Below are 57671 nucleotides of genomic sequence, written 5' to 3'. Positions count from 1 at the left end.
AGGTGATCCTCCTTCTGAATTTTATATTCCGCATCCGGACATACATTCAGATGCTCCTGTAAATAAGAACGGATTCCTACTACATTGATTCCAAACCTTCTACGCAAATCCAGTTCAATCAAAGACTGCCCTACCCATTGCGGAGGTGTTGGAATTTCAACAATACTATATTCCTTATCCAGATCCACAACATCTATAATATTCTTGCCGAGAACCCCTTTTGCGACCTGCTCTCCCATTTCCTTCTCCGGCCGAACAACCTTGTTGGCACCCAGCTCTGTAAAAATCTGCATATACCGCTTATTTTTAGCCTTTGCCACAATATACGGTACCCCTAACTCCTTCAGATTGATAATAGCCATCACACTTTCCTCAAGATGGCTTCCCATACTCACGATTGCGATATCACAATCCTGAACACCGGCCTCACGCAACTGATTGATATCTGTAATATCACACAGCATACTCTGTGTGACAATATCCGCCATGCGATCTACACACTTCTCATCATTGTCGAGTGCAATAACCTCACAATTATAGCTGCTCAATGTTTTTGCGACCGTTGATCCGAAAATCCCTAAACCAAGAACAACATACTGTCTGTTTGAAAACTTTTTCATTTTTCTATCTCCTTAACCCACAATAATATTTCCATTCGGGTATGAAACCTTATTTGCTGCATTTCTATTTGGCTTATTACGCGTCAGTGACAAAATCAGTGTAGAAATACCGATACGTCCAACATACATTAGAAAGATAATAACCAGCTTCCCTCCTACCCCCAAAGAAGCCGTAACGCCAAGGCTGGAGCCAACCGTCGCCATTGCACTGACCGCCTCAAATGACAGGCTTAGAAATGGCTTCTGCTCCACAACATTCAGCAGGAAAATACCGGTAAATAGCACAACAACATTGATAAAGAAAATCCCCATAGCACGGATGATGATTCCCCTGCCGATTTTCCGATGCAAAACAACGGTATGCTCTCTCCCCTTTAGGGAAGAAATGATATAGATAACTACCACTGCAATCGTTGTTGTCTTAATACCACCTGCCGTACCACCCGGAGAACCACCGATAAACATAACAACCATCATCAGCAAATCGGTTGCCGGCTTCAGTCCGGCATAATTGATGGTTGTAAACCCTGCAGTACGGAGCGCAATGGATTCAAACATTGCAGTCATCAGCTTTTCGAAAATGTTAAAATCTCCCAGTGTCGCAGCATTTGTAAATTCGACTGCCATAATCAAGCATCCTGGAACGACGATCAAAAGCAGACTGACACTTAATACGATCTTCGTATGTAGGGATAAAGAATGTCTGAACTTTTTGAACTTGATCTGACGGTGCAGAAGCGGCCCCACCTTATCGCGGATATCAAACCACACTGCAAACCCCAATCCGCCAAGAACGATCAGAGCCATAATCGTTAAACACATCAGCGGATCATGGACATATTCTTGCAGGCTCACAGACCCCAGCGTATCAAACCCTGCATTACAGAACGCAGAAACAGCCAGGAAAATCGCCTTAAAGCTCCCATCCACAAGACCGAAGCGCGGAATCATCCGAAAGGATATCAGAATTGCCCCAACAGCTTCAAAGAACAAGGTATAGTACAGGATATCCAGCAGAAACTTTCGCATATTTACAACCCGGTCCTGATTGAGCATTTCCTTCATAGCCATTTTCTCATTCATGGATAAACGGTTTTTCACAATCAATATAAAAACCGCCATAAAGGTCATTAGCCCAAGTCCGCCAATCTGTATCAGTAACAGCAGAATCACCTGCCCGAACCAGTTCAGCTGATCAGCCACCGTAAATACGCTCAATCCCGTTACACAGGTCGCACTGGTTGCTGTAAACAGTGCATCCAGCCAGTTTAGAAACTGAAAATTCTTATTGGAAATCGGCAGCATCAGCAGGAGGGTTCCACTCAGAATAACAAGCAGGAAGCTTGATGCAATTTTCTGAGCCGGAGACAGCTTTCTGAACCCCAGCACCGAGTGAATAAAATTTGTCATATCAATTTAACCAGACTTTCTTTCTATTGTTCACAGAATACTGACATATATGTATGCAGTCTTCACTTTTTCTTTATACAGAACAGACAGCGGCTGCTGAAAGATGTATCAAATATATTCTACACATATTATTTTTTTTTACAATATGCTTTTCTAAAAAACATATAAACTTTCCCAATACTTTTTATAATGATACGAAAAAAGGCTCCTTTCTTAACGAAAAAAGCCTTTTTCTTATTAAAATTCTAGTAATTTTCTTTACGTACCTCGAAGTAAGAGCGTGGATGGTTACATACAGGACATACCTCAGGAGCAGTTTTTCCAGTGTGCAGGTGTCCGCAATTCAGACATTCCCACAATGTTTCCTCTGCCTTTTCAAAAACGGTTCCATCCTCAATGTTGTTCAGCAATGCCACATAGCGCTGCTCATGTGTTTTCTCAATCGCAAGAACACCTTCCATCGTATCTGCGATATCATCAAAGCCTTCTTCACGAGCTTCCTTTGCCATACGTGCATACATATCTGTCCATTCAAAGTTTTCACCCGCTGCAGCATCCTTCAGATTGGTTACTGTATCCGGCATACCGTCATGCAGCAGCTTGAACCATAATTTAGCATGCTCCTTCTCGTTGTTTGCAGTCTGCTCAAAAATATTGGAAATCTGAACATACCCATCCTTTTTCGCCTTGGAAGCATAATACGTATACTTGTTTCTTGCCATGGATTCTCCGGCAAATGCTTCATTCAGGTTTTTCTCAGTCTTTGTTCCTTTTAAATTCATTTTATTTCCTCCTTTTAAGATTGTCCTTGTCCCAGTGTATGAATGTCATGAAGCGCTTATGCGTTCAGCGATACGCATACAGCTGAAAAGCGTGACAACCTTTTACCAATGCCTATATTATACTCTATTTTTCCATAAATTTCATTCTTTTTCTAGGATACCATCGTTTCACACAATGCTTTCCATTTTCACATTTTATGAGATAATCATCATTTTTATTCCATTTTTTCAAAATATTTTTTAGAAACTGTTCCTTTTTCTTATTTTTTTCATGTTTTTATATACAAATTTTCTGTTATGCAGTAAAATTCTTCTATAGGAGGTATCTGATATGGCAGAAAAACACCCGTTTGATGATTTTGGAATCAATTTATTCAGCGAAAGCGTGATGAAGGAATGTCTTCCTCATCCGATTTATACAAAATGGAAAACCGCAACTCGCAAGGAGGATGCATTGGATCGTCCCACAGCGGATGCAATCGCACACGCAATGAAAAAGTGGGCGATGGATAAGGGAGCTACGCATTTTACACACTGGTTTCAGCCGCTGACCGGCTCCACAGCAGAAAAGCATGACAGCTTTATCGAGCCGGGAGACCATGATCAGCCGATTTCCAGATTCAGTGGAAAATCTCTGATCAAGGGGGAGGGAGATGCATCCTCCTTTCCAAGCGGAGGACTGCGGGCAACCTTTGAAGCACGGGGATATACGTACTGGGATTGTACATCACCGGCGTTCCTGCGTGATAATGTATTATGTATTCCAACTATCTTTGTTTCCTATAACGGAGAAACCCTGGATAAAAAGGCTCCCCTGTTAAAGTCTGCGGAAGCGATCAGCAAGCAGGCAACCCGCATCGTAAACCTGTTTAAGGATAAGGATATTAAGCATGTCAATGCCATGGTTGGTCTGGAGCAGGAATATTTTCTGATTGACAAGGAGCTGTATTTGCAGCGTAAGGATCTTGTGCATACCGGACGTACCCTGTTTGGCTCCATGCCTCCCAAAAGCATGGATATCCGGGGACATTACTTCGGCAGCATCCCTGCGCGTGTTCAGGAATTTATGACAGAGGTGGATGAAGAGCTGTGGAAGCTGGGCATCTATGCAAAGACAGAGCATAATGAGGTTGCTCCGTGCCAGTTTGAAATTGCGCCTCTCTTTATAGATGCCAATGTTGCGGTTGATCAGAATCTGATTATCATGGATGTTTTAAAGAAGAAGGCGGATAAGCACGGTATGGCATGTCTGCTTCATGAGAAGCCGTTTCAGGGAGTAAATGGAAGTGGTAAGCATAATAACTGGTCCCTGGTGACAGACGATGGACAAAATCTGTTAGAGCCAGGAGATCGTCCGCATGAAAATATCCGCTTTCTGTTATTTGTGTGTGCCATCATTGAGGCAGTGGATACGTATCCGGAGCTGCTGCGTATGGCTGCCAGCTGCTATGGAAATGACTACCGCCTGGGAGCGGATGAGGCACCGCCTGCCGTTATTTCCATTTGTATGGGGGATGAGCTGGAGGTTATTCTGGAAAAGCTGCGCAGAGGAGAGCATGAAATCAAGCCGGATGTAGAAACACAGCCGTATGCGATTGCAAATCTGTCCTATGTGCCAAAGGATACCAGTGACCGGAACCGTACCTCACCGTTTGCATTTACCGGAAACAAATTTGAATTCCGTATGGTTGGAAGCAGCCGAAGTGCCTCAACAACAAATATTATATTGAATTCCATTGTTGCGGATTCACTGAGAAGCATTGCCGACCAGCTGCAGCAGTATAAATATATCGATGATATCCGCCGGAAATCTCTGGATATCTGTCGTGATATATTACGCAAGCATTCCCGGATTCTATTTTCCAAGGACGGCTACAGCGAGGAATGGATCAGGGAAGCGCAGGAGCGCGGTTTACCAAATATCAAGCACTATGTGGACAGCATTTATTCCATGCTGGATGATAAGGCTGTGGCGATGTTTGAAAGAAATAAGGTATATGATCGCCTGGAGCTGGAAGCCCGTGTGGATATTCTTACAGAGGAATACCGGAAATCCGTTAAAGCAGAGGTGCTCACACTGCTGGATATCAGTAAGAAGGATATCCTTCCTGCCCTTGTGCGTGAAATTAAATTTTATACGGATGCCCAAAATTCTCTGGGTGTGGAAAACAGCTACTATCAGCGTAAGATCAAGCATCTGTGTGATTTGCTAAATACCTTTGATACCCGCTATCATGATTTGAAGGAACAAATGATTGAGCGGCAGCAGTATCCGGATAATATGGAAAAGGCACAATACCTGAATCATACGATTGTTCCAAAAATGGGAGAGCTTCGTGCAGTGATCGACGAGATTGAGGAAGCCGTTGCGTCCGATAATTACCCATTCCCTACCTATGACGATATGTTTATCTCCATGCAGTAATAAGCGTATCATCTATTGTATGGTTCCTTCTGAATTTTAGATGTTTTACGATTATGCAGGTACCCTATGTGCCTGCTTTTTTATTTCATTCATTTCTGTGTTTATACTTTGTTTATCCTTTTGTAACAGATGCTTCACAAACAGGAGAAATTGTTAAGATTTTGTAAGCATAAATCGCCGTTTTAACGAATTGTTAACAAAACCTGCTTGTTTCTTTTTCTTTCGTTATTTATACTAAAGCCACTTGAAGGAAAGGAAGATCATTATGACTTTACAAAATGTATTATCCTTATTGGGAGGTCTGGCACTGTTCCTGTATGGCATGCATATGATGAGTGTCGGCCTGGAAACAGCAGCCGGAGACCGTATGAAGGCGATTTTGGAAAAGCTCACCAGCAATCGGCTGCTTGGGGTAGCAGTCGGTGCCGGTATTACCGCAGTTATCCAGAGCTCCTCAGCAACTACCGTTATGGTTGTCGGATTTGTAAACAGCGGACTCATGACGCTGAATCAGGCAGTCTGGATCATCATGGGAGCCAATATCGGAACAACGATTACAGGGCAGCTGATTGCTTTGGATGCCTCCCGGATCGCACCGCTGGTCGCTATCATCGGGGTGGTGATGGTAACCTTTCTAAAGGGGAAGCGAATCAATTCCATCGGTGATATTCTGGCAGGACTTGGGATTCTGTTCATCGGTATGGATATGATGTCCAATGCCATGACGCCTCTTCAGGATTCCCCGGTGTTTCTAAACGCCATGACCTCGATCTCCAATCCGCTGCTTGCGATTGCACTTGGCGCCGGGTTTACCGCCCTGATACAAAGCTCATCCGCTTCCGTCGGTATCCTGCAGGCTTTGGCTTTCAGCGGCCTGATTCCGCTATCTAGTTCAATCTATATCATATTCGGACAAAATATCGGTACCTGTATCACCGCAGTGCTGGCATCTCTGAGTGCAAACCGCAACGCAAAGCGGACAACAATTATCCACCTGTCCTTTAACATCATAGGCACCATATTGTTCTTCTGCTTCATCCATATCGTTCCATTTGTGGACTGGATGTGTGCAATTACGACAAATCCTGCAGCACAGATTGCCAATACACATACGATATTCAATATCGTGACAACACTCATTCTGTTACCGTTCGGCAATCAGCTGGCACGTCTTGCACAGATTCTGATGCCGATTCGGAAAGAGGAGTATCAGCATGATGAAACAGCGCTTCCTCTCACCTTTGTGGATATCAACAACATCGGCAGTGTTCCGATTGCTATTTCTTCCTTACGCAAAGAGGCACTTGCCATGCTGAAAATGGCACAGATCAATCTGCGTGAGGCGATCCATGGAATTTGCCAGGAGTCATGCAATGTAGAGGATATTGAGAAACGGGAAAAGCGCATCGATTATATCAATTACAAAATATCTGATTATATGACCTCGGTATCTACTCTGCCAATGAACCCCACTGCTTCCAATACGATCAATGCGCTGTATAAATGCTATGCGGATATCGAACGGATTGGAGATCATGCCATCAATATTCTGCAATATACGAAAAATGAGCAGGAGCGCCTGCACGATGTCCGTGTGATTCATGAGGAGCTGAAGCAGCTAGAGCAATTACTGGATAAAGGCTTTCAGCTGCTATATACCAACCGGCTGGAATCACAGGATGAAAGTCTGCAGAAAATCGAACGGATTGAAGCACGCATTGATGAGCTGACAGCAGAATACCGCAACCGGCAGATCGAGCGTATGGTACAGAAGCAGATTCACCCCAGAGACTGTGTCATTTATTCTGAAATCATGACCGATATTGAGCGTGTCAGCGATCATATCATGAATATCATCGAGGAGTGCCGCCGCTGCAGCTTTACCTTAAATGATGAAGAATTAAAGGATATGCCGCTCATTCAGGAATGCGCAGCGTAACAAAGACGCAAAAACAGCCTGTGTCCCCTCTCCTTTTTCAATCAGATATATTGGCAAACAAGGATTCCTTCGGGAATCTTTTTTTATGTTTTCTGACAATATGGTTACGCTGAACATCACACAGCAGGTGATCGCTTAAAAGAAGCTTTACAAAGCAGAGGAAATCGTTAACCATTTCATTACATTACCAATCAGAAAACGGTTTCATATACTGCTTATAAATATTTTGTGTTATTTATTAACAAACTCTTAACAAAACCTGTATTGTGTGAATATGTATTTACCGATATACTAAAACTATGTTCGTACGTCACTCGAACAGGAGGTTATGTATTCATGACATTTGATAGTATTCTGAAATTATTCGGGGGCCTTGCCCTGTTCCTGTATGGTATGCATATGATGAGCTCCGGGCTGGAGGGAGCTGCAGGAGACCGTATGAAATCCATACTCGAAAAGCTGACCAGCAACCGGTTTTTAGGCATTATTGTCGGTGCCGGTATTACCGCAGTGATCCAAAGCTCCTCTGCCACGACAGTAATGGTTGTCGGTTTTGTCAATTCCCAGCTAATGACACTGCATCAGGCAGTATGGATCATCATGGGTGCCAATATCGGTACGACCATCACCGGACAGCTGATTGCACTGGATGCTTCGAAAATCGCTCCTCTAGTAGCAATCTTCGGTGTCGTTCTGGTTACGTTTCTAAAAGGCAAAAAAATCAATGCCTTTGGTGAAATCTTCGCCGGTCTTGGTATTCTGTTCATCGGTATGGATATGATGAAGGATGCCATGGTACCGCTGCAGCAAAGCGAAGCATTCATCCATGCCATGACAACAATTTCCAACCCTGTTCTGGCGATTCTGCTGGGCGCAGGCTTCACTGCTCTGATTCAGAGCTCCTCTGCTTCCGTCGGTATTTTACAGGCACTTGCCGTTAGCGGTTTGATTCCGTTAAGCAGTGCGATCTACATTATTTTCGGGCAGAATATCGGTACGTGTATCACCTCTGTGCTCGCTTCACTTGGCGCCAACCGAAATGCCAAGCGGGCTACCATTATCCATCTGTCCTTTAACATCATTGGAACGCTCGTCTTCATGGCGTTTGCAGCACTCGTCCCATTTGTATCCTGGATGGAAAGCTTTACCTCCAATCCGGCAGCACAGATTGCCAATACGCATACGATATTCAACATTGCAACGACACTTATGCTGGTACCGTTCGGTTCCCGTCTGGCTAAACTGGCACAGGTGATTCTGCCTGTAAAGCCGGAGGAAATCGAGGATGCCGGCTACAATATACCGCTTACCTTTGTCGATGAGGACAATATCGGTTCTGTGCCGATTGCCATCTCCTCACTGCGGAAGGAGGCTATGGCGATGCTGCAGCTTGCGGAGACAAATCTGGCAGAATCCATGGATGCCTTATGCGGAAATGCCTATAATTATGAAAAAATCATGAAGCGTGAAAAGCGAATCGATTATATCAATTATGAAATCACCAATTATATGACCCTTGTCAGCTCATTGAAAATGAATGAGTCGGATTCCACCACCTGCAATGCATTATATAAGTGCTTTTCCGATATAGAACGAATCGGAGATCATGCCATCAACATTATTCAATATTCTGCCAGTGAGGAAAACAAGCTGTCCAGCTCGAAATACATACAGGATGAATTACACCAGCTGGCTTCCCTGTTATCAAAAAGCTTCTCCCTGCTGTCTACCTACAGCCTGGATTCCCAGGATGAATGCTTTGAGAAAATCGAACGGATTGAAGACCGTATAGATGAGCTGACAGCAAGCTACCGGCAGGCACAGATTGAGCGTCTGATGGACAAGAAGGTGGATGCCAAGGACTGTGTAATCTACTCCGAAATACTGACAGATGTGGAACGTGTTTCCGATCACATCATGAACATCATTCAGGAGGCAAAGCGCTGTAACTTCACACTGAGCGATGAAGCTATGCAGGTCAGCGATCCTGCATTATCCGCTGTCTAGACACCGCATAGGTGTCTTTTTCTTTTCTCTATGCTATACTTATGGAAAGAGGTGATGATATGAATATCAGTTCTCGTTGTATCCTATGCTTATTAAAGAAAGAAGAACAACGTGTAAGAGCCTGCCCCAGCGAGCATAAAAAAGCACAATATCTCAAGGATGTCATGCGTGTTATGCTGGAGGCAGATGCTGCAGATACCATGCCGTGGATTTCCGATCGAATCCGGCTGTTAACAGCACCTGTACCCGATCAGCCTGTGGATTATGCCAAAATAAAAACACATTTCAATACGATGCTGCTGGAGATGGAGCCTCAATTACAGGAAGCCATTGAGCAGGCCCCAGATCCGCTCTCCTATGCAATGCGCCTTGCCCGCTGTGGGAATTATATTGATTTCGGTGCTATGGAGAACGTGGATGAGGATATTCTGCATGCACTGTTACAGCAGGTACATGAGGAAACACTGGAGCCCACTGTTTATGAAGACTTCAAGCAACATGCCGCAAACAGCCACACACTTTTGTATCTGTGTGATAATTGCGGAGAAATCGTTTTAGACAAGCTGTTCCTACAGCAGCTGCAAAAGCAGATTCCACACCTGGATATCACAGTCATGGTACGCGGTGGTGAGGTTATCAATGATGCAACCATGAAGGATGTAGAACAGGTTGGGCTTCATGAGTTTTGCACATGCATAGACAGTGGTGTGCCATTAGCTGGCTGCGATCTGCGCCATATAAGCAAGGAAGCATATGCACGTATTGTTTCCAGCGATATCATCATCGCCAAGGGACAGGCAAATTTTGAATCCTTATATGGATGTGGCCTGCCCATCTATTATCTGCTGTTGTGCAAATGCGATTATTTCTGTGAACGCTTTGGCATGCAGCGGCTGCAGGGAATCCTCGCCTATGAGAAAACACTGGAGCTGGCTGCATAACACATGACATGATGATTAGCATCAGTCCGCATAAGAAAATCTCTCACTATAAGGTACAAAGAAGAAACAGGAGATACAAAAGGACGGATGCGTATGTATGCTTTTGTATTTCCTGTTTCTCATATCTTCTAGGACGAGAAAGAACCAGCATATGGGCTGGTTTTTTATTTTATCAGAGTACTTTCTCATACACGCACTGCACCACATGAAACCGTATACGGGATGTACAGTAGGTAAAACCAAGCGATTCAAGCAAACGGCGGGAACGGATATTTTTCTTCTGTGTTTCCGCTACAATTCTTCGCACGCTTCCCTGCTTTTGCAGATTGGATAAAACAGCATGAATGGATTCCTTTGCATAACCGTTTCCCCAGCTTGCAGAAGTATACTGGTACGAAAGCTCCAGCACATCGCTGACAGGATATTCCTCAAGTTCAATCAACCCGATACATGCATGATCACTTTTTCTATGTACAACAAAGCCCTGATATCGTGCGTTCTCCAGCTTTCCTTGTACATTGCACTCAGCAGTATCCCATGCTAATGCACCTCCTAAATATTCACGTATGGCAGCATCGGTAAATAAATGAATCACCTCATCTGCATTCTGCAGCGGATATAGCCTGCAGCGTGTTGTCTCCAGCATCTGCGTTCCTCCTATAGGATAAAAGCGGCATCTGTTTTACACAGAATACCGCCTTTTCTAATCCTCTATATCTTGTTCTATGCGCTCCTCTATTTCCAGCGCTTCCTTTTTCATTTCCTTTGATACCTCATCCAGATTCACTGCTTTCTTCTTCAGCCGATAGTTTACAAATTCCTTCACTGCCATATAGATAACCGCAAAGCACGGCACCCCGATAAACATACCAATGACGCCAAACAGTCCGCCGCCGACACAGACGGAAAACAAAATTCCAATGCTTGGAAGTCCCAGCTTATCTCCCAGAATCAGCGGCCCTAGAATATTGCCGTCAAACTGCTGCAGGGCGAAAATAAACAATGCAAAATACAGCGCCGTAATCGGATGTATAATAAAGAGAATCACGATTCCCGGTACCGCACCGATGAAGGGCCCGAATACCGGAATCATATTCGTAACACCGATAATGACCGACAGCAGCAATGCGTACGGGAACTGAAAGATCAGGGAACCGATATAGCATAATACACCGATAATCAAAGAATCGATTGCCTTTCCTACGATAAAGTTATTGAAGATATCACCGCTCGCAAGCACCATGCGATGCAGATATTCACTGACCTCTGTTGGAAACAGTGCATAATTGATCTTTTTTGCATATCCGGAAAGACGTTCCTTGTCAATCAGCATATACAAGCCTGCCATGATACTCAGCAGAATATTCAGCAATGTGCTTCCAAACGCATAGGTAGCCTTTGCCATCTGCGGCAGCGCATCGGTTACGAATTCAGTCAGCTTTTCAAAGAAATCCGTTTCGGTTATATAATTGGTTACCTGCTTAGTGTCAATCGCATACCGTTCAACAAAATCCAGGGCAAATTTCTGGAAATCCTCAACATAGCCGGGGAATGCCTTCACCAGCGAGAAAATACTGTCAAATAGCTGCGGCAGCAGCAATGCCAGAAAGGCGCACACGATGGTAATTCCCAGAATCACAGCCAGTACAGCAGCTATGCTTCGTTTATGCTGTGGTTTCATAGGCACCTTGCCAAGCAGCCTGGTTTCAATCAGCTCCATCGGCTTATTCAACAGGAATGCAATCGCAAAGCCCAGTATAAACGGCGTTGTCAGCGAGCAGACGCTCCGGATTGCCCGTATGATAAAGTCTATTTTATCAAAAGCGAAATATATGCTGATCCCTATGGCGATAACAATCACATAGAGCCATATCTTCTTTCTCATTTCCTCGGTTAATCTAAATTTCATATATGTCGCCTCCATCCCTATCTATTCTACCATGAAAAAGCACTTTCTTTTCTTACAAATTCGAAAGTATTACATAGGTAGAATGGTCTGCTTCAGCTTCTCAAATACATAAGAATCTGTTTGCATCTGTGCTTCCTTTTTATTTGCCAGCGTTTTCGCATGAACACTCAGCAGCGGAGGCAGCTGCAGCCGTTTAAAGCTGTTCTTCGCCATCGTGGTCAGCAGCCATTCCAAATCGGAAATAAACACCTTGGGATCATCCAGACCATAGTAGCTCAGCCAGCGTGCGATATCCTGTTCCCAGATGCTTCCATCCGCATAGCTTTCCATGAAGGCACGAAGTGTAAGATCTCTTCCCAGATGCTCTATGAGATAATCGTGATAGAACCATTTCATCGGATCAAGCTGGGCATCCTTTAACTCCGCACTCGGCGGCATTTCCCAATCTATCCCCTGCTCATGTACACGGGGCAGAAGGTTGCAGGGAATAACCTCTTTCCCAAAGCGATCATTCAATGCCGCAGACAGATCAAAGAGCTGAACCTTTGTCAAATCCCCAATGACGGATAATGCACCAATGCTGTCACCATACAGCGTGCAATAGCCCAGGGCCGTTTCCACCTTGTTTCCATTATTCACAACAACACCGCCCAGGATACCGGCAAAGCCGCTTAACAGATACCCGCGGGAGCGTGCCTGCAAATTCTCCATTACCAGGGAAGGCATTTCTTCCACATCATAGCCGTATTCCTGTCGAAGCAGCTCCGCACTCGCCTGTATCAGGGATTTCATATTTCCTTCCTTATAATGAATACCCAGGGCCTGCGCTTCCTTCGCCGCATTGGAAATGGTCGTGCTGCTGTTGTGCTGTGTCGCAATATTATAGCCGTATACGCGTTCCTTGCCAAGTGCTGCACATAACAGGGCTGCCGTCACACTGCTATCCAGACCGCCGCTCATCCCAACGATCCAGGGCACACGTCCGCCAAATACCTGGCTGTCAAAATCCCGGATTCCCATAAGCAGGGCATCGAGCAGCTTCGGCTGAGAAGGGAGTGCTTCCTTTGTTTCACTAAGCTCCACAATATGCATCTCCTCCTGAAACCAGTCTGCCTGATAGATTGTCTTTTTCGCAATACGGACACCGCTGCCCCCCTGCATGACAACAACCTCCTTACCGCTGTTTTGCATACCGACAGCATTTGCATAAATGACATTGCCCTTCAGAGAAACATCCTGATCCAGCGTAAACATTGCCGCATCCAGATTGATATTGATATCCGTTAATTGTATTTCCCGTCCAAAATTCAGTGCAAATACATGATCCTTATATTCGATTGCACTGTTGATTGGATTTTCTTCAAAATAGCGTGCATCATCTGTAAATGGTGTATTGCGCTTTACCCGCATATGCGTCTGTCTCTGATAGGCAAAAAATGCCGCATTGAATCTTCTGCGGTTACGATAGCGGATATTTCCCCATACAATGGCGATATCCTCACTTTCTGCCACCAATTCATCATTAAAGCTGTCCACATAGCGGCACCAGTCCTCATCCAGCCACTGATCACCCAGCCGGTATCCACTGACTGCATTTTGCGGGAATACGATTAAATCCGCCTGTGCTTCTCTGGCACGCTGTATCATTTGTTTCATATAGGAAACGTTTTCTTCACATTTCCCCTGTCTGACATGCATGGTTACAACTGCAACCTTCATGATATCCCTCCTAACTTCAACATGAGTATCATACCATGAATCCTGATAGAAATGAAGAATTCCCTTTTAAAGTTGACACTTCTCCTATATAATATAGAAACAGGATAAGTGAGGAATCAATATGGAACAATATATCGTAGAGGGAAACATCTCTGTTAAGGCCGTGCTGCTTGCACAAAAGCGGGATATCGTAAGGATTATCGTGGATGAGAAAAAAAAGGATCGCGATACCGCCTTTATTCTCCGCCAGGCAAGACAGCGCCATATTTTAATTGAACAAAGCAGCCGCAAGGCCATTGATGAACTGGCACAGGGGAAGACGCATGGCGGTCTGCTTGCGGTTTGCGCTGAGCGCAGCTTTCAAACATTGCAGGATGTATGCAAAAGCGAGCAAGTGTTTCTGGCATTGATCGAGGGTGTGGAGGATCCGTTTAATTTCGGTTATATCCTACGTACCCTGTATGCGGCTGGCTGTGACGGTGTCATTATACCTCCGCGCAACTGGACGAGTGCAGCCGGTGTTGTGACAAAAGCCAGTGCAGGAGCCAGTGAATATCTGAATCTGATCATAGCGAATGATATGGATGCTTTGCTTCAGGAAATGAAGCAGAAGGATATCACACTGGTCTGCGGACAGCGCAGCAACGCAATTTCCTTATATGCATACACCTTTCCACAAAGGGTCTGCCTGGCAATCGGCGGGGAAATGCGCGGGTTGAGTAAAAGCGTGCAGGGACACAGCGATCAAAACCTTTACATCCCCTACCGTCAGGATTTCCGCAATGCGATGACAGCGGCGGCATCCACAGCGATCTTCGCCTTTGAGCTGGTGCGGCAGAAAACAGAAAGCTAATACCTCCACATGCAGGAATGGATGCTTACTCGATCATGGGTATTAAAATATTAAAATATAAGAGATTTCAAAAGCTATTGGCAATATCAGTAGTTTTAAGTCTCTTATGTTGGTCACACCCAAACGTGAGTAAGAACCAAGGAAAAAGCCTGCATGTTTTTTTATCCGGCTATATACAAAAGGAAAAAAGAAGCCCGCTGCCAGACGGCATGGGCTTCGATTCAGTCTGCAGGAACACGGTGCTGGTGTTTCCTGTTTTTATTTAGTGTAAGTCTTATACAAAGACATTATTCTGAATCACACAGCAGCGTACGCAGCGCTTCCAGCTCATTGTGCTGCATTCCTATGGCTTCCAGATATGCGCCACAGCCCTGCTCATCCAACAGCTGCAGCAGCGGCTGCAGCATTTCCGGTGTACTTTCAAATAATGCACGAATCTGCGGTATAGCCATCATATGCGGTGGTAACAGGCTGTTGACCCCCTTCGCATTGTAGGTTGCCGACACCTGATAGTCCGCCAGAATATCCTCATTGCATACCCCACAAAGCTTCAGAAGAAGGGCTGCCAGAATACCGGTGCGATCCTTTCCTGCCGTACAGTGAAACAATACAGCATGGCCATCCCTCAGCGTTTTTAATATGAGCCGCAGCGCCTGACACACCGCATCGGGCACAGCACTGATCATCTCCACATAATCGAGCTTCATACTGTCAAGGAAACGCTTCTGCGCCTCCTGATCCAGCGTTTCAGCAAGCGGCACCTCCTCCTTCATAAACGGAAGGGCTACGCGTGTGATGCCATAGGCCTCACTGTCATATGCCGCTGTACGCTGCTCTGTCACACTGCGCAAATCCAGAATCAACCGTATATCCGCATTACGCAGCTGCATCCAGTCTTCCTCTGTTAGCTTGTTGAGCATATCGCTTCGATAACATTTATGCCATGCACTGATTCCGTTTGTACAGGGATATCCACCAAGATCACGCACATTGCAGGCACCGCTCAGAACAAGTCTGCGGGTATATCTCATTTCTCATTCCCCGCTTTCTGTTCATACGGCCAATGCACAATTCCGCCGATGTTATACAGTTGATCATATCCCATAGCCTTCAGCTTTTTCACAGCAGTTCTAGAACGCTGACCACTGCGGCAGTATACATAATGCAATTTGCGCACCTCTACAATATCCTTCGCCCTGGTCTCCAGCTCACTCAATGGCAATAGGTCTGCCCCGGGAATATGTCCCTCACGGTATTCATCCGCTTCGCGCACATCCAGCAGCTGGATGTCCTTTTGTTCATCCAGCTCCTTTTTTACTTCTTCCATTGTTTTATCAAAAGAAAATCCAAACATAACTTCCTCCTAATCTATGAACAGATAGCCGCAGAAAATATACAGCATATTGATATAAAAGGATCCCATGCCCAGATAAGCAAACCAGCGGTTCACGACAGCCAGATCCAGAAAGCCCAGCTGCATGAAAAGCAGCAGCAGTACGATAACGATTGCGACAACCTTGCGAAATACAGCATTGCTTCGCTTCTTTCGGTTCAGTGAGACACCAAACATAAACAGAGAAGCAACCATGATGATAATCAGCAGCGTATGTACAAAGCTTCCCTTCAGCCATGTTTCCACCAGCTTGGTAAGAAATGCTGAAAGCACGATAATCAGCAGCGGTGTTCCCAGTCGTTTGACATCATCCATGCTATTCTTCCTCGATGATCACTTTCGTCATAACATCGCCGTTGCGCATACTGCGAACAGCTCCCATGTTATCCGTTACCTTGCCAAACACAGTGTGCACACCATCCAGATGCGGCTGCGGGCAGTGGCAGATAAAGAACTGACAGCAGCCGGTATCTTTACCGCGGTGAGCCATCGACAGACTTCCCTCCTCATGCTTGTGCGGATTGTTTTCCGTTTCGCATGGAATCGTATAGCCCAGATCACCGGCACCTGTTCCATATGGACAGCCTCCCTGAGACACAAAGTTTTTTATGACGCGGTGAAAGGTCTTGCCATCATAATAGCCCTCCTTCACCAGCTTAACGAAATTTTCCACCGTTACCGGAGCATCCTCCGGATACAGCTCAAAGGGGAGCACTGCCCCATTTTCCATTGTTATTGTTCCATGGTATATCATGTTCATTCCTCCATTTCATTCTATAAATATACTATAATACGACAAAAAAAACAACAGCAAGCTGTAGATGCAGCACTGTTTCAGGCGCCTCACAAGGGAAGAAACAAGGCACCTGCAGGATTCCTAAGCATGGTTGCTAATGTGTCATTCCCCTGCCATCCTATGTTACCTCAGGCTGTACAGCTTTTGCATCTACACATACCGCATATCAACTTTCGTCTATCAAAAGCTGTACAATATCATAACCTCCTTATGATAAGCAGGCACCCAGTTATGCCAGTAAAACCATACCCGCACTGTTGATAATGCGTATACGGCGCCGTTTGAAGATTTCATTGCCAAATACACCGTCAAACGTAAAATGATCAAATAAATCCACACGTCCCGTCATCGTATCCTTTAAGGTGATTTCCGCCTTATCTACAAATAACGTCCATTCTTTTACAATCTTCAAATCCATCTTTTCTAGGCCATGAACACCAAATCCCATCGCGCTTCCCTCGTGTACGATCTGTAATGCATGCTCACGAACAGCCGATTCTCCAATCCAGCTTACACGGGAGCCGCTGTCAAAGCCAAACAGGGAAATGCCGCCATCTGAACGCTTTGCCAGAATACAGGGAAAGCCTCCCTTTATCATATTGGGATATGGAAGACGGAAACGGTTTTTTACGACAAGAAATTGCTTCGCGATATCATCCATTTCAAAATCGAGCTGATGTAAAATATCCCAGCCCAGAATGCCATCGAAGCCAAATAAATCTATGTTTCCAAAGCGTAAGGTAAAGTCGGAAGAATCTAGTGCGATCATTGCCATATTGCGTATTTCCAGCGCTCCCATCTGCATCGAATCCGCAACCAGCCCCTGCATATCTCTCATCTTACCGCCAATGCTTCCAATCTGTAAGCTTCCGGGTGCCTTTTTCATCTGAAAATGAGCAAGCCGTTCACTTTTAATGCCACTGATCTGTGCCCCGGTATCCACGACAAAAACAGCACGTATATGGTTGATATACACCGGGATTGTAAACAGACCAAACATATTCCTTGAAAGCGGCAGTGTAAATTCATCCTGATACAGCTGTTTCTCCCATGCATGCTCCTTCTGCATGATCTGCTTCTGTGCTTTTGATAAGGCACTGGAAAACAGACCGGAGGATACTTGTTTGTACTGCGCATCATATTCTGCTGCACTCACCTGTACAGCACTGCGGCTATGAACCTTACAGCTATGCATATCATCACCTCTCATGTGTCTGATTATATCATAAGCATATGTGATAAGTGTGGGTTACTTTCCGTATTGGCGCAAATTTATACAGCGTTCGATGCAGTAAGCTCCTGTCGATATCCCCTATTCTCATTTTTTCCTATCTGTCACAAGCCTCATATACGATAGCTGAAGACGTTTGTTTCAGCATTGTGAATTCCCCTGTGGATATCACTATGATAAAGCACGGATAACATCATAATAACACATTGAAGCTGTGTCCTTGTTATAGTAAAATATAAGAAGATGCAAAGCATGAAAAGCGAGGAGAGACGATATGCAAACAAACAAAGCTTTTTTACCTGTCATGAGTGTACAGGGCAAGGTGGATCATCCGGTTATGAGTGGTAACGGATACCGGGTAGGATACGATGGATATGGAAGAATTCCCATGGCGACCGGAGGAATCATTTACAATTATAAAATCGGTGATTCCTGTATGGGAATAGCAGGAGACCATATAGAACCAGGTGTCAGTCTGAAAAATCCAGTGGAAAAAGAAAACAATGCATTGCAGGCATTTGCCTGTATTGGAAATCCTGCCAAAATCATTACCGGTGATGCCAAGGGCAGAAAAGGATATGTAACAGGAAAGCATGGCGGTATTGATCATGTGATGGTGTATTTTGATGATGAAACGCTAGAACTGATGACGGTTGATGACAAAGTATTGATTAAGGCATGCGGTCAGGGACTGAAGCTGCAGGATCACGAGGAAATACAGCTGATGAATATCGATCCCGAGCTGTTTGAGCAGCTGGGAATTGAGGAACAGGGGGAGAAGATAAAAATACCGGTTGTCACCTGTGTTCCCGCCTACCTCATGGGAAGCGGTCTGGGTAGTGCTACCACTATGCTGGGAGATTATGATATTATGACGCAGGATGCTGAGGCTAATGAAGCCTTCGGAATTAACAAGCTGCGTTTTGGTGATCTGGTTCTGATACAGGATCATGATAATCACAACGGGCCGCATTACCGCAAGGGAGCGGTATCTGTCGGTATTGTCGTCCATGCGGATTCCTATACGAGCGGTCATGGCCCGGGACTTACAGTCATCATGAGCAGTAAAAGCGAAACTATAGAGCCTGTGATAGACCCAAATGCAAATATAGCAAATTATCTGAACATCAAAAAATAAAAAGGAGCCTGGCTGCTTCTTCGTTCCTGCTAAACGCGAACATGGAAAATAAGAGCTTTCAATATCTGTTGATTGAAATCCTATCAACGGATTTGGAAGTCTCTTTTTTTGTTATACTTTAAAGTGTATGAACACCTGATTCACGGTTCTTTCTTATATCAGATACAGCTACAAAAAAGAAGACATCCCATACACAGGAGTCTTCTTCCTTTGGTTTTGCAAATGCATTACTCATTCCTGAGTAAGACCTTTTTTGTATATCGTCTAATCTCTGTTTCCGATAAAGCGCAGAATATACAGGAAAATATTGATAAAGTCAAGATATAATTCAAAGGCAGAGTAGATGGAAAGCTTTTTCAGCATTTCTTCATCCCCCTCATAGCTTGCATACAGCGCCTTCATTTTCTGTGCGTCATAAGCAGTCAGTCCGGTAAAGATCAAAAGTCCGATGGCACTGATCAGCATCGTACTGGTATCTGCCCCCATAAACATCATAATAACCTCAGTGATGATAAGCGCAAGCAGACTTCCAAACAGAATCGGCCCAAACCGAAGCAGATTCATTTTTGTCGTATAGCCGATAACAGCAAGACTTCCAAAATAAACGGTCGTCATCAGGAATGCCATCGCCAGCGTTCCCGGCAGATAAACAACTGCCAGTGTGGAAAATGTAATTCCTGTCAGCATAGAGTAGGCAAGGAATAAAACCTTGGCACCTGTTGCGGATATTTTCATCAGTCGTGCACCCAGAGCAATTACGACACCAAACTGTGCAATAAGCAGAATCAGCGGTGCGAACCTGTTGCTGTAAATATAGTAAATCAAATCTGTGGAGTATACAGCAAATGCAGTAGCCGTAGTCACCAGAAGACCCAATGTCATCCATCCAAATGTTCGTACAGCATGCTTCTGCAGACTGGTAGCTGTATATTGCGGCTCAAAATAATCTTCGTTACGTTCAAACATAAACATTCCTCCTTTTCCTATAGTATACGGCATATTGTATCATTTTTACAGTAAAATTTGCAGGTTTTTCATTATTTTATGACGATTGATCAAACGCATGCAATATTCCTTCTGTTATTGCCTGTGCCATGGCATCCTGCTGCTTCTCTGATTTCAAATAGGAAAGATCCGAGCTGTTTGACAGAAATCCAGCTTCTACAAGAATGGTGGGAATATGCGTATATTCCACAAGCGATAACGGAGCATCCGCTTCCTCCTTCAATCCTCTGCTTTTGATACCGGACAGCTTTTCCAGCTGCTTATTTACCATCTGTGCCAGCTCACGGCTTTTAGTGTCACTGCTTCGCACCCATATTTCCGTTCCCTTCGCCGAGCTCTGATCGGTATCTGAAGAATTCAGATGGATGGATACAAAATAATCCGCCTTGGATGTATTGGCAATGCGGGAGCGCTCCAGCAAATCCTTTTCATTATCTGACGGCCAGGACACCTTATCACTTGTTCTGGTATAAACAACATCGACATCCTGCTTCTCCAGCAGCCTTCCGATCTTCTTTGTCAACTGTAACGTAATCGTTTTTTCCTTCGTACCATCTGCCGCTACACTGCCATCGTCATAGCCTCCATGTCCAGCATCCAGAACAACACGGCGCTTTGTCACCTTTTTTTGTTCTGCCTGCTTCTGTGTACGGATAATAATCGTTTCTGCCTGTTCTTTTTTCTCTGCCTGTTCCTGTGCATAGACATTCCGGATAAACGGAACAACAAGAAAGCAGAATACGATGATGGAAAAGAACAGGATATGTCGCTGTACAAAATTTTTCTGCATGAAATCACCTCATGTTAGTTATATATCTCTTTTTTCAATTCCTGAATTTCCTCATAGGACGGACTTTCCTTATCCAGCCGGGAAGCATAGCGCTCCAGAATTTTACGTGTGCGCTTCTCATCATCATCCAGATATGCCAGCGCATAATGCAATACCACATCGGTTGCATCGCTGTGTGTATTCAACAGCTTCTGAAACAGCTGTTCACCCTTTTTTGATTTTAAAGCGATATACGCCTTTGCCTGCTCATACTGCATGCCAACCCGGAAGAAATCACTTGTTTTTGAAAAAACCGTCAGAAATTTATCGACGAAAGCAATCAATGTCCGATACTGTTCCTTATCCGTTCTTCCCGCCTCCATAAGCAAATCGAGCAGAAATGTCACAACACCGATCATATCCAAGCCATCATTCACCTGATACATCATCGCTTCCAGACTGTCTATATGAAATCTTCTAGCTGTTTTAAACAGTAATCGAAACTGCTCCATCAGATCTTTGGCAACCTGCTCACTGCCCTGCTCCATCAGATCAAGAATCGCATCAGAAATCAATCCGTAATGCGTAAAACCATAGGCTTCTCTTTTGGCAATTTCCAGCACCGCTTCATCAATAAAAGACTTTGGAAAGGAGGCATGGGAATCATCAATCGTCTGTGTCTGAAAGATCGCATCCGCAACGGCCAGATCATTGTAGGTATTCTGCAGCTGTGCCTGAATATCCGCACAGGTAAGAGTACATCCAAGCTCCTTCAAATAGAGATCTATTTCATCCTTGCGCATCTTACGGATTTTCTTCACCATGCTCTTTGTTCCACTTTCGGATACATACAGCTCCTTCATGTACATCACTCCATTCCACCTGACTGTCGTTTCTTAGGTTTTCGTAAATGCAAATCCTGAGTCATAACGATATCATTTTTTTTATAATTTTGCAACCCACGCCCTCTTTGGACGATTCTGGAAATGAGGTTATAAGACCGGCTTCATGTTGATGATTTCCATATATATAATCATTATTCGCAATAAGTCAGATAAGGCAGGAATGCAAATATATGGTATAAATAAGCGTATGTGCATGAGTCAAATAGCATATGAGTTAAATGCTTCGTAGTAATGAAGAATGCAAACGATTGGTGTGAATAAGTCAAATAATTGCTGTAGATGCATTATGCAAAAAAATAGTACAAATAAGAAGCCAAGCAAAAAGGGTATACAAAAGCAGAAAAAAACTTGAAAGTACAGCACCCTTCAAGTCTTATTTGTTTTGCATATTTCAGACAGCGATAACACCAGTCTTGGAAGTATTGGTATTTTTTCATGCGTTCATAAAATTGAATAATCATTACAGCTATGTAACAATACCCTGCGCTGATTTAAAGCTCCTTGCTTTTCAGCTGTTCACAAAGTGCGTACAGGCCATCAAGAAAGCGCTCATTATCCTGCTGTGTCCGCTTTTTTGCGTGTGAGCCGTACATTTTATGCTTTCGCTCCATACTGCTGACATGCCGCATGGTTAACAGACGGTTTATATTATCTGTTGTATAGGGAATGCCGTTACAGGATATGGCATAGCCCTGCTTACTGAGAACCAGTGCCGCAAGACCGTAATCCTGTGTAACAACAAGGTCTCCTTTTTTTACATGAGAGAGCAGTAGAAAATCTGTACTGTCCTTTCCCTTATCCGCCATGAGTACGGAAGCGTTTTCAGGGGTAAATGCATGGGAGGTATCACATACCAGGATAACCGGAAAATCAAAAGCCTCTGCTGCCTGCAGGGTTTCCTCGATTACAGGACAACCGTCCGCATCAATATAAATATCAGGCATGCTCGACCAGATGCGGCTCATACCCGTTGTTTTTTAGAATTGCTAGTACCTCTTCAATATGTGCTGCATCGTTTGTTTCAATGATGACACCTACACGGCACTGGTTAAACAGCATAGCATTCTGAATTCGGTTATGGTTCACAGAAATGATATTAGCTCCGGTTCTGGAAATCAGTTCAATCATACGGGACAGATTCCCCGGCTTATCCATGACATTCATATTGATAACTGCCTTGCGTCCGGTTTTCATAAGACCCAGATCGATGATTTTAGATAACAGATTGACATCAATGTTTCCCCCGGACAATACGGCAACACATTTATGATGCTCCAGATCCACCTTGCCAAACATTGCCGCCGCAACACTCGTAGCACCGGCTCCTTCCGCGACCATTTTCATTTTTTCCAAAAGCGTCAGAATTGCCGCTGCGATTTCTTCCTCACTGACAGTCACGACCTCATCCACATATTTGCAGCATAAATCATATGTCAAAGTCCCCGGTGATTTTACAGCGATTCCATCCGCAATCGTGCTGACATCATTCAGCCGTATGATTTCCTTTTCCTCCAGGGAACGCTTCATGCTGGGCGCATGCTCGGATTGAACACCGATGATACGACAGCTTGGACGCATTGCCTTGATTGCAGTGGCGATTCCGCTGATCAGTCCGCCGCCACCGATTGGCACAATGACCGTATCCACATCACTCAGCTTATCCAGTATTTCAAGACCTATCGTTCCCTGACCGGCAATCACATACTCATCATTAAACGGCTCGATGAACACAGCACCTGTAATTTCCTGCAGATTTTTTGCGTACTCATAGGCATCGTTAAAGGTATCTCCCTGCAGCTCCACCTCAACACCATAGCTTCTGGTCGCTTCAATCTTGGATAGCGGCGCTGTTTTCGGCATGACGATTGTTCCCTTAATTCCCATCTTCATACACGAATACGCTACTCCCTGTGCATGGTTTCCAGCGCTGGCGGCAATCACCCCTTTTGCGCGTTCCTCCTGTGTCAGGCTGTGCAGCTTATTATAGGCTCCACGCAGCTTAAAGGCACCAGTCCCCTGCAGATTCTCCGCCTTGATCCACAAATTTTCATGCAGCTTATCCGCATGTACCAGCGGCGTTTTGGAAATCACATCCTTTACTACTTCCTTTGCATCATATATATTTGAAATATCCATACAAACTCCTCCTGTATCTGTACTGTTATTGTACTATGGTTGTTCTGTTTAGAAAAGAGTATTTTCTATATTTTGAATACAGTATAAAATATATGTTCACAAATGAAGTACATATATTTATATTACAAAAACACATCATAAAATCCGTATACAAATTGTAGAATCCTGTATTTTCTATCAATATTCTATTCATCATGAATACGAAGGGCTTCTTCACTGACGGATAACGGTATACGGAAATATGTTTCCCTCGAATGGAAAACGGTATTCCAGGTATTTACTCAGTGATTTACAGATATATACAAAAAATACACTCAAATGCTTCATACCATACTCATTTGTGATTTCTCAGTCATGGATGACGGTATCCCGATATGTCCGGCCAAATGGCTATTGCATATACTAACCTTATCTCCACTCCATAGCCGTACCCCGGAAATATGCTGCCTGGTAATTGATAACGGTATACAGGAAAAAGCAGTGCTTAACGTCTTCACCTTTTTCTCACAAGAAAAAAACTGCCGCTTCTGATTGTACAGAAAGCAGGCAGTTTCCAGCTTAATCTTTTTCAATAAAGTCCAACAGCTCTTTCGCTGCGATATTGATACCGTCACGGTTTTCTTTATCCAGTCCAAGATGTGTATAGATTTCCCCAACAAAGCAGCCGCTGTCACGCAGAGCAACGAACACCTGATCAATCAAAGGCTCGCATACCTCCTGCTGCTGCATTGGCCCGAAAGGATTCGCAAAGTAGGTAGTGGAAATTCCGACCTCCTGCGTCGTTCCCTTTGCCATACGTTTTCCTTCCTTGCATGTAGCTTTTGCATCCTCTAAATTATCAAAGCGGTGCAGGCCGAGCTTATCATCGTAATTGTTCGCATAGGCAAACAAGTCAATTTTATGGTTCATCGCCACGATTTCATATGGTGCGGCAGGTGTGATTACACGGGCATTGTTGCTTGATTCCGGATTCATAAAGATGGAACGGTCCATATCGCGGTATGGCGTACCAGGGTCCAGATCATCCAGACGGATAAAGGCACCGATTTCCGTACCCTGACCATATGGCACACCATCCTCCAGATGTATGGTACCCATATCATCAAAGACAACTTCAATATCCTTGATTACATCTGCACCGGCGATCTTCAATGCTTCAATAGACTCGGACTTACCTGCACCGGAGTCACCCATCAGCATGATTCCCTTGCGTTTTCCACTCTTTAATGTAATATTCACGAAGGCTCCATGTATTGGCAGCCAGCCCTTCTGCATTTTTCTAACATTATGCAGTGTCAGTGTCATTTTCTTCAGATAACCAAAATATTCAATTCGTTCATGATAGCTGACACATCCGATCCATACATCATCCTCAGCATCATAATGGAACGTTGTCTGTTCCTTATCATCCTGATTTCCGAAAAGACAAATCAGATCCGGTTTCTTACGGCATTCATCTTCATTTGCCAGTTCAAATAAATTTGCCAGGGATACCGCAGAGGAAATGAAGTCACGGTGAAAGTAAATGAAAGCCAGCAGGCTTCCCACCTTACATGGGAAACAGAACCACTCATCCGGATTTCCTGTAAATTCTGTAATTGGATTGGTATCACGTTCGGTAAACATACCCGTACGTTTATTGGATTTCGGATGAAGGATCATCGGCGTTCTCAGCATGACGGACTGAATGAATTCAATATCCTTCAGTGCATCGTATTTGGCACTCAGCTTTGGATTATCAATATTTTTCACCGCGATTGATGCATTTGTACCAGCCTGAAGCTGACGGTACACACGGTTTTTTCTCCCCATGATCTGCTCTTCAATATTACGGTACAGAGCAAGAATCAGGTTGGTGAAGCTGGAATCCGCACCTACAAAGCTTAAATCCTGCAATGCATTTCCCTGTCCGACAGACATAACGGAGAAACGCTGATGCTTTTTCCAGAAGTTATACATTTCCTCTACAAACTCCAGCAGCTTCGCCTTGTCGTTAAGATATGGTGATTCCACCTCAGCGGCTTTAAACACACGAAGCATACGGAACAGCTTCAAAATTTCGAATGTTGCCTCTCTGGTTGTTTTCCCGTTCAATGCGTAGAAGTATAAAGCCTCGTTATCGGCTTTTAAGTAATCCAGGTAGTTATGAACATAATTACTGAACGTTGAGGAATTCAACAGCTGATCACCGGAATGTGCATATCCCGCGCTGTAGTTCAGTATTGCAAGTTCTTTTGTTAAATACAATGTCTCTTTCATAATCTGCTCCTTTCAAATTCAAAAATGAAGTTGGAAAATAAAGTTAAATAACCCTATCGGGTTCTATTATACAATAAAAAGAAAAAATAAGAAAGTAGTTTTTGTAATATTTTCATTTTATGAAAAACTTTTCAATTCGTGATTCTGTTTCCCTGCTGAAGGACATCCCTGCCTTATGAAGCTGGTAACGATTACATCCTATGCATCGAATCAAAAATTTATTCCAATATCCTCTATTTCCTATCTATGCTATGAGCGTCTCTCACGATATGTACACACTAAAACTCATATCCCACACCGCTTATGAAAAACGCTCGAAATTTCTCCAAGCGTTTTTTTACAACTGTTTTAATTTATTTTTTCAGCTCTTTCTTTACAAGCTCTACGACCTCGCTCAATGCAATATCACTGCTTTCAGAAGCTGTTCTCGCACGGAATTCCACATTGCCGTCTTTGATTCCTCTGCCGACCGTAATACGGTAAGGAATACCAATCAGCTCCATATCCTTGAATTTCACACCCGGACGTTCCTTACGATCATCCAGCAGCACATCCACGCCTTCCTGTTTCAGTGCTTCATACAATTCATTTCCGATGCGCATCTGTTCCTCATCCTTGCTGGATACTACAACAACAGCGACCTCAAACGGTGCCACACTTGCCGGCCAGATAATACCGGATGCATCGTTATGCTGTTCCACGATTGCAGCCATGCAGCGCTCCAGTCCAAAGCCATAGCAGCCCATTTCCACAGGATGCAGCTTATTGTTCACATCCTGATACTCCAGACCGAGTGCCTTTGCATACTTGGTACCGAGCTTAAACGTATTTCCTACCTCGATTCCCTTGCAGAATTTCAGCGGCTTTCCACATACTGGACAAATATCACCCTCATGCACCTGTGCGATATCCGCAACTGTTTCCACGGAGAAATCCTTCAGATTTACATTCTTGATATGGTGATCGGTTTTGTTTGCGCCAACGATAAAGTTTTTCATATTCGCCACTTCCCGATCCATGATGATTGGGCATTCCAGATTGACCGGTCCGGCAAAGCCAACCCTTGCGTGTGTAACACGCTCCACCTCTTCAAAGGAAGCAAGCTCTATTTCATTTGCCTGTAACAGCTTCAGCACCTTTGTTTCATTTAATTCACGATCTCCCTTTAACAGGAACGCCATCGTTTTACCATCCACAGAATAAATCAGCGTCTTTACAAAATCATTCACTGATTTTCCAAAGAAGGCGGCAACATCTGCGATCGTCTTAGCATCCGGTGTTTCCACAATTTCCATATCCTGCATTGGCACATCACTCGGTGTACTCGTATCAATGACCTCCGTGATCTCCAGATTGCTGGAGAAATCACATCCGTCACAGGTCACAACAACATCCTCACCGATTTCCGTAATCGCCTGAAATTCCTCTGACAATGAGCCACCCATCGCGCCGGTATCCGCTTTTACGATCTTATATGTCAGATCACAGCGCTCCATGATGTTCTCATACGCATGAAACATCTTTTTATAGGATTCATGAAGACCTGCCTCATCGATATCAAAGGAATATGCATCCTTCATGATGAATTCACGCACACGGATCAATCCGTAGCGGGGTCTTGTTTCATCACGGAATTTGGTCTGAATCTGATACAGATTATATGGAAAATCCTTATAGGAGCTTCCTTTCATCATCGCTGCCATTGTAAACAGCTCCTCATGCGTCGGCCCCAGCACATAATTTTTCTGATAGCGGTCCTTCAAGGCGAACATATTGGAGCCAAAAGCCTCCCTACGCCCGCTCTTTTCATAGATTTCCTCTGGAATCATAGCCGGCATCAACAGCTCCTGGGCACCTGCTGCATCCATTTCTTCGCGAACGATTTCCTCAATCTTTTTCAGGACGCGCTTTCCCATCGGCATAATCATATAAATACCGCTGCTGCTTTTCTTGATCATTCCCGCACGCACCAGCAGATTACCGCTGGTACTGTCCTCATCCTTGACATTTTCACGCAATGTATAAAAATACGAATTACTCAGTTTCATAATAGCTTCTCCTCATTTCAATAAATACCCGAACGATCCCTATCCACGACCTTACGGATCATGGCGTCTTTTTCCAGACGAATCGGAATATGTGTTTTGATTTTCTGCATCGGTGTTCTGGCAACCTCCATCAGATTTCCATCGAGATCATACAGCTCCTGCAGGGTAAAGCGGGTAGCTGTGATATGTGGCCCAAAAACCTCTGCCGTGATATTTCCGCGGAAGTTGTTGCGTACCTCCAGTGTTGCCATTTCACTGTCTTCATCATAATCTAAAACATAGGCGATAAATTCCTGTGTGACCCCTGCACCGTTGATACCGTACAAATGACCGTCAAAGGCAGGCAGTCCCTCATAAAAGCCGCACCCTGTGGGTCGGTTTTCCGCCTTTGCCAATTCATTATAATACCATTCCATCCGTTTGTCACTCAAACGTCCGCCCTGCTCATAAATCTCATCGATTAGCATACGATACGTTTTAATCAGCGTTGCGATGTAATAGGCGCTTTTCATACGTCCTTCAATCTTCAGACTGGCAATCCCTGCTTCAATCAGATCGGGAATGTATTTGGCTGCCATCAGATCCTTGCTGGACATGGAAAATAAATCCGTTTCATCATGCAAGGGATGCTCTCCTTCATACAGGCGGTACTTCCAGCGGCAGCTTTGCGCACAGCCTCCACGATTGGCATCTCTCCCCGTCATATTATTGCTCAGCACACAGCGCCCGGAATATGAAATACACATGCCGCCGTGGATAAAGACCTCCAACGGTATATCGGTGTGTTGAGCACTGTCCCTGATTTCCTGAAGGGTTACCTCACGTCCCAGTACGACACGATCCATTCCCTTGTTTTTCCAGTAATTCGCAGCACTGGAATTGGTGGAGGAATGCTGGGTACTCACATGCACTTCCAGCCTTGGTGCATATTTTTTCGCACACATCATAATTGCCGGAGATGCCGCAATAATAGCTGTTACGCCTGCCTGCTCCAACGCAATCAGATATTCCTTTAGCCCTGCTAAATCCTCTTCATGCGGAAGCATATTCACGGTCACATGTACATGTGCGCCATGTTCCCTGGCAAAGGCCGCACCCTGTGCGATTTCTTCAAGTCCGAAATTGCTGGCACGAGATCGCAAAGAGAACTGCTTACCGCCTACATATACAGCATCCGCTCCATACAGAACGGCGATTTTCAAACGCTCCAAATCACCTGCCGGAGCGAGTAATTCTATCTTTTTCAAGCTCTCACCTACTTTACCTTGCTCGTTTTTGTATAATAGAAGCCATGTGTTACATGATCCTTTGTATATTTTTGCTCATATTCCTGAAACGTCTCACGCCCGTTTCGATTTCCTTTTAATACATCCTGATACAGCCGCAGTGCTTCACATACATATGCGATATCATGGAAAATACCATCAATACGAAAATGCCGTACACCTGCCTCATATAAATCCTTTATTTCCTCAAAGGATGCCAGTGTAAATCCGGTAAACACATGCGTACCCAAAGCATCCTCAATGATCGGCATATGATCGTCCCTTGTTTCCTCCATCAGGTATAGCTCATGATTGTCTCTAACAGCTTCCTTTTTTCCCAGGAAATCCATATAGGCAGACAGCAGCATTCGCTTAGAATGCATCATATTCAGTCTTCCATGAATGATGACTTCACATTCTCCCTGCACCGTCCTTGCGATCTTACACATTTCCTGCAGTGTGATTTCTTTGGATATGGTAGCCATGCGTATGTCTTCATCCAGATAATACTGCATGTCCATAGCATTTGTAATCAGTGTATCCGGATTGTAAATAAGCCGGTTTTTCATATGCAGGCGGTCTGCCTCATACAAAACACCCTCATCCCCATAATAGATGCCATCTACATCCAGCTCTTTCAACAGCCTTAAAAACTCACGAAGCCGTTCCAGCTCTTCTTCCACAAAAATACGATTTACGAGTACATACATCTGGACAGCACAGCGTCTGCATTCCGCTTTGATTTGCGCTAACTCGTCAATGGAAAAGCAGGCAGCGCCTCTTGCTGAGAAAAACGGTACTGCAATGATAACGCTCTGTGCTCCTGCAGCTTTCAGCTTCTCTATATCACCAAACGCAAATGGTGTTGCGATGAAATCAACCATAACGTCACCTTTCCTTCATGTGTTATCTGCATAACCGCACGCTAACACTGCTTTTTATTATAATATATTCTGTACAGAAAGGGTAGGGAAAACACGTATTTCAAGTAAAATTACAGGTCATATGCTGCATCCCTTACAAAGAGTTCAGGATGCAAAAGTAAAATTCTGCAAAAGAAATGCGGCTGAACATGAAATATGACAGAGAAATCGGTAAATGGTGGCTGCGATATCCAAAATGTATAAAACGTATATATAAATGATGGACACTACCGCCTGTTTCAGCTTGTTAGGCTTTCCTGTTTTCCTTCTTTCACAAGCAGTCTCACATTGGCTTTAAATTCTTTTCCAGCCGATCCACCATCCATGCCAAACGCTTTGTGCGGCCTGCCTCTGTTTTGGCATCCAGGTATGCACGGGTATATGTCTTTTTTACAGATGGCGGCATATTCATAAAATTGGCATATGCCAGGTCATAGGTCTTCAGCACCTCCATAACCATAGTCAGCTGTTCCTCACTGACTGCCGACGGCTTTACAGCCTGTTCCCACTGTCCGTTATGTTTGGCTTCTTCTATTTTCCGGCGTCCAAAAGCAGTCATTCTTCCGGATTCCTCCAGCTTTAACGCAAGCTCCTTATTCTTCACTGACCATTTACTGCCTGTTCTTCGCTGCGCAAAGTATTTTATATAGGAGGTATCGTCAAGCCTTCGCATGACACCGTCAATCCAGCCAAAGCAGAGCGCTTCCTCCAAGGCTTCCGCTGCCGTTAATGTTTCCACTGCTTTCGTCTTTCCAAATAACAGCCATACGCCTTCGCTGCTTTCACAATTTTCTGACAACCAGCTTCGCCATTCCTTTTGTGTTTTGAATCGTATCGGTTCCTTCATGATCTCTCCTCCTCATGCAAAGCATTTCCCTGTATATGCTTATCGTCTGCAATTATGAATTCAAATCCGAATTCATGAAACGTAAGATCATCATCAATCACCTCATCATATATACCTGCGGCTTTTTGAAATCCATTTTTTTCATACAGCCGGATTGCAGAATGATTGATATCCACGACGAACAGCCGCAAAGCCTCTGCCTGTGCCTCTTTTGATAATCTAATCGCCTCATGCAGAGCAGTGCTGCCAATGCCTAATCTCATATAATCAGGATTTACACCGAGCCGTTCAAGATAGCGCACCTGCCAGATAGATTTCCCCCAGGTCACATGATCTGCCCCGGCGCTGTCTTCACATAAAGCAAAGGCTGCCATCAAAGTGCCCTTTTCCTCTAGGACATACAGGCGTTGTGCTGTGATATCCTCTTGAAAGAACGCACATGGGTAACAATCATCCCATATTTCTATTTGCTTTGCATTCATATGCGCAATGATTTTCTTATACATGGATTTTAACTGCGTTAAATCCTGCAGTACTGCTTTTCTTGTTATCATAAAGCCCCTCTTTCCTGAAAATACGGTGTATACAGCCATTTAGAGCCAGGATGATTATTTCATCATACGATATGTCTCTTTGCTATCCTCATGTCTCCTTGCTTTATATATTTTGCTTTCCTTATATACTTTCCTTATATATTATGAAGCAATATAGATTCACATAAATTATAAATATTGTTACTCGCTATGTATAAGAGGTATCCTTATAAATATAAAGAGACACCTGGTGCTACAAGTACATAACCATAATCAGCCATCCCTTCTTTATAGTGAAAGAACAACCTTTTATTCCATCCTATAGGTCAGCTTCATTATAACAAAACAAAACACTACAGAGAAGAACAACAGAGAAATAATAGGAATTCGTTATAAGCGTTATTTGTAAACAGAAGAAAAACGGAATTATTTCAGATATATTTCTGCTTGGATTGCCTTAGTCAGACTTTGTATATAATGGGTCAGATTTATTCTCTCATGCTATGTCTTTGCTTCAAGGTATCTTCTCCCCTTTCTTTATTGATTATTTCAACATTCATCATCGTATACAAGTGAATGAATGATAAGAATACCAGCACTGCGCTTCAGCATACAGTTGCACCTATTCAAAAAAAACAGCATTCCGCGCTTAGAAAAATGCTGTATATTTCGTCTATCAATCGTCAATTCATATATAAATCTGCGCTTAGGAAACTGCATTCTTCATGGATCAATCATCAATCCATATATATAAAAAGGCTTTCAGGTATACATGATAGCTGTTAACACATAGTCATAGCTTCCCTCAAAGCTGTTCATGCTTATCAATAGCAGCTATACAATTCTCCTCATCCTTTTGTCCCCGTTCGCAGATAACGTTCCTCTATCATTGTAATCAGAGAACGGCGGTTTGCGAAGATGGCGAATGTGCTGGTTATTGTAAAGAAGGAATTTTGAATACTGTATGCCCCCTGTACCTCCTCCAGAATGATTGCAGCCGCTGCATAGTCCCAGCATTTCACATGCGCAGAAAGATACAGATCACTTAAGCCCTGTGCGATATGTACAATGCTTAAAGACGCACAGCCTAGGTAACGGTGTGCGCGCAGCTCATCCTGCATCGTCAAGGGCTTGCTGTCAAAATGTGTTTCTATATAGGACATGACATGCATGCCGGCATCCAAAATACAGTCCTTTGGCTCCTTCTTTTGAAGCGGTAGCATAGGCTGCTCATTCAGCCACGCCCCCTTGCCATGGACACCGAGAAACAGCTCATCCCGCATAACATCATAGACAATTCCAAACACCGGCTGCTTTTTATGATAATAGGCCAGTGAAATTGCAAAATCCCGATGCATACTGACAAAATTAGTCGTACCGTCAATGGGATCCAGAATCCACAAATGCTCCCCGCTTTCCTTTACACTTTCTTCTCCCAAAAAGCTGTGGGTAGGAAATTTTTCTATCAGCGCATCATGAATCTGCTGTTCAATTTTGCGATCATATTCGGTTACCAAATCCTGAAAATCCGTTTTGTACTCCGGTATCACCGTGGAAACATGACGAAGCTGCTCCCCGCACGATTTTACCAGTGCCTTTGCGAAATCAATTATATCCTGCTGCATACACTCACATCCTCATCCTTCATAAAAGGGTTACTCTGCCCAAGAGACGGTTCTTCACCATAGCGTCCATGGGTATCGCTGCCTCCTGTCTCTATCAGCTTATACCTTTTTGCGATTGCATGCAAGTCATCCACCTGCTTCTGTCCATGGGAGCTGTGCCAGGTTTCAATGCCATCCAGGCCGATTTGTACATATTCCGGTATGGAGGAGACGACCCGTGAGGAATACGGATGGGCAAGTACGGCAATTCCATGATCCTTATGTATCGCGTGAATGGCATCCTCCACAAAGACAAAGGTCAGCGGACATACACAGATTCCGTTGTTTTTAAACAATCGCCGGTATTCATCCGAATAAATGGCATCACTGTAGCCATGGCGCATCATGATATCCATGATATGCTGCTTGTAGATTGCAGTGGAAGCCTTCGCCACCTCCTCAACCTCCCTTACGGTAATTGCATAGCCATGTGCAATCAGTTGCTGAATCTGCCATAGCGATACGCTTGTGCGCTGACGGATTGCCACTTCACACAGGGCATCCACATGCGGGGTCTGTTCTCCAAAGCCATAGCCCAGGATATGCACCTGCCTTTTCGCAGCTTGATCGTAGGCACTGATTTCTATCCCCTTGATTACCGTACAGGGAAGCTCTTTGTGTTTCAGCTGCTTATAGGCTGCAAAGGTGTCATGATCGGTAATGGATATGGTTTGCATATGCTGTTCTCGGGCTAGAGCTATGATGTGTGCAACATCCAGTGAGGAATCGCTGCAGCTGCTGTGAATGTGAAGATCGATACGGTTCATGCCAGCATTCCCTTCTGCATATTATATTCCCGATCACACAGCCCCTCCATAAACTCCAGATCATGAAAGATGCCAAGCATGGTCGTCCCCTCGTTTTTCAGCTGCTCGATCAAATCCCGTACCTTTTGCTTGCTGGAATTATCCAGGCTGGCAGTCGGCTCATCCAGCAGAAGCAGCCGCGGCCTTTTTACCATGGCAGCCGCGATGTTCAGCCGCAGCTTCTCTCCACCGGAGAAGGTATTGGGATACATATCCCAAAGTGTAGGGTCCAGCTCAAAATGCTTCAGCATACGCTCTGCCTCCTTATGTGCTGTTTCCATATCCTCCCCCATTTCCAAAACAGCATGCTCAATGATCTGACGTGCGGTTGTACGCGGCATGATGCGTAAAAACTGAGAAACATAGCCAATTTCCTGTTTCCGCAAGTAAATCATCTGCCGTTCGCTTGCCTGACAGAGATCAAGCAGTCCGAATTTTTCACTGTCATAAAGAATACGCCCATTCTGCGGAAGATTGGTACGGTAAATCCCTTTGAGTATCGTTGATTTACCGCTGCCACTCTTACCAGTAATTCCGATAAACTCCCCCTTTTTGAGATGCAGACTGATACCGCTGCAGGCATGAATCACCTTTTGGCTGACATGCATAGTAAAGCTTTTTTCAAGATTCTCGATAACCAGCAGCTCCTGTTGCTTTTGCATATGAATCACCCTTTCCTATATTTACGGATAAAGCTGTCTATATCCAGTGAAAAATCATCTATCCTGCTACGGAAAACCGCATCGTCCCAATCCCACCAGGCAATACGTAAAAGCTGTGCAATCTGTTCCCGGTCGAAGCGAAAACGCAGAATCTTTGCCGGAACCCCGGCTACGATGGCATAGGGAGGAACATCATGTGTCACAACTGCCCCACTGCCGACGACTGCACCATTTCCTATTTGAATACCGGCTTCAATGATTGCGCCATGGCCAATCCATACATCATGACCGATTTCTGTCATACGCCCCCTGCGCTGTGCAAAAAATTCCTCATCATCGCTGTTTGCGACATCATACATCCTGCGGCGATAGGTGATATGATGCGTGGTGGGACGATGCAGGGGATGCTGAGTTGCCCCGATTCGCACATTTCTTGCGATATCCACAAAGCTGTGAATAATCGTATTCTGTATCATGCCATACGGCTCGCAATAGGAATACTTTCCAAAGGAGCTGTTTTCAATAACACTGTATGCTCCTACCTTATTATATATGGAGAAGACGGCCTGCTTTAGCTCCACATCCTGTTCGATGGTTACTTCCTTGGTCAGCTTCATAGGCTATACCCGGTAATGATTTTGTGCAATGCACATGCCGTCCACAAATACCTCGGTGATAGCTGGCAGGTCATTGGGTAATGTACGGATAATAAGCAAGTCAGCCTTCTTGCCTTTTTCAATAGAGCCGTAATCCTGGTCAATGCCAGTTGCACGGGCCGGCTGTATGGTTACCATGGCTATCATATCCTGGAGCCGCTGTCCCTGCTTTGTCATTTGAAACACCGCATGCAGAAGACTTGCCGGATAATAATCACTGCATAAAACATCCGCTGCAGCTGATACAATGGCATCCGCTGCATTCATATTGCCGGAATGACTGCCGCCAAGCAGGATATTTGGCGCTCCCACAACGGTATACATACCTCGTTTTTTCGCCTCCTTTGCGACGTCCAGCGTGATTGGAAATTCTGAAATCGTAGCACCGAGGCTTTGTACGACATCCAGCTTTTCCTTTGTATCATCATCATGCGAGGCGATGGAAATCCCCTGCTCTTGGGCAAGGCTTGCCGCCTCCCGGATATTTTCCAGTGTCAGCTTTTCACTGTTCATACGACGGTTCACCTCTGCCTCCACATCCTCATCACTCATATGCCGCGCATTGCGGACATAGTTTTTATATACCTCAATGTTGCGATACTGTCCCTGTCCCGGGGTATGATCCATAAAGGATATCAAATGTACCCGCTTTTGGCGCAGATAGTCCAGCATCAGCGGAAACTGCTCCTGATTGTCGATTTCAAAGCGCATATGAAATCGGTGATGAATTAGATGCAGCTGCGAATGACTTTTTTCGATGATATCTGCGAGCTGCTTTACAAGCTCTGGACGCCGCATTGGTGAGGCACCTACTCCTTCCCATATACTGACGGAGTGAAACATCGTTGTGATGCCGTGGGTACAGCATTCCTTTTCAAACTCATATACGGCAAGCTCCATATCCATGATACTGCTGGGACGCGGTGCCGCCATCGCTTCGATATGATCACTGTGCATGTCGATAAAGCCCGGAGTTACATAGCCTCCATAGGCATTGACAACCTCGTCCAGCTCCATGTAAGCAAGGGCTGCCTCCGGTACAATATCATAAATACGCTCCTGTTCGATCAACAGCGCATATCCTTCCAGAATTTTATGCTCCTGTACGATTTTTCCATTTGTGATTGCTAACATGTTCTTCTCCTTATAATAATGAATACACCAGCTGCTGTGTGTATGGGTGCTGAGGATCCTCCATTACCTGATCCGTCAGTCCCTGTTCAATGATTTTGCCATCCAGCATGACGATTGTTCGGTCTGCCAGCATGCGGATTACCCCAAGATCATGAGATACCACGATCATGGATACCCCTAATTCCCGTTGTATTTTTTTTATGAGATCCAGGACATTGGCCTGTACGGAAAGATCCAATCCGGTTGTAACCTCATCCAGTAAAAGGACAGGCGGGTTGTTGCTGAGTGCTTTGGCAATCTGTACGCGCTGCTGCATGCCTCCGGAAAATTTCTTCGGCTCCTCCTTCATGCGGTGAACCGGAATTTTCACGGCTTTTAACAGCTCCTCTCCCCGCTCACTCATATCCGATACATTTCGTTTACCAGCCGCAATCAGCTTTTCCGCAATATTTCCCATACTGGAAAAATTCATTTTCAATCCAAGATAGGGATTCTGATATACCATGCCAAGGACGTGATTGCGGATATAGCGCTTCTGCTGGGAGGTCAGAGCGAAGATATTGGCGCTGCCTTCTTTATATGTGCGAATCGTACAGCTTCCACTGGTTACGTCCTGATCAAAATACAGACACTGCATCATGGTAGACTTTCCGCTGCCGCTTTCTCCCACCACGCCGAGAATTTCTCCGTCATAGACATCGAAGCTGATATCGCGGCATGCATATACGGTTCCACAATCCGGGCAGTAATTTCCCTGCAGGTGCTCCGGATGATTCCGGCAATGGGAACAGCCGTCTCCAAACTGCTTGTTCAGATGCTGTACGCGCATCATTGGTATATCGCTATATTCCATTTTGCTCTGCTCCCTTCTCATGCAAACGCTCCAGACACTGACTGGTATCATTGCACTGATAGCTGACAGTGCCGGTTTCCTCATTGATGATTTCATCCAGATACACATGTGCTGCACCGCATAAACGACAGCGCTTACCCGTAAAATCCTCTGCCTCAAAGGGATAATCCGCAAAGTCCAGAGATACCACCTTGGTATATGGTGGAACTGCATAAATCTTTTTTTCCCGTCCGGCTCCCAGCAGAATGAGTGCTTCACTGTTCATCATTTTCGGATTGTCAAACTTTGGAATCGGTGAGGGAGCCATGACATAACGTTCATTTACAAGGACAGGATGATCTGCCCCCATGGTTACTCTGCCATATTTCATAATCTGTTCAAACAGCATCAGCCAGGCTCCTGTATATTCCTTTTCCGCATGCAGACGTTTGGTGGCACGCTCACTTGGCTCATATTCACGAAGGGGCTCTGGTGTCGGCACCTGTAAGATGAGAATCTGATCCTTTTTCAGCGGTACCTCCGGAATACGGTGACGCGATTGTATCAATGTGGCCTGTGCAGTATGCGTTGTCATGGCAACACCGGTTGTCGCAGCAATCAGATTTTTTATACTGATGGCATTGACACTGTCATCATTTCCCTGATCGATCACCTTCATACGATCCTTTGGCCCGACCAGGGAAAGACTCAGCTGAATGCCGCCGGTTCCCCAACCTCTGGCAATCGGCATCTCTCTGGATGCAAAGGGAACCTGATATCCGGGAATACAGATGGCCTTTAAGGATGCTCTGCGTATTTCCCGCTTACTGCCTTCATCGAAGAAGGCAAAATTATATTTCTTTTTCATCAGCCTGTACCTTCTTTGTTTTTCTCATACTGTTCAGCTTGGATTGGAATGTGACATAGTGAGGCAGCTTCAAATGGGAAATAAAACCAGTAGCCTCTACAGAATCAATGTGATAAAGGACAAATTCCTCATCATTGACAGCAAAGCTTTTATCTTCGCTTTCCAGACAGGTATCCAGAATACTCATGGCTATCGCTTTTGTCTCATTCTGCCCCATGGTGATTCCATAGCCAATCTTAAATTCCAACTCCTTCTCTCCATTCGCATTCAGCTTTCTTACCGGAATGAGGCTTTCCACCTCAGTCACCTTGATTTCACCAATATAATAGGAGTCCTCATAGGTATCCGGCTGCATAGGATCGGGGATGCTGATGGGCAGCAGCCCTACGCGCAGCTCTCCCACCGTGGGATGTACGACACCGTAACCGCGAAGGGAAGCATAACCAAGTGCCGTTACTGCCTGTGTCATTCCCCTGCTCAGTATCTGCAAACGTTCACTGCGCTGAGTAGGAAAGCTCAGCATCTGTTTTGTTGCATCCTTGGGCGGACGCTCATCATGCGTTACCGGCGGCAGCAGTCCTTCCTTGCGCAGATAATCACTGACCTTCGGCAGACGCAGGTCTGTTCGCTCCTTATGACATTCCTCCTGCAAAAATTCTTCTACATACTGCTTCAGCTCCTCCTCACGTTCCTGCAGCAAATCAAAATCGAGCAACCGATGGACATAATCATAGCTTGTACCCAAAATCTGCCCCTGAGGGATATCCTTAAAGGCAGCGGAAATTCTTCGTTCCACGTCCATATCCGTACTGTTTACTGTATTGGAATAATAGCTTCTGGGTAGTGTGGAGCGATAGCTTCGCAAGAGAAATACCGCTTCCTCCATGCTGCCCTCTCCTTGCTTGATAGCAAGTGCGGCAAGGGATGGATCATACAAACTTCCCTCACTCATCACCTGATCCACCAGCAGACGCATTCCCTGCTCTATTTGGGAAGCATCTGCCCCAGCCCCGGACTTTACACGTTCATATTTCAAACGACGGATGCTTTCCTCGATTGCCTCCGCTCCCCCCTTAACTGCAACATATGCCATGTCTTAACCCCTTTCCACCTGTGTTGTCCTTGGCAGAGCAACACAGTTTGCATCCTGATCAATCAGTATCATATCAAAGCCCAGCGGAAATTCCTCATTTACAACGCTGCGCATTTCCACCCAGTCAGTATCCAGCATGGAAGCAAGTGTATTCGTTTGGTAAATACCCGGTCCGCTGAAGATAAGATCATTTCCCTGTTTCAGTGCTTCACATTCCACAATTAGGGTCGCACCCAAATGAGGATCCTCCAGCGTTCCTGTTTTCAGCTTCTGCATGATATCACGCAGCTGTGCAATACATTCCGCTGTTACCAGAACATGAGCAGCTTGCTGTAATGTGCTGTTTCGACAATAGGTCAGTCTGGCAATATTGACTGCCAGTTGGTCATCCTGACTGATCGCACAGAAGCTTGTGTCAGCATCCAGCAACATGTAGAGCAAAACGCCTGTTCCTGCGCGGCAGCTCAGCGGTACCTCCAGCTTTTCTGCCTCCTGCTTTAAGCTAACAATTTCCCCCGGATAGGCGAAGGCATGCACAATCTGGCGGTAGGCATGCTGTATATCAAATACCATATCAAAGTTCATAGTGTTCTCCTTACACGTCCATCGTTTCAAAATTCACGCGTGTTTTTAAGATACCTGCCACATGACGGGCATGCTCTGCATCCTGTCGCTGCTTCTCCTGTACAAGTGCGGCTTCCAAAGCCTCTATACCGCATAATGCCGCATTGCACGCCGCATCAATAACAGCCAGGTCATAGGATTTCTCCAATTCATTTCCCTGTATGACACCAATGCCGATAACATTTTTGCATTCCACCCTTGTCTCACTTACAAGCACCTCTCCCAGATAGAATAAAGAGTGCTGTGCACTTTCCCGCATACGGATCATCGTAAGCGCATTTTTTGGTTCTTCCAACAAATGGAATGCTTCCTGCTGTTCAAAGTATTCTGCCCACTGTCTTAGAAATTGTTTGCTGCAGTGTACCAGAATACGGGTTCTTTCCAATCGTATCATAGGCTCCTCCTTGTTACAGGTATAGCTTACCTTGTAGCCAAGAGAAGTTTGTTAAGCGAGTGTAAACGTTGTGTTTGAAAATGATAAAAAAACAGACAATATGATCATTTTATCTGTTTGATTTACTGTCTGTTTTTAACGGTCTTTAAAAGAGAATCATGCTTTTGATATAAGAAAATGATAATAGGGTTATCACAGGAAAGCATTTCAGGCTGTTACCTAGTTAAAACGAAGCTGCTCATCTTGCCTTATAATAATGCCCATAAGAACATAATCCTGCATATCAAATGAAATGAGACGGTTACATGCAGCCAAGAAGCAAAGCATGAATAACTGTTTCAGCTTATTAGCATTATGAGTGAGCAGGGAGCGGTGTTTTGGAATCATTCACAGTATGGAAAAATGAAGGATGTATGAAACCGGTCAATGAAGAAACATAGATCCAGGACGTACAATTTTAACACTTCCATTTGTGAAAAAGAATGAAGCTACAAAACGGCGGAATGAAACCTGCGAGAAGAAAAGTGCGGGAAGAAAAGTGCGGGAAGAAAAACACTTCAGCAATATGAATTAATGCTATCTAACATGCAGCCTGAAATATGGTATCAATCATCTGACTTTACAGACCTGCTTAATGTGAAAGAAAGAAGGATTCAAATCTTATGAAAAGAATTGCACGAAAAGGTTATATTACAGATAATGGTCTGATTAAGGGAAAAAGATATAAAAAAATTCACGACTGATTGCGGTTAACTTTAAGGATATAATAATACTATCCGTATATTAAGAGAGAACGAGTTATGATAACTAAGTCGTATACGATTACTCAAAGAATTTATATATACTAGAATTCCCCTAAGAAATACACATAATTTTGTAACGACGTCCTGAAATATGTGACTGATCGATCGTAAATATTGGCTAAAAGGTCTGACACAAAATAATGATATCAAAAAAAGGATAACAGTCTTTGGATTCACAAGAGCCATTATCCTTTTCTTTACGATTGTTCATCTAGCACACATTGCATGCGTTCCTGCAGTAATGTACTCACACCCTCTGCCTTCAACGGCTTGTATTCCTCAAAATAGAGCGGCTTCAGTATGTGGATGTGAAAGCTGCCTTTATGCTTCATAACATTCATATAATCATATGAATTTTTTAAAACGATAGGTACGATACACGCCTTTGCCATAAACGCCGGCTGAAAGGAGCCTGCCTGCATGGGATGCATCACGCCGCCCTTGCTTCTGGTACCCTCCGGGAAAATCAACAAATTCTCTTTTCCCTTCAACCGCCTGGCAGCTTCTCTGAGCATATGAATGGCACTGCCGCGATCCTCCCGATCAAACAGTATGACCTCCAGTGTTTTCGACCAGGCTGCCACATAGGGAACCTTTTCATTCTCCTTCTTGGAAATGAACGTAAACGGCAAATCGATAACCGCCATCTGCAGCAGCATATCAAACTCACTCTGGTGATTGCATACAAACAAAATCGGCTGATCCTTTGGCAGTTGCTCAGCCTGCGCCACATCCAAGGTCACATGAAAATGCCGCAGCAGTTTTTTTGACCATTTCTGCATATGTGCATAGCGCTCGTTGAATGGCTTATTCCGAACAAGAACGGCATCAAGCCAGCTTCTTGGAATCAGCCACAGCAGATACAGACTTCGTATGATATACATAAACACCTACTCCTTCACCGCCGCCGCATAGGCGATCGCATATTCCTTTTCATGAGATATAGATACCTCTACCTGAAGTCCTGTCATAGAACAAATAGGTGCGCCTGCTGCATCCGCAAGAATTTCAACAGCGGAAAGCACACAGACCTTCTCCTTGTGCACAGCCTTAATAACAGCCTCCTTCGCCGCAAAACGGCCTGCCAGCCATTCTGCACGACGCGTTTTTGGAACACTGTCAAACAGCTTACGCTCCCGCTCACTCAGCACACGCAGAAAGGAGTCCTTTTCCATAGCAGTGCGTATTCTTGCGATTTCCACAATATCACAACCTACTCCAAGCAGCATACAATACCTCTTTTCTTTCTCTTAAAACGGGCAAGGACAAGCTCCCTGCCCTGTGTGCGAACAGGTTTTGAGCTGGAATGCCCTGTACGCACAGTATTCCTTTATTTGTTTGGATCCTCTACTGCAAACATCATTTCCGCAGTCAAAGCGATCTCACCATCCACACTGGCTACGGCATTTACAAAGGCGATTCCCATACGCTCTTTGGTAACCTCTGCCTCCAGCTTTAACACATCTCCGGGAATTACCTGGCGTTTGAAGCGCGCCTTATTGATACCCGCAAACAAACCGATTTTCCCCTTGTTTTCTTCCCTGCTCAGCAGCATGACAGCTACCGTCTGTGCCAGTGCCTCCAACTGCAGAACTCCCGGCATGATTGCCTTTTCCGGGAAATGGCCGAGAAACTGCATCTCATTGGCACTGATGCATTTGATACCCGTTACCTTATTTCCCTCGATGCTCTCAATACGGTCTACCAGCAAAAACGGATAGCGGTGCGGAATGATTTTCTGTATTTCATCACTGTTATATATCATACTTATTTCTCCCATTTGCGAATAAGAATGCTCGCATTATGACCGCCAAAGCCCAGGGAATTGGACATAGCGATATGAATATCTTCCTGTTTTCCCTCATTGACAACCAAATTCAGATCACAAGCAGGATCGGCGTGTCTGTAATTGATCGTTGCCGGTACAAATCCGTTTTTCACGGCCAGCGTGGAAATGATTGCCTCCAGTGCTCCGCTTGCCCCAAGCAAATGACCGGACATGGATTTCGTACTGGACACATAAGGCTTTTGGGCATGCTCACCGAATGCTTTTTTCACTGCCAATGTTTCGCTGGAATCATTCAGCGGTGTACTGGTTCCATGTGCGTTGATATAATCCACATCTGCAGTAGTAATGCTTCCATCCTCGATTGCCATCGTCATAGCACGGGCTGCCTGTGCACCATCCGCAAGCGGAGCTGTGATATGATTTGCATCACAGGTGCTTCCATATCCGATTACTTCACCATAGATTTCTGCATTTCTGGCAAGCGCATGCTCCAGCTCCTCCAGAATGACAACGCCGGCTCCCTCTCCCATGACAAAGCCCTTACGCTCTGCATCAAAGGGAATAGAAGCACGCTGGGGATCACTGCCCTCATGCAGTGCCCGCATGCTTGCAAAGCCAGCCATCGCGACCGGTGTCACAGCTGCCTCACTTCCTCCGGCTGCCATCACATCCTCATAGCCGTCACGAATACGGTGGAAGGCTTCCCCAATCGCGTTGGTTGCGGCTGCACAGGCTGTCACAACACTGGAAACATTGCCATGTGCATCCATGTCGATCGCAGCACTCCCGGCTGCCAGATTGATCAAAGACATCGGTATGAAATATGGAGAGATACGACTCGGCCCGCGGTTTTCGATTGTCTGGGACGCACCCTCGATTGTTGCAATACCACCGATTCCAGAGCCGATGATAACACCGAAGCGGTCACGGTTAAACTCTGCCTCAGCCAGACCACTGTTCTCATAGGCCTGCTTTGCCGCAATTCTTGTGAACTGCGTGAAACGGTCATTGAATTTTAAATCCCGCTTTGTGAAATACTGCTCCATATCCAGATTTTTCACTTCTCCTGCCAGCTTGGCACGGAAATCTGTCGCATCGAAATGTGTAATTTCCCCAATGCCGCAGCGAGAATGCAGGACACTGTCCCATACCTCTGCCACTGTATTTCCAATCGGAGAGACAACGCCCATCCCTGTAATAACTACTCTTCTTTTCATTTACATCACCATCCCGCCGTCTACGGCAATAACCTGCCCTGTGATATAGGCACTGTTTTCACTGCACAGAAATTTTACAACATTGGCAACATCCTGTACCGTACCGAATTTCTTCATCGGTATGGATGCCAGAGCACCCTCTTTTACACTGTCCGCTAACTTTTCTGTCATTGCGGTATCAATAAAGCCCGGCGCAACAGCATTCACGCGGACACCTCTTGTTGCCAGCTCCTTTGCGGCAGACTTTGTTAACGCAATCACACCGCCCTTGCTGGCAGCATAATTGGCCTGTCCCATATTTCCGCACAGACCGACAACACTCGCCATATTGACGATGGCGCCGGATTTCTGCTTCATCATGATTCTTGCGACGTGACGGATACAGTTGTATGTCCCCTTCAGATTGGTACGGATCACATCGTCGAAATCCGCATCGCTCATACGCAGCAACAGATTATCCCTTGTAATTCCGGCATTGTTCACGACAACATCCAGATGTCCGTATTCCTTCACAATGCTTTCCAGCATCGCTTTTACAGCCTCCCCGTCTGATATATCACACTGTATCATTTTATGGTTTCCGGACGGATCGCATTGTGCCAGAACAGCACGCGCTCCCTCTTCGCTGTGTGCATAATTGATAATGACATCGTATTCCTTTGACAGGGTGATTGCGATGGCTTCCCCGATTCCGCGGGATGCCCCGCTGATAAATGCAGTTTTTCTTTCCATAGCTCTATCCTTTCATGTAGTCAAGGGTTTCCGCAAGACTCGCACAATCCTCGACATGCAATATTTTGACATCCATTCCCTTTGCGCATTTTTTTACAAAGCCGCTGACTGCCTTACCAGGGCCTACCTCGATAAAGGTATCCACACCATCCGCCAGCATTTGCTTGATCGTATCCTCCAGCAGCACACTGTGGGAAATCTGTTCACTCAGCAAATCAATCAGTGCACGGTCTGCTGTTTTAGCGGAAATATTATGCAGAACAGGCAGCTTTGGCGGATGCAGCTCATAAGCGGATAAAACCTTATACAGCTTTTTTCCTGCATCCTTGAGCAGGGAGGAATGAAAGGCTCCGGATACCTGTAACGGAATCACCCGTCTCGCTCCGGCTTCCAGACATTTTTTCCCGCATGCCTCTACCGCGCCTTTTTCTCCCGTAATGACAATCTGTCCCGGGCAGTTGTAATTGGCAATCTCACAGACACCGATTTCCTTTACTGCGTCACATGCTTGTAAAATTGCTTCCTTATCCAGCATCAGTACCGCTGCCATCGCGCTTGTCCCGGCAGGCAGTGCATTCGCCATCAGCTTTCCGCGCTCCCGCAGAATTTCAGCACCCTCCTGAATAGTAAAGGAGCCGGCATAGCATAAAGCACTGTATTCGCCCAAGCTCAAGCCGGCAGTAACATCCGCCGTAATTCCCTTCTCCTTTAAGACAGCAGCCGCTGCCATGGAGTGGGCAAAAATCGCCACCTGTGTATATTGTGTATCGTCCAGCTTCTCCTTAGGGCCTTCAAAGCATAATGCTTTCACATCGAAATCGGTATGAATGCTGTCAAAGACCTTTCTGGCACTGTCGTAGGTTTCATATAAATCCTTTCCCATGCCGGGTGTCTGGGTTCCCTGACCGGAAAATAAAAATGCTGTTTTCATGCTGTTTCCTCCTCACCGCACAATTCCTCCATAAGCTCATGGACACTGACGATGTCTGTGATACGCCATGCGTTGGCACCTGCAAATACCAGGCCGTTTTCCACATCTCCCTCTACTGCGTGCACCAGTGCATCACTGATACAATACGGTGTGGAAGCCGGCGTACAGGGCTTCATACAGCCGATGCACCGTGCTGGTGCAATTCTTCCTTCCCTTGCACGGCTCATAAAAGCTGTCATGACCGCTCTGCCCGGCAAGCCGGCAGGACTTGCGACCAGTGTGATATCCTCTTTCTGCGCCTGAATGATTTTCTGCTTGAACGCAGGATCGGCATCACATTCTGTCGTAGCGATAAAGCGGGTTGCCATCTGAACACCGCTGGCACCGATAGCCATCAGTGCGTCGATATCTTCCCTTGTATATACACCACCGGCACCAAACACCGGGATGCTTCTTTGATATGCGTCCTCGTACGGACAGATTTCCGCAAGCACCTCCTGCACCAGCTCGCTCAGTTCCCTGACACGACCTTCCAGAAGCTCATCCTTTTTAAAGCCGAGATGACCGCCTGCCAGGCTTCCCTCTACAACGATGAAATCCGGACAGCGGTGATAATGACGATCCCAGCTTTTCAGAAGCAGTCGGGCTGCACGGCCGCTGGATACGATGGGAGCCAGTGCCACCTGCTCACTGCCTTCCACAGAGGGCAGATTCATCGGCATACCGGCTCCGGATATAATGACATCCACACCGGCATCAATGGCTGCCTTCACATATTCCTCATAATGATGGGAAGCAACCATGACATTGACGCCAAGCAGACCTCTGCCCCCACTGATTGCCCTTGCCTTTGCGGCTTCCTCCTGTAAGGCCTCCTTATTACAGGTAATCGGATCCTTCCAGAAGTTTTCCTTACGATAACCCGGATGGGCTGCGGAAATCACACCCATACCGCCTTCGCGCATAACAGCGCCGGCAAGTTTACCTAATGAAACACCAACACCCATTCCTCCCTGAATGATTGGCTTTTCCAATACCTTTGAACCAATAGAAACGTGTTTATGCATAGCGCAGACCCTTCACTGCTTTCTGCAGATTAGCGAGTTCTTCCTCACTCTCACGAATCAGGGAATCAAGAATATCCTGCAATGGACGGATTTCCTTACACATACCGGCAACCTGTCCCATCATGACGGAGCCATGACGCATATCGCCCTCCAGCACTGCTCTGCGTAAACCGCCCAGTGTCAGCTTTTCCATTTCTTCCTTGTCCGCACCGCTTTGTTCCAGCTTCAGATATTGTAGTGCCATCTGATTTTTCAAAATACGCACCGGCGTTCCTGTGCTTCTTCCGGTGACAACGGAATCCATATCCTTTGCCTTCATGACGGCTTTTTTATAATTTTCATGAATCGGACATTCCTCTGCCAGCAGCAGACACGTTCCAATCTGCGCACCGACTGCGCCAAGGCACAGTGCTGCATTCAACTGCCGGCCGCTCGCAATACCTCCGGCTGCCAGTACCGGAATGGAAAGGGCATCCACTACCTGCGGTACGAGAGACATCGTTGTCGTTTCTCCCACATGTCCACCGGATTCTCCACCCTCTGCAATTACAGCATCGACACCGGATTTTTCCAGGCGGCGTGCCAGCGCAACACTTGCAACGACCGGAATCACCTTACAGCCGCTTTCCTTTAATGCAGGAATATAAGGCCCCGGATTTCCGGCACCAGTTGTTACGACTGCGACCTTTTCCTCACAGATTACCTGCATGATCGCCTCTGTGTGCGGATTCATCAGCATGACATTCACACCGAACGGTTTGTCTGTCAGCTGCTTGCATGTACGGATTGCTTCTCTTGTCTGCTGCTCATCCATCGCACCTGTCGCGATGATGCCCAGTGCGCCGCAATTGGATACGGCTGCCGCAAACTGCGGGGTTGCTATATTGGCCATTGCCCCCTGAAATATCGGGTATTTGATTCCTAACAATTCATTGATTAACATAAATCTCTCCTTACAGTTCCAGATAGCAGCCGGCCCAGGTAAACCCGGCACCAAAGCCGCTCAGAACGATTTTCATTCCTGGCTTCAACAGTCCCTTTTCACTCATTTCACCAAGTGCAAGCGGGATACTGGCAGCCGATGTATTTCCATATTCATCGATATTGATATACACATGCGCTTTGTCTATGTGCATGCGTTTGCATACGTTGTTAATTATTCTTAGATTTGCCTGATGCGGTACGATCCAGTCAACCTCCTCGATGGTGACATCTGCCTGCTTCAGCACATCCTCAATCGCCTCCTGCATCGCTTTCACCGCAAAGCGAAAGGTTGCACTTCCTTCCATGCATACCACAGAGGGCTGATAGGTCTGCTTGGAAAACAGTGCTCTCGGCTTAGGTGCATCACTGTGGATCACACCCGCAGCATCTCCCATACTCCCAGCAAAATGCAGCATCCGCTTTTGCGTGTCCTCCTGTCTGACAATGGCAGCTCCGGCTCCGTCCGCAAAAATGATACAGGTGGAGCGATCCTCCCAGTCCAGCTGTTTGGATATGACCTCTGCACCAATGACAAGCGCGCATTTCACCTGTCCCGCCGCAAGCATCGCATGCGCACTCTGCAGCGCATAGAGAAAGCCGCTGCAGGCTGCATTGAGATCAAACGCCATCATATGCTGTTCATTCAGACCCAGCTTTTCCTGAATCAGACAGGCCGTTGCAGGGGTTGTCTGATCGGGCGTAAACGTCGCCGTTATGAGCAGGTCGATTTCCTTTGGATCAATGCCCGATTCCTTGATTGCCATGCGGGCAGCCCGTGCACCCAGATCACTCGTATTTTCCTCTTCCGATATATACCGTGCGCGGATTCCTGTTCTTGTGGATATCCATTCATCACTGGTATCGACAAAGGTACTCAGCTCCTCATTGGTAACACGGCGCTTTGCCTTCGCATACCCAAAGCCCTTAATGCTACAGCTCTTCATAATTCGCCCCCATTGCTCTATATTTTTCATACCGCTGTGCTAACAGCGTTTTCTCTTTCTTTTTACACAATTCATCAAGAACCTGTTCCATATTGTCACGCAGCTCCTCAATCACATATTCAAAGCATATATGCGCACCGCCCTGCGGCTCTGAAATGATGGTATCAATGATGCCCTTGCGCTTTAAATCTGCGGCCGTAAGCTCCATGACACCGGCGGCCTCTGCAGCTCTGGATTCATCCTTCCATAAGATACTTGCAAAGCCCTCCGGAGAAAGAATGGAATAAATGGCATGCTCCAGCATCATGATGTGATCAGCCACACTGAATGCCAGCGCTCCCCCGCTTCCTCCTTCACTCAGGACAATAGCCAGTACCGGGGTGCGGATATCGGAAAATACCGCAAGACACTGCGCGATGGCTTCCGCCTGTCCGCGCTCCTCGGCTCCCCTTCCCGGATATGCACCGGCTGTATCTACCAGCGTGATGATCGGACGGTGAAACCGTTCGGCCTGCTTTGCCAGACGGATTGCTTTACGATAGCCCTCCGGATGCAGCATACCAAAGTTGCAGCTCATATTTTCTTCCAGCGTCTTTCCCTTGCTTTGCGCAAGAACCGTCACGCTTCTGCCTTGAAAGCTCGCAATACCGCCGCGGCAGGCTGCATCATCCCCATAGGCACGATCACCATGCAGCTCCAGAAAATCCGGAAACAGTGCATGAATGTAGTCCATTGCCTTGGGACGCTTGGGATGTCTTGCCAGATAAACCGTATCCCATGCATCCATATTGCGCATCGCTTCCTCGCGCAGGGTAGCAATCGTAGTTCGCAGCTCCTCTGCATGCGGATCCATGGGCGCAAGTGTATGCAGCTCGGCTTCCAGAGCCGCAATCTTACCTTCTGCTTCCTTTATGCTCATGATGCTCTCCTTTCATGCAGACGCAGGATATGCGTTAACGTATCCCGGCTGTCCTTTCGTTCAACGATGGCATCCACAAAGCCCTTTTCCAGCAGAAACTCCGCCTTCTGGAAATTGGATGGCAGCTCCTCCTTCACCGTAGAGGCGATAACACGCTTTCCGGCAAAGCCGATCAGACAGTCCGGCTCACTCAGGATGATATCTCCCAGCATGGCAAAGCTGGCACTCACACCACCGGTTGTCGGATGTGTCAAATACGAAATATACAAAAGTCCTGCTTCCTTATGCTTTTCCAGTGCTGCACTTGTTTTTGCCATCTGTACAAGAGAGAGGATTCCCTCCTGCATTCTGGCACCGCCGCTTGTCGTAAAAATCAACAGCGGCAGCTTTTTCTTTGTCGCATATTCAATGCAGCGAGTAATCTTTTCCCCGACGATCTGCCCCATGCTTCCCATAAAGAAATTGCTGTCCATAACGGCTATGGCACATTTATAGCCGCCGATACTGCCGGTTCCGCATACCACCGCTTCATACAGTCCGGTTTTCTTCTGCAGCCGGGACAGCTTTTCCTCATAGCCGGGAAAGCCAAGCTGATCCTTTTTCAGAACCAGACGGCGATCCAGCTCCTGAAAGCTGTTTTCATCCACAATCTGACGTAAACGCTCATGTGCTGTCAGCTTCAGGTGATGACCACAATGCGGACATACATAGCGGTTATGCATCAGATCTTCAAATAAAATACTCTGTTTGCAAGCAGGACAGCTTTGAAACAGATTGTCCGGAGCTTCCAGCGGCTCTCTTTGCGGCAGAGAACGGCGCTGCTTGAACAGATTCAGCCGGTTCTTACGCACCTTAAATAATTGTTCCATCCTCTTTCAGCTCCTTTATAAATGAATCCATGAATCCGGTATCATAGCGCCCGCCGACAAATGTCGGATGATGCAGCAGCAGATACTGGAATTCAATGTTTGTTTCCACACCCTCGATCAACAGCTCCTCCAGAGCGGAACGCATTCGCTTAATGCATTCCAGACGGGTATCCGCATAGGTGATGATCTTGGCAATCATAGAATCATAATATGGCGGTATTTTATAATCGTTGTATACCGCACTTTCAATACGCACACGGCGTCCCTGCGGGAAGTTGATAAACGTCACCTCACCCGGACTCGGCGCAAAATTATATTTGATATTTTCCGCGTTGATACGGCATTCGATGGCATGGCCTTTACAGACAATATCCTCTTGCGCATAGGCCAGCTTGTGACCGTCTGCGATACGAATCTGCTGCTTGATGAGGTCAATACCGGTGATTTCTTCGGATATGGTATGCTCGACCTGGATTCGCGTATTCATTTCCATGAAATAGTAATCCCCGCGGGCATCCAGTAAAAACTCAATGGTTCCCACGCTGTCATAGCCGACACTTTGTGCAGCGCGTACCGCATCCGCAAGCAGATTCTTTCGGATATCCTCCTTCAGGATATGACAGGGTGCTTCCTCCAGCAGCTTTTGATTGCGGCGCTGACAGGAGCAGTCCCGTTCAAACAGATGTACGACATTTCCATGCTTATCTGCCATAAGCTGTACCTCGACATGCTTTGGCTCCACGATGAATTTTTCCATATACACCGCATCATCCCCGAAGTTTGCACGGGCCTCCGCTTTGGCTGTATCAAATGCATTTTCCAGCTCCTCGGCACAATCCGCACGCCGCATACCGCGACCGCCGCCGCCGTTGCTGGCCTTAATCAGTACCGGATAGCCGATGGTTTCCGCCATAGCCAATGCATCCTGTGCAGTTTCTAATAGATCCTTACTGCCGGGAATAACCGGTACCCCAGCCTCCATCATACATTGACGGGCATTGTTTTTATCCCCCATCTGTTCGATGACATCGGGATTGGGGCCGACAAAAATCAGACCGCACTGCATGACCAGACGGGCAAATTTCGCATTTTCACTCAGAAAACCGAAGCCGGGATGAATGGCATCACAGGCCGTCATACAGGCTGCACTTAATATGTTTTTCATATTCAGGTAGCTGTCATTCGCACGGGGACCGCCAATGCATACCGCATAATCCGCAAGCTGAACATGCAGGGCATCCTTATCCACAGTGGAGTATACCGCCACCGTTTCGATGTTCATTTCCTTGCAGGTACGGATAATTCTAACCGCGATTTCTCCGCGGTTCGCAATGAGGAGACGGCGAATCATGCGGCCTCACCGATGCGGATCAGCTCCTGATCGAATTCCACCATCGCTTCATTGGTAATGAGAATCTCCTGTACAATACCATCCACCGGTGAAGGAATCTCATTCATGACCTTCATAGCTTCAATGATACACAGGACATCGCCCTTTTTCACATGCTGGCCGATTTCCACAAACGGTGTTCCCCCCTGAGAGCGGGCATTGTAATACGTACCGACAATCGGCGCCTTCACCCAGGTACCCCCTGCTTTTTTCACCTCTGCTGCCGGCTGCGCTGCTTGCATGAATGCTTCTGCCTCCGCTTTGTTCTCTGTCCTGAGCGGCTCAGTGAACTGCACACGGTTTGTACCGGAAGCCTGCTTTTCCATTTTCAGCTTCATGTCATCCACTTCCAGCTCCATCTTATGAAGTCCGCTTTCCTCAAAAATGCGGATGATGTCTTGGATCTTATCTGTATTCATGTATTTACCTCCCACGGATTTTAAAAAAGCCAAGTATTCTTGGCTTTTCTCTTGTTTACGCTTTGCTTTCGAGCAGGTTTACGATATCTGCCACGGTAACCAGTTTTGCTAATTCCTCATCTTCAATGCGTACATCAAATTCTGTTTCCAGCTCCAGAGAAAGCTCAACGGCTGCCAGGGAATCAATTCCCAGATCATCCTTTAAATTCGCTTCCATTTTGATCATATCCTCGTCGACGTTGATGGCCTCCATCAGCACTTCTTTTACTTTTTCAAACATGTTTGTTCCTCCTGTTCAAATTCATTTGACTGCTACCAGAATAACACTACTGGTAAATAATGTCAACTATTTTAGTTTTAAATACTAGATTTAAAAGTAAATAATAACCCTAGTATTGATTACTAGGACGATATACTACGATATTTTTGACGATATGAATCTCATTTTTTTAAATGCTTTGAAATTCAAAAGGAATTATAATCCTTTGATAGTCAAATGTAAATAGTTTGATGTTCAAATATGAATTTTCACACAGTTTCACATAATTGACGAAAACGGTATCACGCTTTGGACTGGTTCTTTCCAAAATCCGATCCATCGCATAAGAGCCTGCGCTCCCTGTCCGCGCAGGTATCCGCCCTAACATACTTCATGAAAAAGCTCCTGCCTTTACCATACGCCGACTTCTTTCAAAGGCTCATGCATACCTTCCCTCCCCCTGTACCTGTATCCCTCAACCATATAAGAGACAGCGCTGTTTTGATCTCGAAAGCGTTCAATGCTGCTTCCTTTTGATCGCACTATCGAATAATTCAGGAAGATCATACATTACCTGGATTTATAGGCGTATTATGATTGCTTATACATTTGTGAACGTATTCACTTTGCAGTCGAAAGGGATTACAATATCCTTAGTGCCAGCATGCATGAGTACGCTTGCTCATGCATATGGTAGGTTGTAAAACATAGAGGAATTACGTGAGGAGGACGACATATGTCATTTGAATTAACGCTCGAAGAAATGAATCAGGTCTTTGACACACTTCGGCAAAGGTATCGCATCTATGCTCCGAAACGGCTGAAGAATGCAGGACGCTACTGCAATACCGATCTCATCCGCTATCAGGAAATCCGCAGCATGGAGGAAATCGAATGGAAGGATCGCAGTGATTATTCACCGAAGGAGGTATTCTATCCAATCAATCAGACGCTGTTTCACTTCACCGAGCATTATTTTCTGGAAAGCCAGGTATTTGAAAAGGATTTGCTGATTTTTGCACGAAGCTGCGATATCAACGGAATTAAGCGCCTGGATAAGGTATTTCTGGAAAACGGACCGCATGAGGATCCCTATTATAAGAGAATGCGGGAAAAGGTGCATTTCATTTTAATGGAATGTCCTGATAACGGCTGGGAATCCTGTGCCTGCTGCTCCCTGGGTACCAATGAAACAGAGGATTACGATCTGGCAGTGCGCCCCTTACATGAGGAAGGACGGGTACAGGTGTTCTGCAAGAGTGAGCTGTTTACCTCTTTCTTTGACAGCTTTGCGCCAACACAATATACACCGGAATTCGTAAAGGAAAATAAAACGGTTATACGCGTACCGGAAATTCGTGAGGATATGGTCGATTCCATCCGTGAGCTGGATATGTGGAAGGATTATCAGAGCCGCTGCATTGGCTGCGGGGCCTGTAATTCGGTATGCATCACCTGCTCCTGCTTTAACACTGTCGATACACCGTACACAGAAAACGGAAAAAGCGGTGAACGCCGCAGAACGTGGACAGGCTGTATGAATGATGATTTCACGACGGTGAACGGAGGACACGCCTTCCGTGATGAATATAAAGACCGCATGCGCTTTAAGACGATGCATAAGGTCTATGATTTTAAAAAGCGCTTTGCGACAGACTATCAGATGTGCGTGGGATGCGGCCGCTGTGATGATATCTGTCCATCCTATATATCCTTTTCCCATATCATCAACCGTCTACATGATGAGGTAGAAAACATGAAGGAGGAAAACTGATATGATCAATCCATGGCTGCCTGAACGGCATCGCATTTTAGAAATCATTGAGGAAACAGATATGGAATCCACCTTTGTCGTAGAGTTTAACGAGCCATCCATACGGCATGGACAATTCTTCCAGATTTCCCTGCCAAAGATTGGAGAAGCTCCGATATCTGTATCCAATTTCACTGACAGTACGATAGAATTCACCATACGAAAAGTAGGAACGCTGACCAATGTTCTCTTTAATCTTCACGCAGGGGATGATCTGTATATCCGCGGACCATATGGAAACGGTTTCCCACTGGAGGATTTCAAGGGAAAACACATCGTTGTCATAGCCGGAGGTACCGGTGTTTCACCGGTACGCAGTACGTTGAATCACTATCTGAACAATCCGCAGGACTGCAAGGATGTATATGCGATTGCCGGCTTCCGAGATGCACAGCATGTCCTGTTTGAAAACGATCTTACAAAATGGCGCAATGCTCCTCACTTTCATACCACACTGACACTGGATCAGGGAGAACGTGTTGGCTTTCTGGAGGGCTTTGCAATGAAATATGTCAAGGATATCCCATTTCAGGATTTTCAGGATGATTATGCCGTTATTATCGTAGGGCCTCCTGTGATGATGAAATTCACAGCCCAGGAATGCATGAAATACGGTGTGACAGAGGATCATATTTATGTATCCTTTGAACGGAAAATGTCCTGTGCCCTTGGTAAATGCGGCCACTGTAAAATCAATGAAACCTATGTGTGTCTGGAAGGCCCTGTGTTTCCATATACCAAAGCCCAAGGGCTTGTGGATTAGGAGGTAAAAGCTATGTCACAAGATATGAATATCAATGCCCTTCGTACAAACTGTTTTCGCCAGTCCAAGGTCAAGGGCGAATATATGCTGCAAATGCGTGTACCGGCAGGGCTTATTCAGGCGAAATACCTGAGCTTTGTACAGTACCTTGCAGAGAAATACGGAGATGGAACCTTTCATTTTGGCTCCCGCCAGTGCTTTGCCATCCCCGGTATTAAATATGAAAATATAGATGCAGTAAATGCAGAATTAAAGGAATATCTGGAGGATGTCGAGGTTGCCCAGTGCGGAGTGGAAATGAATACCGATGCCGGCTTTCCTACCATAGGCGCCAGAAATGTCATGGCCTGTATCGGTGGAATTCATTGTATCAAGGCGAATATCAATACGCAGGATATGGCTCGAAAGATTGAAAAGGAAGTATTTCCAAGTCATTACCATATCAAGGCTTCTGTCGCAGGCTGTCCCAATGACTGTGCCAAGGGTCACTTCAACGATTTTGGTATCATCGGCCTCACTAAGCCTACCTATCACAGTGATCTGTGCATCGGCTGCGGCTCCTGTGTAAAAGCCTGTGAATCCCACGCGACAAGAGTGCTGAGTCTGAAAAACGGTAAAATTGAAAAGGATACGTGCTGCTGTGTCGGCTGCGGAGAGTGTACCCTTGTTTGTCCAACCAATGCCATGCAAAGAAGCCCGAAGCCGTTCTACCGGATACTGATTGGCGGACGGACTGGAAAGCAATACCCGCGTATGGGAAAAACCTTTGCGGATTTTTTAAGTGAGGATGCTGTTCTGGCAATCATGCGCAACTGGCAGGCGTTCTCTGCCGAGGTTTTAAAGGGACAGCCACGCTATCTGCATGGCGGCCACCTCATTGATATGGCAGGCTATGAAAAATTCAAGGAACTGATGCTGAAGGATGTTAAGCTGAATCCGGAAGCTAGAATTGCTGAGAATCTCTATTTTGCCGAAACCGAGTACCGTGGAAGAATCCATGTAAAGCCTGTTCAGTAAAGGTTTAAATAAAACAGCATAAAAAGTCAGACACAAAAACGGGTCTGGCTTTTTATGCTGGAATCGTATTGTTATCCTGAAATTATAATATTGTGTTGAAATCATACTTGTTATTTTGAAATTTATGTGCGATGCTGAAATCGTGTTTGACTCCATTTTCCACGACATCTCGTACAGAAACAAGGCTTGCATGAAAGGTATTTCAAATTACTTATTGAATTACAATCTGGATTTTCTTTCACACCTGTTATCTTGAACTTATATTGTTATGTGAAATCGTATTTGTAAGAAATCATATTGTTTGTTAAAATCACAGGGATAGTTTGTAGTCCTATCATTATGCAATCCTATCAATATATAGAAAGCAATACATAGCAGCTTATTGCATCCTGCATATGGCGCTATCCTGCTTTTGAATAGCATGGAATGATATCGCTATATAGAAAGCCAATTATAGAAGCTCTGATGATTTTGGTATTTGGATTCTGTCTAAGATATATCCTGCTTTGGAATCGGAAATTTATATTTATAGCAAATGTCCCCTGCATATGCCATATGCTTTCGATAATCCATGACCTTTATACCGTTGTATATTGCAGGAATCCAAATCTTTTTTCATAAATAAAGGGAAACCATGCTACAATAAGATACTAGAGGAGTGATGTCATGCAGCAGGTTGTAATCGTTCTGGCAGATACCACAGAGCAAACGGAAAAAAATGAGGAATTCATCGAGCTGATACAGGCAGCCGATATGGAAATCAGGAAAACCTTTATACAGAATTTAAAAAGCATTACGTTAAAAACATATATCGGAATAGGAAAATGTGAGGAAATACGGAAATATGTACAGGAACAGAAGCCTGAGCGCATAGTATTTAATCATGATCTGAGTCCTTTACAGATTCGTAATCTGGAGGTTATCTTGCAAACGCCGGTTATGGATCGTACGGAACTGATTCTTGCTATTTTTGAAAGCAGAGCCGTAACAAGAATCGCGCGTCTTCAAATCGAGTGTGCGCAGCTTAAGAAGCTGCTTCCTCGTCTGGTTGGTGCCAACACACAGCTTGGAAGACAAAGCGGCAGCGGAAAAAACAGAGGTGCCGGTGAAAAGCAGTTAGAGCTTGATCGAAGAAGAATCAATGCCCGGATCCAGGAGCTGCAAAGAGA

General features: G+C 45.5%; 57 protein-coding genes (2 of these 57 running past the window's edge). 10 read left to right on the top strand and 47 right to left on the bottom strand.

The features are described from left to right. The 3 genes from GKZ87_06750 to GKZ87_06740 all read right to left on the bottom strand — a co-directional run. Window positions 1-620, bottom strand: the 5' portion of a protein-coding gene (locus GKZ87_06750) for a TrkA family potassium uptake protein (protein QSI25207.1). Its footprint begins 58 nt before the window's first position; only the first 620 of its 678 coding nucleotides appear in the window; the start codon lies at window positions 618-620; the stop codon falls past the left edge of the window. A gap of 12 nt (window positions 621-632) precedes the next feature. Further along, entirely contained in the window at window positions 633-2030 is a 1398-nt protein-coding gene (locus GKZ87_06745; protein ID QSI25206.1) for a TrkH family potassium uptake protein, read from the bottom strand. Between the two features lie 245 nt (window positions 2031-2275). Next, window positions 2276-2812 carry a rubrerythrin family protein gene (locus tag GKZ87_06740; GenBank protein QSI25205.1) on the bottom strand — a complete coding sequence of 179 codons (537 nt, stop codon included), beginning with the start codon at window positions 2810-2812 and terminating at the stop codon, window positions 2276-2278. 331 nt (window positions 2813-3143) lie between these two features. Between GKZ87_06740 and GKZ87_06735 the strand changes: the two genes are divergently transcribed. From GKZ87_06735 to GKZ87_06720, 4 genes are all read left to right on the top strand, one after another. Further along, the gene (locus GKZ87_06735) at window positions 3144-5237 is read left to right on the top strand and encodes a glutamine synthetase type III (protein QSI25204.1); all 2094 of its coding nucleotides are present in this window, start codon (window positions 3144-3146) and stop codon (window positions 5235-5237) included. A gap of 265 nt (window positions 5238-5502) precedes the next feature. After that, window positions 5503-7176 carry a Na/Pi cotransporter family protein gene (locus tag GKZ87_06730; GenBank protein QSI25203.1) on the top strand — a complete coding sequence of 558 codons (1674 nt, stop codon included), beginning with the start codon at window positions 5503-5505 and terminating at the stop codon, window positions 7174-7176. 336 nt (window positions 7177-7512) lie between these two features. Beyond that, window positions 7513-9183, top strand: coding sequence for a Na/Pi cotransporter family protein (locus GKZ87_06725; GenBank protein QSI25202.1), 1671 nt, complete (start codon window positions 7513-7515; stop codon window positions 9181-9183). A 59-nt stretch (window positions 9184-9242) separates the two neighbouring features. After that, window positions 9243-10124, top strand: a complete 882-nt coding sequence (locus GKZ87_06720) for a DUF89 family protein (GenBank protein QSI25201.1) — start codon at window positions 9243-9245, stop codon at window positions 10122-10124. Window positions 10125-10296: 172 nt separating this feature from the next. Here GKZ87_06720 and GKZ87_06715 read toward each other — a convergent pair whose 3' ends face one another. From GKZ87_06715 to nadE, 3 genes are all read right to left on the bottom strand, one after another. Further along, on the bottom strand, window positions 10297-10770 hold the full coding sequence (locus GKZ87_06715; protein ID QSI25200.1) for a GNAT family N-acetyltransferase: 474 nt from the start codon (window positions 10768-10770) through the stop codon (window positions 10297-10299). A 57-nt stretch (window positions 10771-10827) separates the two neighbouring features. Next, window positions 10828-12033: an AI-2E family transporter gene (locus tag GKZ87_06710; GenBank protein QSI25199.1), complete on the bottom strand. Its 1206-nt coding sequence runs from the start codon at window positions 12031-12033 to the stop codon at window positions 10828-10830. A gap of 69 nt (window positions 12034-12102) precedes the next feature. After that, entirely contained in the window at window positions 12103-13752 is a 1650-nt protein-coding gene (gene nadE / locus GKZ87_06705; GenBank protein QSI25198.1) for an NAD(+) synthase, read from the bottom strand. Between the two features lie 121 nt (window positions 13753-13873). On the opposite strand from nadE, the gene GKZ87_06700 reads away from it, so the two are divergent. Further along, window positions 13874-14605, top strand: coding sequence for an RNA methyltransferase (locus GKZ87_06700; protein QSI25197.1), 732 nt, complete (start codon window positions 13874-13876; stop codon window positions 14603-14605). 287 nt (window positions 14606-14892) lie between these two features. Here GKZ87_06700 and GKZ87_06695 read toward each other — a convergent pair whose 3' ends face one another. The 5 genes from GKZ87_06695 to GKZ87_06675 form a co-directional block, all read right to left on the bottom strand. After that, window positions 14893-15636: a protein-tyrosine-phosphatase gene (locus GKZ87_06695; GenBank protein QSI25196.1), complete on the bottom strand. Its 744-nt coding sequence runs from the start codon at window positions 15634-15636 to the stop codon at window positions 14893-14895. Continuing rightward, window positions 15633-15959 carry a rhodanese-like domain-containing protein gene (locus tag GKZ87_06690; GenBank protein QSI25195.1) on the bottom strand — a complete coding sequence of 109 codons (327 nt, stop codon included), beginning with the start codon at window positions 15957-15959 and terminating at the stop codon, window positions 15633-15635. Before GKZ87_06690 ends, GKZ87_06695 begins: the two co-directional genes overlap by 4 nt. A gap of 9 nt (window positions 15960-15968) precedes the next feature. Beyond that, window positions 15969-16313 carry an amino acid permease gene (locus GKZ87_06685; protein ID QSI25194.1) on the bottom strand — a complete coding sequence of 115 codons (345 nt, stop codon included), beginning with the start codon at window positions 16311-16313 and terminating at the stop codon, window positions 15969-15971. Between the two features lies 1 nt (window position 16314). Continuing rightward, entirely contained in the window at window positions 16315-16752 is a 438-nt protein-coding gene (locus GKZ87_06680; protein QSI25193.1) for a peptidylprolyl isomerase, read from the bottom strand. 271 nt (window positions 16753-17023) lie between these two features. After that, window positions 17024-17989: a hypothetical protein gene (locus GKZ87_06675; protein ID QSI25192.1), complete on the bottom strand. Its 966-nt coding sequence runs from the start codon at window positions 17987-17989 to the stop codon at window positions 17024-17026. A 310-nt stretch (window positions 17990-18299) separates the two neighbouring features. Between GKZ87_06675 and GKZ87_06670 the strand changes: the two genes are divergently transcribed. Then, window positions 18300-19163 carry a DUF4438 domain-containing protein gene (locus GKZ87_06670; GenBank protein QSI25191.1) on the top strand — a complete coding sequence of 288 codons (864 nt, stop codon included), beginning with the start codon at window positions 18300-18302 and terminating at the stop codon, window positions 19161-19163. 264 nt (window positions 19164-19427) lie between these two features. Here the strand turns inward: GKZ87_06670 and GKZ87_06665 are convergent, their stop codons facing one another. The 36 genes from GKZ87_06665 to GKZ87_06490 form a co-directional block, all read right to left on the bottom strand. Beyond that, the gene (locus GKZ87_06665; GenBank protein ID QSI25190.1) at window positions 19428-20129 is read right to left on the bottom strand and encodes a BAX inhibitor (BI)-1/YccA family protein; all 702 of its coding nucleotides are present in this window, start codon (window positions 20127-20129) and stop codon (window positions 19428-19430) included. A 76-nt stretch (window positions 20130-20205) separates the two neighbouring features. Further along, a complete protein-coding gene (locus tag GKZ87_06660; GenBank protein QSI25189.1) occupies window positions 20206-20958 on the bottom strand; it encodes an N-acetylmuramoyl-L-alanine amidase in 753 nt (250 codons plus the stop codon). A gap of 14 nt (window positions 20959-20972) precedes the next feature. After that, window positions 20973-21800, bottom strand: coding sequence for a hypothetical protein (locus tag GKZ87_06655; GenBank protein ID QSI25188.1), 828 nt, complete (start codon window positions 21798-21800; stop codon window positions 20973-20975). A gap of 533 nt (window positions 21801-22333) precedes the next feature. Beyond that, window positions 22334-22786, bottom strand: coding sequence for a YaiI/YqxD family protein (locus tag GKZ87_06650; GenBank protein ID QSI25187.1), 453 nt, complete (start codon window positions 22784-22786; stop codon window positions 22334-22336). Beyond that, window positions 22779-23978 carry a threonine ammonia-lyase gene (locus GKZ87_06645; protein QSI25186.1) on the bottom strand — a complete coding sequence of 400 codons (1200 nt, stop codon included), beginning with the start codon at window positions 23976-23978 and terminating at the stop codon, window positions 22779-22781. Before GKZ87_06645 ends, GKZ87_06650 begins: the two co-directional genes overlap by 8 nt. Before the next feature lie 323 nt (window positions 23979-24301). Further along, window positions 24302-24550, bottom strand: a complete 249-nt coding sequence (locus GKZ87_06640; protein ID QSI25185.1) for a hypothetical protein — start codon at window positions 24548-24550, stop codon at window positions 24302-24304. Then, window positions 24537-26237 carry a hypothetical protein gene (locus GKZ87_06635; GenBank protein ID QSI25184.1) on the bottom strand — a complete coding sequence of 567 codons (1701 nt, stop codon included), beginning with the start codon at window positions 26235-26237 and terminating at the stop codon, window positions 24537-24539. Before GKZ87_06635 ends, GKZ87_06640 begins: the two co-directional genes overlap by 14 nt. Before the next feature lie 353 nt (window positions 26238-26590). Beyond that, window positions 26591-28285 (bottom strand): proline--tRNA ligase, encoded by a 1695-nt coding sequence (locus GKZ87_06630; GenBank protein QSI25183.1) that lies wholly within the window; start codon window positions 28283-28285, stop codon window positions 26591-26593. A 17-nt stretch (window positions 28286-28302) separates the two neighbouring features. Beyond that, complete coding sequence (locus tag GKZ87_06625) at window positions 28303-29532, bottom strand: collagenase-like protease (protein ID QSI25182.1); 1230 nt, start codon at window positions 29530-29532, stop codon at window positions 28303-28305. Between the two features lie 8 nt (window positions 29533-29540). Beyond that, a complete protein-coding gene (locus GKZ87_06620) occupies window positions 29541-30434 on the bottom strand; it encodes a U32 family peptidase (protein ID QSI25181.1) in 894 nt (297 codons plus the stop codon). Window positions 30435-30756: 322 nt separating this feature from the next. Next, window positions 30757-31320, bottom strand: coding sequence for a hypothetical protein (locus GKZ87_06615; GenBank protein ID QSI25180.1), 564 nt, complete (start codon window positions 31318-31320; stop codon window positions 30757-30759). After that, entirely contained in the window at window positions 31317-31874 is a 558-nt protein-coding gene (locus GKZ87_06610) for a GNAT family N-acetyltransferase (protein QSI25179.1), read from the bottom strand. The genes GKZ87_06615 and GKZ87_06610 overlap by 4 nt, the downstream gene beginning before the upstream one ends. An 827-nt stretch (window positions 31875-32701) precedes the next feature. After that, window positions 32702-33478: an inositol monophosphatase family protein gene (locus tag GKZ87_06605; protein QSI25178.1), complete on the bottom strand. Its 777-nt coding sequence runs from the start codon at window positions 33476-33478 to the stop codon at window positions 32702-32704. Further along, window positions 33463-34284 carry a PHP domain-containing protein gene (locus GKZ87_06600; GenBank protein QSI25177.1) on the bottom strand — a complete coding sequence of 274 codons (822 nt, stop codon included), beginning with the start codon at window positions 34282-34284 and terminating at the stop codon, window positions 33463-33465. Before GKZ87_06600 ends, GKZ87_06605 begins: the two co-directional genes overlap by 16 nt. Further along, window positions 34281-34985 carry a phosphonate C-P lyase system protein PhnL gene (gene phnL, locus GKZ87_06595; GenBank protein ID QSI25176.1) on the bottom strand — a complete coding sequence of 235 codons (705 nt, stop codon included), beginning with the start codon at window positions 34983-34985 and terminating at the stop codon, window positions 34281-34283. The genes GKZ87_06600 and phnL overlap by 4 nt, the downstream gene beginning before the upstream one ends. Window positions 34986-34990: 5 nt before the next feature. Beyond that, window positions 34991-35602 (bottom strand): chloramphenicol acetyltransferase, encoded by a 612-nt coding sequence (locus GKZ87_06590; protein ID QSI25175.1) that lies wholly within the window; start codon window positions 35600-35602, stop codon window positions 34991-34993. Between the two features lie 3 nt (window positions 35603-35605). Continuing rightward, window positions 35606-36775, bottom strand: a complete 1170-nt coding sequence (phnM, locus tag GKZ87_06585) for a phosphonate metabolism protein PhnM (GenBank protein QSI25174.1) — start codon at window positions 36773-36775, stop codon at window positions 35606-35608. A gap of 10 nt (window positions 36776-36785) precedes the next feature. Next, entirely contained in the window at window positions 36786-37628 is an 843-nt protein-coding gene (locus tag GKZ87_06580; GenBank protein ID QSI25173.1) for an ABC transporter ATP-binding protein, read from the bottom strand. Beyond that, entirely contained in the window at window positions 37618-38475 is an 858-nt protein-coding gene (locus GKZ87_06575) for a carbon-phosphorus lyase complex subunit PhnJ (protein QSI25172.1), read from the bottom strand. The genes GKZ87_06580 and GKZ87_06575 overlap by 11 nt, the downstream gene beginning before the upstream one ends. Next, window positions 38459-39568 carry a carbon-phosphorus lyase gene (locus GKZ87_06570; GenBank protein ID QSI25171.1) on the bottom strand — a complete coding sequence of 370 codons (1110 nt, stop codon included), beginning with the start codon at window positions 39566-39568 and terminating at the stop codon, window positions 38459-38461. The genes GKZ87_06575 and GKZ87_06570 overlap by 17 nt, the downstream gene beginning before the upstream one ends. Before the next feature lie 3 nt (window positions 39569-39571). Continuing rightward, entirely contained in the window at window positions 39572-40153 is a 582-nt protein-coding gene (phnH, locus tag GKZ87_06565) for a phosphonate C-P lyase system protein PhnH (GenBank protein QSI25170.1), read from the bottom strand. 10 nt (window positions 40154-40163) lie between these two features. Continuing rightward, entirely contained in the window at window positions 40164-40586 is a 423-nt protein-coding gene (phnG, locus tag GKZ87_06560; GenBank protein ID QSI25169.1) for a phosphonate C-P lyase system protein PhnG, read from the bottom strand. Between the two features lie 1000 nt (window positions 40587-41586). Beyond that, window positions 41587-42273: a 1-acyl-sn-glycerol-3-phosphate acyltransferase gene (locus tag GKZ87_06555; GenBank protein QSI25168.1), complete on the bottom strand. Its 687-nt coding sequence runs from the start codon at window positions 42271-42273 to the stop codon at window positions 41587-41589. A gap of 6 nt (window positions 42274-42279) precedes the next feature. Beyond that, window positions 42280-42618, bottom strand: a complete 339-nt coding sequence (locus GKZ87_06550) for a 4'-phosphopantetheinyl transferase superfamily protein (protein QSI25167.1) — start codon at window positions 42616-42618, stop codon at window positions 42280-42282. 101 nt (window positions 42619-42719) lie between these two features. Beyond that, complete coding sequence (gene fabZ, locus GKZ87_06545; GenBank protein ID QSI25166.1) at window positions 42720-43154, bottom strand: 3-hydroxyacyl-ACP dehydratase FabZ; 435 nt, start codon at window positions 43152-43154, stop codon at window positions 42720-42722. A 2-nt stretch (window positions 43155-43156) separates the two neighbouring features. Next, complete coding sequence (gene fabF, locus GKZ87_06540) at window positions 43157-44395, bottom strand: beta-ketoacyl-ACP synthase II (protein ID QSI25165.1); 1239 nt, start codon at window positions 44393-44395, stop codon at window positions 43157-43159. Continuing rightward, a complete protein-coding gene (fabG, locus tag GKZ87_06535; protein QSI25164.1) occupies window positions 44396-45127 on the bottom strand; it encodes a 3-oxoacyl-[acyl-carrier-protein] reductase in 732 nt (243 codons plus the stop codon). 4 nt (window positions 45128-45131) lie between these two features. Further along, the gene (gene fabD, locus GKZ87_06530) at window positions 45132-46058 is read right to left on the bottom strand and encodes an ACP S-malonyltransferase (GenBank protein QSI25163.1); all 927 of its coding nucleotides are present in this window, start codon (window positions 46056-46058) and stop codon (window positions 45132-45134) included. After that, window positions 46055-47125: a nitronate monooxygenase gene (locus GKZ87_06525; protein QSI25162.1), complete on the bottom strand. Its 1071-nt coding sequence runs from the start codon at window positions 47123-47125 to the stop codon at window positions 46055-46057. The genes fabD and GKZ87_06525 overlap by 4 nt, the downstream gene beginning before the upstream one ends. Then, the gene (locus GKZ87_06520; GenBank protein QSI25161.1) at window positions 47118-48068 is read right to left on the bottom strand and encodes an enoyl-[acyl-carrier-protein] reductase FabK; all 951 of its coding nucleotides are present in this window, start codon (window positions 48066-48068) and stop codon (window positions 47118-47120) included. The genes GKZ87_06525 and GKZ87_06520 overlap by 8 nt, the downstream gene beginning before the upstream one ends. 10 nt (window positions 48069-48078) lie before the next feature. Next, a complete protein-coding gene (gene fabH / locus GKZ87_06515; protein QSI25160.1) occupies window positions 48079-49053 on the bottom strand; it encodes a beta-ketoacyl-ACP synthase III in 975 nt (324 codons plus the stop codon). Continuing rightward, complete coding sequence (locus GKZ87_06510; protein ID QSI25159.1) at window positions 49040-49972, bottom strand: acetyl-CoA carboxylase carboxyltransferase subunit alpha; 933 nt, start codon at window positions 49970-49972, stop codon at window positions 49040-49042. The genes fabH and GKZ87_06510 overlap by 14 nt, the downstream gene beginning before the upstream one ends. Beyond that, window positions 49969-50841 (bottom strand): acetyl-CoA carboxylase carboxyltransferase subunit beta, encoded by an 873-nt coding sequence (locus GKZ87_06505; protein QSI25158.1) that lies wholly within the window; start codon window positions 50839-50841, stop codon window positions 49969-49971. The genes GKZ87_06510 and GKZ87_06505 overlap by 4 nt, the downstream gene beginning before the upstream one ends. Next, a complete protein-coding gene (accC, locus tag GKZ87_06500; GenBank protein QSI25157.1) occupies window positions 50825-52192 on the bottom strand; it encodes an acetyl-CoA carboxylase biotin carboxylase subunit in 1368 nt (455 codons plus the stop codon). The genes GKZ87_06505 and accC overlap by 17 nt, the downstream gene beginning before the upstream one ends. After that, window positions 52189-52650 (bottom strand): acetyl-CoA carboxylase biotin carboxyl carrier protein, encoded by a 462-nt coding sequence (accB, locus tag GKZ87_06495; GenBank protein QSI25156.1) that lies wholly within the window; start codon window positions 52648-52650, stop codon window positions 52189-52191. The genes accC and accB overlap by 4 nt, the downstream gene beginning before the upstream one ends. 55 nt (window positions 52651-52705) lie before the next feature. Continuing rightward, entirely contained in the window at window positions 52706-52930 is a 225-nt protein-coding gene (locus GKZ87_06490; protein ID QSI25155.1) for an acyl carrier protein, read from the bottom strand. A 715-nt stretch (window positions 52931-53645) separates the two neighbouring features. Here GKZ87_06490 and asrA point away from each other — a divergent pair. The 4 genes from asrA to hflX form a co-directional block, all read left to right on the top strand. Next, window positions 53646-54683 (top strand): anaerobic sulfite reductase subunit AsrA, encoded by a 1038-nt coding sequence (gene asrA, locus GKZ87_06485; protein ID QSI25154.1) that lies wholly within the window; start codon window positions 53646-53648, stop codon window positions 54681-54683. Between the two features lies 1 nt (window position 54684). Next, window positions 54685-55485 carry an anaerobic sulfite reductase subunit AsrB gene (gene asrB, locus GKZ87_06480; GenBank protein ID QSI25153.1) on the top strand — a complete coding sequence of 267 codons (801 nt, stop codon included), beginning with the start codon at window positions 54685-54687 and terminating at the stop codon, window positions 55483-55485. Window positions 55486-55497: 12 nt separating this feature from the next. Next, a complete protein-coding gene (gene asrC / locus GKZ87_06475) occupies window positions 55498-56502 on the top strand; it encodes a sulfite reductase subunit C (protein QSI25152.1) in 1005 nt (334 codons plus the stop codon). 666 nt (window positions 56503-57168) lie between these two features. Further along, a protein-coding gene (gene hflX, locus GKZ87_06470) for a GTPase HflX (protein QSI25151.1) crosses the window boundary here: on the top strand, window positions 57169-57671 show its start. The gene runs 745 nt beyond the window's last position; the window shows 503 of its 1248 coding nt (coding positions 1-503); its start codon is at window positions 57169-57171; the stop codon falls past the right edge of the window.

The organism is Erysipelotrichaceae bacterium 66202529 (genome assembly GCA_017161075.1).
Classification (GTDB): Bacteria; Bacillota_I; Bacilli_A; order Erysipelotrichales; family Erysipelotrichaceae; genus Clostridium_AQ.
This window is presented reverse-complemented; position numbering and strand designations above follow the sequence as displayed.

Coding starts and splice junctions, on each gene's coding strand:
- GKZ87_06745 (QSI25206.1), bottom strand. CDS start 2,030: ATGACAAATTTTATTCACTCGGTGCTGGGGTTCAGAAAGCTGTCTCCG.
- GKZ87_06740 (QSI25205.1), bottom strand. CDS start 2,812: ATGAATTTAAAAGGAACAAAGACTGAGAAAAACCTGAATGAAGCATTT.
- GKZ87_06735 (QSI25204.1), top strand. CDS start 3,144: ATGGCAGAAAAACACCCGTTTGATGATTTTGGAATCAATTTATTCAGC.
- GKZ87_06730 (QSI25203.1), top strand. CDS start 5,503: ATGACTTTACAAAATGTATTATCCTTATTGGGAGGTCTGGCACTGTTC.
- GKZ87_06725 (QSI25202.1), top strand. CDS start 7,513: ATGACATTTGATAGTATTCTGAAATTATTCGGGGGCCTTGCCCTGTTC.
- GKZ87_06720 (QSI25201.1), top strand. CDS start 9,243: ATGAATATCAGTTCTCGTTGTATCCTATGCTTATTAAAGAAAGAAGAA.
- GKZ87_06715 (QSI25200.1), bottom strand. CDS start 10,770: ATGCTGGAGACAACACGCTGCAGGCTATATCCGCTGCAGAATGCAGAT.
- GKZ87_06710 (QSI25199.1), bottom strand. CDS start 12,033: ATGAAATTTAGATTAACCGAGGAAATGAGAAAGAAGATATGGCTCTAT.
- nadE (QSI25198.1), bottom strand. CDS start 13,752: ATGAAGGTTGCAGTTGTAACCATGCATGTCAGACAGGGGAAATGTGAA.
- GKZ87_06700 (QSI25197.1), top strand. CDS start 13,874: ATGGAACAATATATCGTAGAGGGAAACATCTCTGTTAAGGCCGTGCTG.
- GKZ87_06695 (QSI25196.1), bottom strand. CDS start 15,636: ATGAGATATACCCGCAGACTTGTTCTGAGCGGTGCCTGCAATGTGCGT.
- GKZ87_06690 (QSI25195.1), bottom strand. CDS start 15,959: ATGTTTGGATTTTCTTTTGATAAAACAATGGAAGAAGTAAAAAAGGAG.
- GKZ87_06685 (QSI25194.1), bottom strand. CDS start 16,313: ATGGATGATGTCAAACGACTGGGAACACCGCTGCTGATTATCGTGCTT.
- GKZ87_06680 (QSI25193.1), bottom strand. CDS start 16,752: ATGATATACCATGGAACAATAACAATGGAAAATGGGGCAGTGCTCCCC.
- GKZ87_06675 (QSI25192.1), bottom strand. CDS start 17,989: ATGCATAGCTGTAAGGTTCATAGCCGCAGTGCTGTACAGGTGAGTGCA.
- GKZ87_06670 (QSI25191.1), top strand. CDS start 18,300: ATGCAAACAAACAAAGCTTTTTTACCTGTCATGAGTGTACAGGGCAAG.
- GKZ87_06665 (QSI25190.1), bottom strand. CDS start 20,129: ATGTTTGAACGTAACGAAGATTATTTTGAGCCGCAATATACAGCTACC.
- GKZ87_06660 (QSI25189.1), bottom strand. CDS start 20,958: ATGCAGAAAAATTTTGTACAGCGACATATCCTGTTCTTTTCCATCATC.
- GKZ87_06655 (QSI25188.1), bottom strand. CDS start 21,800: ATGAAGGAGCTGTATGTATCCGAAAGTGGAACAAAGAGCATGGTGAAG.
- GKZ87_06650 (QSI25187.1), bottom strand. CDS start 22,786: ATGCCTGATATTTATATTGATGCGGACGGTTGTCCTGTAATCGAGGAA.
- GKZ87_06645 (QSI25186.1), bottom strand. CDS start 23,978: ATGGATATTTCAAATATATATGATGCAAAGGAAGTAGTAAAGGATGTG.
- GKZ87_06635 (QSI25184.1), bottom strand. CDS start 26,237: ATGAAAGAGACATTGTATTTAACAAAAGAACTTGCAATACTGAACTAC.
- GKZ87_06630 (QSI25183.1), bottom strand. CDS start 28,285: ATGAAACTGAGTAATTCGTATTTTTATACATTGCGTGAAAATGTCAAG.
- GKZ87_06620 (QSI25181.1), bottom strand. CDS start 30,434: ATGGTTGATTTCATCGCAACACCATTTGCGTTTGGTGATATAGAGAAG.
- GKZ87_06615 (QSI25180.1), bottom strand. CDS start 31,320: ATGAAGGAACCGATACGATTCAAAACACAAAAGGAATGGCGAAGCTGG.
- GKZ87_06610 (QSI25179.1), bottom strand. CDS start 31,874: ATGATAACAAGAAAAGCAGTACTGCAGGATTTAACGCAGTTAAAATCC.
- GKZ87_06605 (QSI25178.1), bottom strand. CDS start 33,478: ATGCAGCAGGATATAATTGATTTCGCAAAGGCACTGGTAAAATCGTGC.
- GKZ87_06600 (QSI25177.1), bottom strand. CDS start 34,284: ATGAACCGTATCGATCTTCACATTCACAGCAGCTGCAGCGATTCCTCA.
- phnL (QSI25176.1), bottom strand. CDS start 34,985: ATGCAAAAGCAACAGGAGCTGCTGGTTATCGAGAATCTTGAAAAAAGC.
- GKZ87_06590 (QSI25175.1), bottom strand. CDS start 35,602: ATGAAGCTGACCAAGGAAGTAACCATCGAACAGGATGTGGAGCTAAAG.
- phnM (QSI25174.1), bottom strand. CDS start 36,775: ATGTTAGCAATCACAAATGGAAAAATCGTACAGGAGCATAAAATTCTG.
- GKZ87_06580 (QSI25173.1), bottom strand. CDS start 37,628: ATGGAATATAGCGATATACCAATGATGCGCGTACAGCATCTGAACAAG.
- GKZ87_06575 (QSI25172.1), bottom strand. CDS start 38,475: ATGAAAAAGAAATATAATTTTGCCTTCTTCGATGAAGGCAGTAAGCGG.
- GKZ87_06570 (QSI25171.1), bottom strand. CDS start 39,568: ATGGCATATGTTGCAGTTAAGGGGGGAGCGGAGGCAATCGAGGAAAGC.
- phnH (QSI25170.1), bottom strand. CDS start 40,153: ATGAACTTTGATATGGTATTTGATATACAGCATGCCTACCGCCAGATT.
- phnG (QSI25169.1), bottom strand. CDS start 40,586: ATGATACGATTGGAAAGAACCCGTATTCTGGTACACTGCAGCAAACAA.
- GKZ87_06555 (QSI25168.1), bottom strand. CDS start 42,273: ATGTATATCATACGAAGTCTGTATCTGCTGTGGCTGATTCCAAGAAGC.
- GKZ87_06550 (QSI25167.1), bottom strand. CDS start 42,618: ATGCTGCTTGGAGTAGGTTGTGATATTGTGGAAATCGCAAGAATACGC.
- fabZ (QSI25166.1), bottom strand. CDS start 43,154: ATGATATATAACAGTGATGAAATACAGAAAATCATTCCGCACCGCTAT.
- fabF (QSI25165.1), bottom strand. CDS start 44,395: ATGAAAAGAAGAGTAGTTATTACAGGGATGGGCGTTGTCTCTCCGATT.
- fabG (QSI25164.1), bottom strand. CDS start 45,127: ATGGAAAGAAAAACTGCATTTATCAGCGGGGCATCCCGCGGAATCGGG.
- fabD (QSI25163.1), bottom strand. CDS start 46,058: ATGAAAACAGCATTTTTATTTTCCGGTCAGGGAACCCAGACACCCGGC.
- GKZ87_06525 (QSI25162.1), bottom strand. CDS start 47,125: ATGCATAAACACGTTTCTATTGGTTCAAAGGTATTGGAAAAGCCAATC.
- GKZ87_06520 (QSI25161.1), bottom strand. CDS start 48,068: ATGTTAATCAATGAATTGTTAGGAATCAAATACCCGATATTTCAGGGG.
- fabH (QSI25160.1), bottom strand. CDS start 49,053: ATGAAGAGCTGTAGCATTAAGGGCTTTGGGTATGCGAAGGCAAAGCGC.
- GKZ87_06510 (QSI25159.1), bottom strand. CDS start 49,972: ATGAGCATAAAGGAAGCAGAAGGTAAGATTGCGGCTCTGGAAGCCGAG.
- GKZ87_06505 (QSI25158.1), bottom strand. CDS start 50,841: ATGGAACAATTATTTAAGGTGCGTAAGAACCGGCTGAATCTGTTCAAG.
- accC (QSI25157.1), bottom strand. CDS start 52,192: ATGATTCGCCGTCTCCTCATTGCGAACCGCGGAGAAATCGCGGTTAGA.
- accB (QSI25156.1), bottom strand. CDS start 52,650: ATGAATACAGATAAGATCCAAGACATCATCCGCATTTTTGAGGAAAGC.
- GKZ87_06490 (QSI25155.1), bottom strand. CDS start 52,930: ATGTTTGAAAAAGTAAAAGAAGTGCTGATGGAGGCCATCAACGTCGAC.
- asrA (QSI25154.1), top strand. CDS start 53,646: ATGTCATTTGAATTAACGCTCGAAGAAATGAATCAGGTCTTTGACACA.
- asrB (QSI25153.1), top strand. CDS start 54,685: ATGATCAATCCATGGCTGCCTGAACGGCATCGCATTTTAGAAATCATT.
- asrC (QSI25152.1), top strand. CDS start 55,498: ATGTCACAAGATATGAATATCAATGCCCTTCGTACAAACTGTTTTCGC.